The organism is Bacteroides fragilis (genome assembly GCF_019583405.1).
In the GTDB taxonomy this organism is placed as follows: Bacteria; Bacteroidota; Bacteroidia; order Bacteroidales; family Bacteroidaceae; genus Bacteroides; species Bacteroides fragilis_B.
Map to the genome: position 1 here is coordinate 115343 of NZ_SZUU01000005.1, position 57671 is coordinate 173013.

Consider the following 57671-nt stretch of genomic DNA (forward strand, 5'->3'; position numbering starts at 1 on the left):
TAACTCTCAGTCCACTCGTGTAGTGCTGTTGTTGGGTGAGAATCACAAGAAACTATGGCATATTGTAAAAGAAACATTGCGAAAGATTGTTCCACCGGAAGTTTTTAAAACGACTGAAGCTAAAATTGATAATTCTTTTGCCAGTGGTTATGGAACTGTTTTATTCTTTGAAGACCAGTCGGTTGTGAAGGGACTCCAGAATGCTTTCAGTAGTTATAAAGATAATTTTCCGGGGTGGTCGTTGCAAACGTCTGCGATGCATCAGTTGGCGGTTTGGACAATGTTGGAAGATGCCGGTTTCGGAGCTTCCCTGCAACATTATAATCCACTAATTGACGAAGAAGTGCGTCATACCTGGCACCTACCGGAAGAGTGGCACTTGATTGCCGAAATGCCGTTTGGACTTCCTGTGCAAGGACCGGGTGATAAGGATTTTAAAGATCTGGATTCCAGAGTGAAGGTCTTTAAATAAGGTATATTCATTTAATCGGAAGGATTAATATCGTTTTATTTTTGGTAAGAACTTACTGAGTAGCGTTACATGGCTTTGTCTGCAATGTGTTATGATTAAGTTTGTTATGAAGAAGATCAGTGTCCTTATCCCGGCCCGGGTAGCTGTGCCCATGGGCCCGCATACCCGGGCTCATGGGCACAGGTATGTGGGCTCATGGGCCTGCGCACCCGGGCTGGGATAAAGAAAGAAGCATAAACAGAAAAGGTATTAAGGAAAATAAAATGGTATAATAGGCAAATATAGATAAGGAACTAATGGTATGCTATTGGGAATCAGTGGTGTATTCCGAGTTTTACCTAAAAAAAGAGGGTGGAAGATGGAAGATAGAGGTGGAAGATAAATGCCTTGAAAATGCGATCTTCCACCTCTTTAATTTATTGATAATCATCTGCTAATGTTCCGAAAGGTGGAAGATGGAAGATCGAAATGCATTTCTTGTATGAGGGGTACGTATAGGATTGTCTTTATTTTCATGCTTGCATGCGCAAAGTTACCATCCGGGTTATTGGTTGTTCTATTAATAAATATCTATCTTTGCACCAAAATGCCGTTTGCTTATGATTCGTATATTTCTGACCGGCTATATGGGGGCCGGGAAAACTACGTTAGGAAAAGCTCTCGCACGAGAACTACATGTCCCATTTATCGATCTGGACTGGTATATTGAAGAACGTTTTCACAAGGCGGTCGGAGAATTATTTACCGAGCGGGGAGAGCCCGGCTTTAGGGAACTTGAAAAGAGCATGTTACATGAGGTCGGTGAATTTGAAGATGTGGTAATCTCTACAGGGGGAGGAGCACCTTGCTTTTTCGACAACATGGAGTATATGAACCGGGTTGGTACTACTGTTTTTCTGGATGTAGACCCCAAAGTGCTGTTTCGCCGGTTACGGGTTGCCAAGCAGCAGCGCCCCATACTGCAAGGAAAGGAAGATGACGAACTGTTTGATTTTATAATACAGGCGCTTGAAAAACGTTCACCTTTTTATCGTCAGGCTAAATATATTTTCTGTGCTGACGAATTGGAGGATCGTAAGCAGATTGAAACTTCCGTGCAACAATTGCGCAAACTTCTGGATTTGCACATAGTAAGCTAAACTCTAAGAAAACTTATTTTCTGATTCGGCAATCATTCTTTTTCTTCTCTATTTTTTGTTCAGTCGACCAATATTACTATCTTGCAGTCGCTGTGAGGTTTTGTGCCTTCCGGTATCTTACAACCCAAATAAAACGATCAGACAATTATGGAAACTTTAAAAGAGAAATTCGAAGCCTTATCCCGTCAAGTCCGGGCATCCGGGAAACCTGCCGCCGCATGGTTCCCTCAGTTTACACCTGCTACATTGCTGAATGCCGAAAACTGGTGGGAAGCACTTGCTGTATGTGAGTACGCATTGGATACACAGGAAGATGAAACGCTTACAGCTGACTTTTTTGAGCTGATATTCAGTGCATACGATTGTAATGTAGAGGTGGATCTTAATGAAGAAGAGTATGCTTATTGGTGGGAGAAGGTGATAAGTATATGCGATCGTGTAGCTGTATTTAACGGTGCCGGTTGGTCGCAGAAAGGTGCGCAATATTCAGAAGCCCGTTATGGGACACGTGATCTCAGTCTCTTATTTCCTTATTATGAGAAGGCGGCAGCTATGGGAAGTCCGGAAGCTGAGGCAACCGTTGCCTATTGGCGTTATATGGGCTTCTATTGTGAACAGGATAAAGCGGAAGGAGAGCGCCGCTTTGAGGCTCTGTCTTCACCCGAGGCTGTGTTATGGGGAAAATACTACCGGGCCTATGCCGAACAACACACCGGTAGTAAAGAGAAAGCTTTGCTTATGCGGAAAGAACTGCTTGGTGAACTCCCTGAAGGACACCGTCTGCGTGCTCATGTTTATGCCGCTATGGGCGATGCACTGGACGTAGAAGAAGGAAATGTGGCCGAAGAGGCAGCATGCTATGAGAAGTCTCTTGAACTTGTTCCTAATTTATATTCACTCAAGAATCTGGCCACGCTCTATTTCCGTTATCCGGAACTTGGTAAAAAGAAAGAGCTGGCGTTTGAGTTATGGGAGAAAGCCTGGCATGCCGGTGTATGGTCTGCAGCCAATTTCCTGGGGTATAATTATCAGGAAGAAGAGTGGCTTGACATGCCTAAAGCCATTGAATGGTTGGAGAAGGGAATGCTTTACTGCGAATCGTATTGCGCCTATGAATTAGCTCTGATTTACCTTTATAATGATGAGTATAAAAATGTAGAACGTGGTTTAATGTGCCTGCAGCGTTGCATTGACGATAATTATGTAGAGGCTTTTGAGACTCTTGCTAATATTTACTTTAACGGTGAATTGGTGGAAGAAGATATCCAACGTGCACGGCAGTTGCTGGAGAAAGCTATTGAATTGGGGTCCGGTAATGCGGCCTACCGTATCGGTTGGATGTATGAACGTGGATTACTTTCCGAAGATCCGGATTACCTGAAAGCTATGGAGTATTATGAGAAGGCGGCATCTATGAATAATGCTGACGGATACTCCCGGGCGGCTCTTTATCTGGCTAATGGATACGCCGGTGTTACGGATGCTGAGAAGTCAAAAGCCTATTATGAAAAGGCTGCCGGGTTAGGTTCATGCTTTGCATTGGTAGAGTTAGGATTCTTATATGAAAATGGAGATGTGGTAGAACAGAATTATGGGAAAGCTTTCGAATTGTTTCAGAAAGCCGCTGAGGAGGAGTACCCTTATGCGATGTATCGTGTAGGTCTTTATTTGGACAGAGGAATCATTGGTGAACCACAACCCGTAGAGGCATTCGCTTGGTATGAAAAGGCGGCTGGAAGGGGAGACGGAGATGCAATCTTTGCTCTCGGACGTTGCTATAAGAATGGGATTGGTACGGAAGAGAATCCGGATAAGGCTCTGGAATGGTTTGCTAAAGGGGCGGATAACAACGAACCGCGTTGCCTTACAGAGTTAGGGCTGGCTTATGAATATGGTAGTGGGGTAGAAGAGAACCCGCATCAGGCAGTTGAATATATGTCCAAAGCGGCCGAACAAGATTATGGCTACGCTCAGTTTAAGATGGGAGATTACTATTTCTTTGGTTATGGCGCTTGTCCAGAAGATAATAAACAGGCTGTGGAGTGGTATGAGAAGGCGGTCGCCAATGATATTCCCTTAGCTATGCTGCGCATGGGTGAGTATTATCTCTATGACTATGACAAACTGAATGAATCGGAGAAGGCTTTCAACTACTTTAAAAAAGCTGCTGAGGCAGAATGTTATAACGAAGGGCTGGGAATCTGCTACGAGATGGGAATCGGGGTGGAGGACAATGAAACCGAGGCGTTTAAATATTACACGTTAGCTGCGGACAGTGGAAATGTCATGAGTATGTACCGCACCGGATTGTGTTATTACAATGGAGTCGGTGTAAAACAGAATTATGCAGAAGCCTACCGTTGGTTTAATGATGCTGCCGGAAATGAGAATGTGGCTTCTTGCTATTATTTAGGCAAAATGCTGATGTACGGTGAAGGTTGTGTGCCCGATGCGGAAACCGGTATTCAATGGCTGATGAAGGCTGCGGAGCATAACAGTGATAAAGCACAGTTCGAATTGGGTAATGCTTATCTGATGGGAAACGGAGTAGAGGAAAATGATGAGATTGCCATGGAGTGGTTTGAGAAGGCTGCTGAGAATGGAAATGAGAAAGCCTTGAAGATTACAGGAAGAAGACAACGCTAAAGTAAAATGGAAAAAGAAGGTAATAATCTGTTTCAGGTCAATCTAAAGGGGATGATTGCCCTGTTATCAGAACATATTTATAGTAACCCGAATACTTTTGTCAGAGAATTGTTGCAGAATTGTGTAGATGCTATTACCGCACTTCATAATATCGACGAAAGTTATGCCGGGCGTATTGATGTTTTTCTGAAAGAGGACGGTTCGGTGGTCTTTCAGGACAATGGGATCGGCTTGAAAGAAGAGGAAGTCCATCGTTTCCTTACGGTTATTGGTGAAAGCTCGAAGAGAGATACCCCCGATGCAGACGATTTTATCGGTCGGTTCGGCATTGGCTTGCTGTCTTGTTTCGTGGTGACCAATGAAATTAGGGTAGAGAGCCGGTCGGCAATGGGAGGAAGCCCCGTCTGCTGGTGTGGAAAGGTGGATGGCACTTATCAGACCACTTTTCCCGAAGAAGAGTGGGCGATAGGTTCAAGGGTCGTGTTGCGCCCCAAAAGTGAGTGGGCTCATTTGTTTGAGTATGAAGTGTTCAAGAAAATACTGATCAGTTATGGAGAGGTGTTGCCTTACCCGATTTATCTGCATCGTGGAGAGGAAGAAGAACTGGTTAATACCCCGTCACCGGTCTGGCTGAATCCGAAAGCTACCCGAAAAGAGTTATTGGACTATGGGACGAAGGTTTTTCAGTCGTCTGCTCTTGATGTCTTTCGTATCCGTACAGAGAGTGGGCGGGTAGAAGGCGTACTCTACGTATTGCCCTATCGTACACAATTTTCTGTACGTAACTCACATAAGGTGTATTTGAAGCGGATGTTGTTGAGTGAAGATGATTGTAACCTTTTGCCCTCATGGGCATTCTTCATTCGATGTCTGGTAAATGCCGACGGGCTTCTTTCTACTGCGTCGCGCGAGTCGTTTGTCAGCAATGATTTATTGAAAGATGCCCGCAAAGAGATCGGGGTTACTATTAAGGAGTATCTTCGAGGATTGGTGCAGAACAATCGATCGGTGTTTGACAAAATACTGGATGTCCATCATTTCCATATTAAAGCCATAGCTTCGGAAGATAATGAACTGCTACGTTTGTTTATGGATTACTTGCCCTTTGAAACGAACAGGGGAATACGAAGTTTCGGGAGCATCCGTTCGGCGGGGAATACCATTGGCTATACACGTAATCTGGAAGACTTCAGGCAAGTACGGAGAATAGCCGGTGCACAAGGCCGGTTGGTGATCAATGCTGCCTATACATTTGATGAAACGCTGTTAAAGAAGTATGCCCGTCTTAATCAGGAACTGACTTTGGAGGAGATCTCACCCGCTCGTCTGTTGGAGCAGTTTGCTGAAGTGGAAGGTAACAAAGAACACCGGGCCTTTGAGGCAAAAGCCAGTGAGCTGTTGAAACGTTTTGGCTGTATCTGCCGCTTGAAACATTTTACACCGGTGGATACTCCGGTTATATTTGTGGCCGAAGAGAAAGAAGAGAACAGCAAAGTCGCCAATAATCCGTTGGCAGCAGTACTGGGTTCGGTAAATGCTAAAAAACGCTTACCGCCTACATTGACTTTCAATGCCGATAACGAGATGGTACAGACATTACTGCAAATTCAAGGAGACAATAAACTGTTTCAGCATGTAGTGTGCATTCTTTATGTACAATCGCTGTTACAAGGCAAATATCCTGTAAACAGTGAGGAAATGGAACTTTTCAATCACTCTCTTTCTGAACTGATGACTACTAAAATGAATGATTTTATAAACTTCCTCAATTAAACAAAAGTATGAAATACACACTTGAGATACAAAAGCTACTGTTGCAGGCACAAAATGATAACCTGCATCCCCGTGAGAAAGCCAATCTACTGAAAGAGGCTGTTCGCATTGCAGATGAGAATGAAGATATACAATGGGCTGTAGAGATGAGGCTGGACCTTATCTATGAATTGAATCTCCTCTCGGCAGATGCTGAAGAGATCGCGGTGTTCTCTAAAATCCTGGACAACTATGAAAACCATAAGGATTTGATTAATGAGGATGATATCTTATGGAAATACAAATGGATATGGTCTTGTACCTTTGATCTTCCCAGTATACCGATGGAGCAGGTGGAAGCGGTAGGTGAAGATTATAAAACCCGTATTTTGCGCAACGGTTATTCATTGCGTACATATTATCACCGGTTGTCTGTGGAATACACTAAAATGAGGGAATATACGAAAGCCAAAGATTACATAGATAAGATGCTGGCGGAAAAGATGGATGACCTGACTTGTGAAGCTTGTGAGCTGAACTTCATGTTGGATTATTATCTTGAAACTGGACAGTTTGAAGAGGCCTATAATCGTGCGCAACCTTTAATTTCCAAGCAAATTTCTTGTTACGAAGCCAATCTGAGAGCTTATCTGAAATTGGCATATTATGCTTATAAAGCCGGGAAGCCGGAGATAGCGGCGGATATGCGTGCACGGGCCGAAGAAGCTTTGGCGGGAAGAGAAAAAGATGAATATCTGCTTCTTTATCTTGGGCTATTCATTGCCTATTATTTTATGACTGATCCGGACAGAGGCTGGGAGTATGCAGAGCGTTGTATTCCCTGGAGCCTGAATACTAATATGCAGAAAAAATATCGTTTTTCATGTGATATGGTAGAGGCTTTGAGTTATGAATCCCGTGAAGAAGTCAGCTTGTCTCTGCCGGAAGAGTTTCCGCTTTACCGGGCAGACGGGATATGCTCAGTAGCTGCATTGCATGATTATTTTTATAAACAAGCTACCCAATTGGCAAGCCTGTATGACACACGTAACGGAAATAACGGATATCAGGAACGATTATTTAATGTCAATTTAATTGGCAACCTGTAGATTAATACGTATTTTTGCCGTCCAATTATTTATTAAAAACAACTGAATAACAGAAAAATGAGAAAGTGGCGTATTGAAGATTCTGAAGAACTTTACAACATCACAGGTTGGGGGACTTCATACTTTGGTATTAATGACAAAGGTCATGTTGTTGTTACACCGCGAAAAGATGGCGTAGCCGTCGATTTGAAAGAATTGGTCGACGAGTTGCAGTTGCGTGATGTGGCGGCTCCGATGCTCCTACGTTTTCCGGATATTTTGGACAACCGTATTGAAAAGACTGCCTATTGTTTTAAACAGGCATCCGAAGAGTATGGATACAAAGCCCAGAATTTTATCATCTATCCGATTAAAGTGAATCAGATGCGCCCGGTTGTTGAAGAAATTATCAGCCATGGCAAGAAATTTAATTTGGGTCTTGAAGCCGGTTCCAAGCCCGAACTGCATGCAGTGATTGCTGTCAATACGGATTCTGACTCTCTTATTATCTGCAACGGCTATAAAGACGAAAGCTATATTGAGCTTGCTTTGCTGGCACAGAAGATGGGTAAACGTATCTTTCTGGTAGTTGAAAAGATGAATGAGTTGAAACTGATTGCCCGCATGGCAAAGCAGCTGAATGTACAGCCTAATATTGGTATCCGTATCAAATTGGCTTCTTCGGGAAGTGGAAAGTGGGAAGAGTCAGGAGGGGATGCCAGCAAGTTTGGACTGACTTCCAGTGAGTTGCTTGAGGCACTTGATTTTCTGGAAAGCAAAGGCATGAAGGATTGTCTGAAACTGATACACTTCCATATCGGAAGTCAGGTGACAAAGATACGCCGTATCAAGACAGCATTGCGTGAAGCTTCTCAGTTCTATGTGCAGCTCCATGCGATGGGGTTCAAAGTGGAATTTGTTGATATTGGCGGTGGTCTTGGAGTTGATTATGACGGCACTCGTTCATCAAGTAGTGAGAGTAGTGTCAATTACTCTATTCAGGAGTATGTCAACGACTCTATTTCCACGTTAGTGGATGCCAGTGACAAAAACGGTATTCCCCATCCCAATATTATCACTGAGAGTGGCCGGGCTTTGACAGCACATCATTCTGTGTTGATTTTCGAAGTGCTCGAAACGGCTACTTTACCTCAATGGGATGATGAAGAGGAGATTGCTCCGGATGCGCATGAACTGGTACAGGAGCTTTATGGCATTTGGGATACATTGAATCAGAACAAGATGCTTGAAGCATGGCACGATGCCCAGCAGATACGTGAAGAGGCACTCGATCTGTTCAGCCATGGTATCGTAGACCTGAAGACACGTGCTCAAATAGAACGTCTTTACTGGTCTATTACTCGTGAAATCAATCAAATTGCTGGTGGACTGAAACATGCTCCCGATGAATTCCGCGGATTGTCTAAATTGTTGGCTGATAAATATTTCTGTAATTTCTCACTTTTTCAGTCGCTTCCGGATTCTTGGGCGATCGACCAGATATTTCCGATTATGCCCATCCAGCGTTTGGATGAAAAACCGGACCGCTCGGCTACCTTGCAGGACATCACCTGTGATTCCGATGGAAAGATAGCCAATTTTATCTCTACCCGGAATGTAGCACATTATATGCCGGTACATAGCCTGAAGCAGAAAGAGCCTTACTATGTAGCGGTCTTTTTGGTAGGGGCTTATCAGGAAATCCTGGGAGACATGCATAATCTGTTTGGAGATACGAATGCGGTGCACGTTTCCGTCAATGAGAAGGGCTATAATATCGAACAGATTATTGACGGGGAGACGGTTGCCGAAGTACTTGACTATGTACAATACAACCCGAAGAAACTGGTTCGTACCCTTGAAACATGGGTGACAAAATCTGTAAAAGAAGGGAAGATTTCTGTAGAAGAAGGAAAAGAGTTCCTTTCCAATTATCGTTCGGGCTTGTACGGATACACATACCTTGAATAAATAAAAAGAACTATCATTTTATAAACGACGAGCTACAAGTTACGAATACTGCACATGATATCAGTCTCGTTTCTTGTAGCTCGTGGCTTGTAACCTGATGGAGTATAAATCGTAATTTGTAAATAGAAAGAATATGAAGGAAAAACTGACAGTCATTAAAGTTGGTGGCAAAATCGTAGAAGAAGAAGCTACGCTGAAGCAGTTACTGGATGATTTTGCTGCCATTGAAGGGCATAAGGTACTTGTTCATGGAGGGGGACGTTCGGCTACAAAGATAGCTGCCTTACTGGGGATTGACAGTAAAATGGTCAATGGACGCCGTATAACCGATGCGGAGACACTGAAGGTTGTGACAATGGTCTATGGTGGGTTGGTAAACAAGAATATTGTAGCCGGATTGCAAGCCCGTGGGGTCAATGCCCTGGGGCTGACCGGAGCGGATATGAATGTAATCCGTTCGATGAAGCGCCCCGTAAAAGAGGTCGATTATGGATTTGTCGGAGATGTAGAGAAGGTAGATGCCACATTGCTTTCTGATTTGATTCATAAAGGAGTGGTTCCGGTGATGGCACCGTTGACACATGACGGGCAAGGGAATATGTTGAATACGAATGCAGATACCATTGCCGGAGAGACAGCTAAAGCTCTTTCTGCCATTTTCGATGTGACCTTGGTTTACTGCTTTGAGAAGAAGGGGGTTCTTCGTGATGAAAACGATGATGAGAGTGTCATTTCTCAGATCAATCGTGCCGAGTTTGAACGATATATTGCCGAAGGCGTTATTCAGGGAGGCATGATACCGAAACTTGAGAATTCTTTTGAAGCAATAAATGCAGGTGTGTCTGAGGTGATAATAACCTTAGCGTCAGCCATTCACAAAGGTGGAGGAACCCGGATAAAAAAATAATTCAAAAAAAAGAGGAATACATCTGTAACTTTTCACCCACTCACCCGTCAACTTAATAGAGATGCAAGAAATCAGCTTCCGAGACGACATATTGCCATTGAAAGATAAACTCTTTCGTTTGGCACTCCGAATCACCTTCGACAGGGCCGAAGCAGAGGATGTTGTTCAGGATACGATGATTAGAGTGTGGAATAAACGTGAAGAGTGGACACAGTTCGGATCTATTGAGGCTTACTGCCTGACTGTGGCGAAGAATCTGGCCATAGACCGAAGCCAAAAGAAAGAAGCTCAAAATGTGGAACTCACACCGGAAATGGAGGAAGAATCCGAGGCATCCGGTCCTTATGATCAGTTGATTAATAATGAACGAATGTCAATCATCCATCGTCTGATTAACGAACTTCCTGAGAAGCAACGGCTTATTATGCAGTTGAGGGATATAGAAGGGGAAAGCTATAAAGAAATAGCGAAAATCTTGAATCTGACAGAGGAACAGGTAAAAGTGAATCTTTTCAGAGCAAGACAAAAGGTAAAACAAAGGTATTTAGAGATTGATGAATATGGATTATAAGTATATAGAACAGCTTTTAGAGCGATACTGGCAATGTGAGACTTCTTTGGAAGAGGAATCGGAATTGCGGTCTTTCTTTTCGGAGGAAGAGGTACCCGCTTATTTGCTCCGTTACAAGGACTTGTTTGTTTATCAGGCAGTTCAACAGGAAGCAGGGCTGGGAGAAGACTTTGATGAACGTATTCTGGCTCAGGTAGAGGCACCTGTAGTAAAAGCAAAACGTCTGACGATGATTGGAAGGTTTATGCCTTTGTTTAAGGCTGCCGCTGTGATTGCGTTAATTTTGTCATTGGGTAATGTAGTGCAACATACATTCTTTGCCGATGAGGCTTTGGATTATAATTATGATGCTTATAAGGACACGTACGATGATCCCGAAGTGGCTTACAAACAAGTTTCTTCTGCGTTGATGATGTTGTCTGAAGGTATAAATAAATCGCAGGATCAAATCGCCGGAGATAGTGTGAAGGTTGAATCGATTCGAGTGATGAAGGAATAAAATAATGAAGAGCGTTCTTTTAATGTGCTGGATGGCATTGCTGTCTGTGGCTGTTTCGGCCCAGGACTTTGCTTCACGTTTTATGGCTGAACATAAGGCGGATTCTAATCTGACTTGTGTTACAATCAGTCCGAAAATGATGGAGGAGATAATGAAGAGCGATGCTGAGAAAGATAAAGAGGTGCTGGATATGATCTCTAATCTCAAGAGTATGCAGGTGCTTACTTCCGATGTGGAAGGAAAAAAGTATTTTGATGCAGCTTTGAAGGTGGTTGAGAAGAATACCGGAAGGTTTGAATCGTTTCTTTCTTTTAAGGATAAATCTGAGAATTGTCAGATTATGGTTCGTAAAAAGAAGGATACAATTGTTGAATTGGTGATGCTGATGCACGAAAAGAATCATTTTGCTGTAATAAACTTTACCGGAAATATGAGTCCGGAGTTTATTGCACAGATAAAGAGACATTTTCATTTGCTTTAAACATATAATATAGTTAGTGTGCTTAATTAAAACAACTTTTTGATTTGAGGCTGTGAAGTTTCAATTCTCTCAATTTCAATAAAAAACTAACTAAATAAATGGGCTACCGCGTGATGCAGTAGCCCTTTTATGTTTATATTACGTCGTCTTCATAGAGCGAAGTTAAACTAAGAGAGAGTTTCTATATTTAAAGTTTTCGTAATCCTCTTTTTGAAAAGTTTATTTGCGGATTACCTTTGTATGCCACACTTCCACTTCCACTGACACCTCCCGTCAGGTTTTCAGTAGCATGACATTTTATGCTACCCGAACCACTGATATGTGCATTGACATCTTCTGTCTTTAAATCTATGGCATTAATATCTCCCGAACCTGCAATACGATACTCGGCTTTGCCCGATTTGCCGTTCAGCAACACATTTCCCGAGCCTGAAATATTTGCTTCTGTGCATGATACATCAATTCTTTTCAAGTTGATGTTTCCTGAACCGTAAATATGTGTTGACAGTCTTGTACAAGAGAAATTGCTTCCATTGATGTTCCCCGATCCGTAAATGCATATTTCCAAATCGTCGTTGCTCTCCATTCCATTTGTAAAGGTTGTATTTCCTGAACCATATATGGATAAATGGTTTAATGATGGAGAAGATACTCTGATTTCCAGTTTCCCACTATTGCGGATGGAGGTATTCTTTTTAAATTTAACCACCAGTGTTTTTCCTTCAACAGTGGTTTCCAATAACTGGACGATGTTGTCGGGACCATAAATCTGTACAGTGGGAGTTCCTTGCTTTTGTGTATAAACAATATCCGAACTACTCATTGATTTAATTTTGCTGAAAGAACCGACTCTTATGTCTTTAGTGATATAGTTTGAACTTCCACTTACGTGCTTTGTCTGTGAACAGGCCCCAATGATTAATAACAGCATGGAAATTGTAAGGCATGACAATAATTGTTTTTTCATGGTCTTGTGATTATTGTATTAGATATTCTTAATAGTTCCCACTCCTTTTTTATTGAGTGATTTTATGGTAGGATTACCTTTATACTTAATGCTTCCCACTCCCCGTACAGCTGCATTGATGGATTCCACTGCGTTGCAGGTAATATCTCCTACACCCTGTGAACTGGCTTCTACTATATTGGCCTGCAGGTTTCCGGCTTCTATATTGCCTACCCCTTTAGAGTGAAGAGTAGCTGCCTGAACTGTTCCTTCAAGTTTTACATTTCCTACACCCATTGATTGCACATTTAAACTACTGCAGGTCAGTGATTTAATTTTTACATCACCTACTCCTTTGCTTTCCACATAGAGGTTGTCGGTAGTCAAACCGTTATCAATATGTACATCACCTACTCCTTTGAAGGAAATACTGTTTAAAGTTGGAGATGTAATTGTTATCTTCATCTTTTTGAAGTTGCGTACCTTTTTCGATTTATCGATGCTTAACAATAAGGTACTATCTTTTACAGCCACCTGTATTAACGCCACAATGTTATCCGGCCCATAGATTTGTACGTCTGTTTTTTCATCTGCGGATTGTGTGTAATAGATGTCACCTACGGTCCCCGCGTCAATTTTGTTGAACTCCTTCACTTTATAATCTCTCGTGATAAGTTTCTTACTGGGTTGAATACCTTCACCCATATATACGCAACTGCCCAATAACCCTGCTGTTAACAGTAATGCCGACAACATTTTAAAGATTGTTTTCATTTTATTTCGTTTTTAGAGGTTTCTATCAGTTTAGACGTAGGTTGAGTAGGAAAAGTTGCATCTATCTTTCTTTTTTCTGCAAAATAATCCGTTTATTTGTATTTATAATTAAGAACAACATTGGATAAGATTATTGAAGATAAGGAGTTAGGACGTCTGATCGTACGCGATAATGTGCGTGCCAAGAGACTCGTTTTTCGTACGAAAGTTGATGCGATCTATGTTAGTATACCTCCGGGAGTTACGATGAAGGAGGTAAAGGAGGCGATAGAAAAATTACGTTCCAGATTGTTGGATTCCAGGCAGAAGTTGATACGTCCTCTGATTGACCTGAACTATCGGATCGATACAGAATACTTCAAGTTATCATTGGTCAGTGGTAAGAGGGAGAAATTCTTGGCTCATTCCGAATTGGGAGAAATGCGGATTATCTGTCCTCCAACAGCTGATTTTACAGACTCGAATTTGCAGGATTGGCTTCGAAAAGTGATTGAAGAAGCTTTGCGACGGAATGCAAAGATTATCTTGCCTCCTCGGTTGTATATGCTTTCAGAGAAGCACCGTTTACCCTACGAGAGCGTGCAGATAAATTCGAGCCGTGGGCGATGGGGAAGCTGTTCCTCTCGTAAACAGATAAATCTCTCTTATTTCCTTGTATTGTTGCCAAAACATCTGATAGATTACGTCCTTTTGCATGAACTTTGCCATACTTGCGAGATGAATCATGGAGATCGCTTTTGGGACTTGCTAAATGGGCTTACCGATGGGAAAGCATTGGAACTACGCGAAGAGTTGAAGAGGTACAAGACTGAGATCTGACATGGCAGTTACAAAACAAATGTCGTAAAGTTCTTCCCACCACAGATTTTGCCGATTATTACAGATTGATTGTCTGCACGGATAATCGGCTTTTAGTTTTTCATGAGTGTGAATCGAATCTTTTATATTCTATGGTTTAAACTGGAAAAGCTCTTGCCTTCTCATTTTTGTGGCAGCTGTTTGATACCGTCAATATCCTTTTCAAAACGATAAGTGCCTCCTTTCTCACTTAGGTCAAATGCGGCTACTGTTTCAGTTTGATTGTTTACAATCATCAGTGCACTTTGCTCTGCGAAGCGTCCGACTTCAATGGCAGTAGGCTCTTCTTTGATCTGTTTATTCATGATCAAGCTGTCATTGACAAACAGTGAGATCGAGTCACCCACGAAGCCTTTTGTCAGCTGAATGGAGTATGTTTCACTAAAGTGACGGACGGCTTCTTTTTCTCGTTGTAATCTTAAACTCATATATACAAAGATGACCACGACAAATATGACGGCAAATGCTAAAATGCCGTTTCCTACCATAAATTGCTTGTTAGTGTTAAGACGATGTGCCATAATACTATATTCTTTAATATTCGGGGTAAAGATAGCAAATCTTTTTGTATCTCATTTGTTTTTGTGTAAGTATAAAAGTTACAAAAAAATAACGAGATCTCTGAATTCTAATCCTTTTGTGTTATATAACATATCAGTTTACATTGTTCGTGCAGAATAAATTATCTTTCTTTGCATCGTGATAGTTCAGCATAGCTATCTGCAATTAAAAACCTTTATTGATGTATGAAAATAACTTTTGGACAACAAACGACCAAAGTAAAGCAATTGGCCGACAAGATTAGCTTTGATATCTCGATGGGAGTATATAAATCGGGAGATTCACTGCCTTCGATCAATCAACTTAGCCATGCATATGAGGTATCCCGAGATACTGTATTTAAAGCTTTTCTTGATTTAAAAGAGAGAGGAATTATCGATTCTACTCCCGGGAAAGGGTATTATGTGGTTGGAAGATTGAAAAATGTACTTCTTTTGCTTGATGAATATTCACCTTTTAAATATGCGCTTTATAATAGTTTTGTAAAGCGTTTGTCTATCCGTTATAAAGTCGACTTGTTGTTTCATCAGTACAATGAACGTTTGTTCAATACCATCATCCGTGAATCGTTGGGGCGGTACAATAAATATATTGTGATGAACTTCGATAACGAAAAACTGTCTCCTAATCTTTATAAGATAAATCCATCTAAACTTCTTCTTCTTGATTTCGGTAAATTTGAGAAAGAGGAGTTCTCTTATGTTTGTCAGGACTTTGATCAAGGATTCTATAATGCGCTACTTCAACTGGCAGATCGATTGAAGAAATATCAAAAACTCGTTTTTGTGTTAGTGAATGATAGCATGCATCCCCGGAGTAGCCGTGACTTTTTTGAGAAATTCTGTGCCGATCAACATCTGGGTTGTGAGGTAGTGAGTGATATTGAAGGACTTCAGGTTCGCAAAGGAGAAGTATATATAGCGATTCGTCAAATAGACGTGGTGAGTATTATTAAGAAAAGTCGTATTGAGGGCTTACAATGTGGGGTTGATTTTGGCTTAATAGGGTATAATGACACACCAGCTTATGAAGTGATAGATCAGGGAATAACTGCATTAAGTGTAGATTGGGAGAAAATGGGTGATAAGGCTGCCGAATTTGTTCTGCAGGGAAAAGCCATACAAGATTACCTGCCTACGGAAGTCAGGCTGAGAGCTTCTTTATAAAAGAGTTCTTCAGAATTGTGTGTCAGCACAGGTCAGCATGGAAAAATTGTCTAATGAATTTAATAATATAGTATGAAAAAGTATCCGAAAATCGGGATTCGTCCCACCATCGATGGACGCCAGGGCGGTGTTCGCGAAAGCCTTGAAGAAAAAACAATGAATCTGGCAAAAGCTGTTGCCGAGTTGATTACTTCTAATCTCAAAAATGGCGATGGAACTCCTGTGGAGTGTGTGATTGCAGATGGAACTATCGGACGTGTTGCCGAAAGTGCTGCTTGTGCAGAAAAGTTTGAACGTGAGGGGGTAGGGGCTACTATTACTGTCACCTCATGCTGGTGTTATGGGGCCGAGACAATGGATATGAATCCATATTATCCGAAAGCTGTTTGGGGATTCAATGGGACGGAGCGTCCGGGAGCGGTGTATCTGGCTGCTGTGCTGGCAGGACATGCACAGAAGGGGTTGCCTGCATTTGGTATTTACGGTCGCGATGTACAAGACTTGAATGATAACTCTATTCCTACGGATGTGGCAGAAAAAATTCTGCGTTTTGCCCGTGCTGCCCAGGCTGTAGCTACGATGCGTGGGAAGTCTTATCTTTCTATGGGTAGTGTTTCTATGGGTATTGCCGGTTCTATTGTAAATCCGGACTTCTTCCAGGAATATTTGGGTATGCGTAATGAATCGGTCGATTTGACAGAGATAATCCGCCGCATGGCCGAAGGCATTTATGATAAGGAAGAATATGCCAAAGCGATGGCCTGGACTGAGAAATATTGCAAAAAGAATGAAGGGCATGATTTCAATGTACCTGAAAAAACAAAGACACGTGCACAGAAAGATGAAGACTGGGAGTTCATTGTCAAGATGACTATCATCATGCGCGATTTGATGCAGGGTAATCCGAAGCTAAAAGAACTTGGATTTAAGGAAGAGGCTTTAGGACACAATGCCATTGCAGCGGGTTTCCAGGGACAGCGTCAATGGACGGATTTCTATCCGAATGGTGATTTCTCGGAAGCATTGCTCAATACTTCATTCGACTGGAATGGTATTCGTGAAGCATATGTAGTGGCCACTGAGAATGATGCTTGTAATGGTGTAGCTATGCTGTTCGGTCATCTGTTGACGAATCGTGCACAGATTTTCTCGGATGTACGTACTTATTGGAGTCCGGAGGCTGTGAAACGTGTTACAGGTAAGGAACTGACAGGTATGGCTGCTAATGGTATTATTCATTTGATTAATTCGGGAGCAACTACTCTCGACGGAACAGGGCAGCAAACGGATGCCAATGGAGAACCTACCATGAAACCTTGTTGGGAGGTTACAGAAGGAGAAGTTGAGAAATGTCTGGAAGCTACTACTTGGTATCCGGCCAATCGTGATTATTTCCGTGGAGGAGGTTTTTCTTCTAATTTCCTTTCGAAAGGAGGTATGCCCGTAACTATGATGCGACTGAACCTGATTAAAGGTCTTGGACCGGTGCTGCAGATAGCCGAAGGCTGGACAGTAGAGATTGATCCGGAAATTCATAAATTACTTGATGAACGTACGGACCGTACATGGCCTACTACTTGGTTTGTTCCTCGTTTATGTGATAAACCTGCCTTTAAAGATGTATACTCCGTGATGAATAACTGGGGAGCTAACCATGGTGCAATCAGTTACGGGCATATTGGTCAGGATGTGATTACACTGGCTTCAATGCTTCGTATTCCGGTTTGTATGCACAATGTGGAAGATGATCAGATTTTCCGTCCGGCAGCCTGGAATGCCTTCGGTATGGATAAAGAAGGAGCTGACTACAGGGCTTGTAGCACTTATGGCCCTATTTATAAGTAATTTTTAGAAGAACACAACATGATCAATCGATTCATATTAAACGAAGTTTCTTACTTCGGTCCGGGAGCACGTGAAGTGCTCCCTAAGGAAATCTCACGTTTGGGACTGCACAAAGCATTTGTAGCAACCGATAAAGATTTGATAAAGTTCGGTGTGGCCGACAAAGTGCTTAAAGTGCTGGATGCTGCTAAGATTCCTTATGTGATATTCAGTGAAATTAAGCCGAATCCTACAGTATCGAATGTAAAAGCCGGTGTCGAAGCATTTGCGGCATCCGGTGCGGACTTTATCCTGGCGATTGGCGGTGGCTCTTCTATGGATACGGCAAAGGCAATTGGGATTATTACTAATAATCCGGAATTCAGTGATGTCGTTTCATTAGAAGGTGTGGCTGATACCAAGAAGAAATCCGTACCTATCATCGCCTTGCCTACTACTGCCGGAACAGCAGCAGAAGTAACTATCAACTACGTGATTACGGACGAACAGAACCAAAAGAAAATGGTTTGTGTGGATCCGAATGATATTCCGGCTATAGCGATAGTAGATGCCGAGCTGATGTATACACTTCCTAAAAGCTTGACTGCGGCTACGGGACTTGATGCACTGACACACGCTATTGAAGGGTTGATAACCAAAGGTGCATGGGAGATGAGCGATATGTTCGAAATTAAAGCTATTGAAATGATCAACCGTTATCTGGTGACTGCCGTTGAAGAACCGTCAAATGCGGAGGCACGTAACGGTATGGCAGTAGCCCAGTACATTGCCGGTATGGCTTTTTCGAATGTAGGCTTAGGGGTCGTTCATGGTATGGCACATCCGTTGGGAGCTATATTCGATATTCCTCATGGCGTAGCCAATGCGTTGTTATTACCTATTGTTATGGAGTTTAATGCTCCGGCTGCTCTTGACAAATATGTAGAGATAGCTAAGGCTATGAACGTGTATTCTGCAGGTATGGCTAAAGAAGAGGCAGCTAAAGCAGCCGTAGATGCTGTAAAAGCACTATCTTTGAGGGTCAATATTCCACAGCACTTGTCCGATTTGGGCATTCAGGAAAGAGACCTTGACCGCCTTGCTACAGCTGCGTTTGCTGATGTCTGTACGCCGGGTAACCCACGGGAAGTAACAAAAGAAATTATTCTTGATTTATATAAGAAAGCATTATGATAACTAATGAACATATCGAGCAGTATCTTGCTCAGGCACATCGCTATGGCGATGCTAAATTAATGTTGTGCAGCAGCGGTAACCTTTCATGGAGAATCGGTGAAGAAGCACTTGTTTCCGGAACGGGTTCTTGGGTACCGAACCTGCAGAAAGAAAAAGTATCTGTTTGCAATATTGCTACGGGTATACCCCAGAATGGAGTAAAACCTTCTATGGAAAGTACTTTTCATTTGGGAATCCTTCGTGAACGTCCGGATGTAAATGTAGTTCTGCATTTTCAATCGGAATATGCTACAGCTGTTTCCTGTATGAAAAACAAACCATCAAATTTCAATGTAACTGCTGAGATACCTTGTCATGTCGGTAAAGAGATTCCTGTCATTCCTTACTATCGTCCGGGTTCGCCTGAACTGGCTAAGGCTGTTGTGGAAGCGATGAAAGAACATAACTCTGTGTTGCTGACCAATCATGGACAGGTGGTATGTGGCAAAGATTTTGATCAGGTGTATGAACGGGCAACTTTCTTTGAGATGGCTTGCCGGATTATTGTTCAATCCGGAGGAGACTATTCGGTTCTGACACCGGAAGAGATTGATGATCTGGAAATATATGTGTTAGGAAAGAAAACAAAATAGAAAATAATGACGACCAGCTTATGAGTACATACTTAGCAGCTGACTTTGGTGGGGGTAGTGGCCGTATTATGGCCGGTACTCTCACTGAAGGTAAGCTAATACTGGAAGAGGTGTATCGTTTTGGTAATCGGCAAATTAGACTCGGAAACCATGTCTATTGGGATTTTCTCTCTCTCTTCGAAGAAATGAAAAACGGACTTCGTGTCGCTGCCCGAAAAGGTTATCTGGTGAGAAGTATCGCTATAGATACCTGGGGAGTTGATTTTGGACTGATTGACAAAGATGGTAATCTGTTGGGTAATCCGGTCTGTTACCGAGATTCTCGTACTAATGGTATGCCTGAGCGGGTGTTTAAGCAGATTGATCAAGCTGCCCATTATGCAGAAACAGGCATCCAAGTGATGCCTATCAATACTCTGTTTCAACTATATAGTATGAAGCAGAACAATGATGTACAACTCCGGGTAGCTGATAAACTATTATTTATGCCTGATTTGTTCAGCTATTTCCTTACAGGAACAGCGAATAATGAATATTGTATTGCTTCTACTTCTGAGTTACTTGATGCTTGTCGGCGCAACTGGTCGGATAACTTGATTAGTGAATTAGGATTACCCCGACATCTTTTTGGTGACATTGTGCTTCCCGGGACTATTCGCGGTAAATTGAAACAAGAAATTGCGGATGAAATCGGTCTAAGCTGTATTGATGTCGTTGCCGTCGGTTCACATGACACAGCCAGTGCCGTATTTGCCGTTCCTTCCAATGAGCCGGATCGGGCTTATCTTAGTTCGGGAACCTGGTCCTTGCTCGGAACAGAGATTGACCAACCGATTTTGACGGAGGAAGCACGTTTGGGAGGATTCACGAATGAGGGTGGCATACAAGGCAAGATACGCTTTCTGCAGAATATAACCGGACTTTGGATTTTACAACGTCTGATGGCTGAGTGGAAGGAGCGGGGTGAAGAAACCAGTTATGATCGTGTGATAGCCGAAGCAACGCTATCAGATATCCGTTCGGTAATTGATGTAGATGATTCTTCTTTTTGTAATCCCGACTGTATGGAAGAGTCGATCGTTATGTATTGTCATAAGCATCATTTGAGAGTGCCGGTTTCTCAGGGAGAGTTTGTTCGTTGTGTCATTGAATCATTGGCACACCGTTATAAATTAGGAGTCGAACAGATGAATCGCTGTCTGCCGGTGCCGGTTAAACAACTTCATATTATCGGAGGAGGCTGCCAGAATCGTTTGCTAAACCAACTTACTGCAAATGCTTTAGGCATTCCGGTATATGCAGGTCCGGTAGAAGCGACTGCTATCGGCAATATCTTAGTGCAAGCGAAAGCTCAAGGTGAAATAGATACTTGGGAAGAGCTAAAAGAAATTATCATAAACAGTGTAAAACCTCAGGTATATTATCCTGAATAACCCGACAACCCATGAAAAACACCAATCGTTCCATTCTTCATAAAGATGGAGTTAGTTACATCCTGCCATTTATTTTAGTGACTTCTTGTTTTGCCTTATGGGGGTTCGCTAATGATATTACCAATCCAATGGTAAAGGCCTTTTCGAAAATATTTCGTATGAGTGTCACCGACGGGGCATTGGTGCAGGTCGCTTTTTACGGAGGTTACTTTGCGATGGCCTTTCCTGCTGCAATGTTTATTCGTAAATACTCTTATAAAGCCGGTATCCTGCTGGGACTGGGGCTATATGCTTTGGGTGCCTTGCTGTTTTTCCCTGCAAAGATGACAGGTGACTATTACCCTTTCCTGCTCGCTTATTTTATTTTGACGTGTGGACTCTCGTTTCTGGAAACAAGTGCTAACCCGTATATATTATCGATGGGTACGGAGGAGACGGCGACCCGACGATTGAATCTGGCGCAGTCGTTTAATCCAATGGGATCATTATTGGGTATGTATGTAGCCATGAACTTCATTCAGGCGCGCCTGAATCCGATGGATACGGTAGAACGCAGCCAATTGTCTCCCTCTGAGTTTGAGGTATTGAAAGAATCGGATTTGTCCGTGCTGATTGCCCCTTACCTGATTATAGGATTAGTGATTCTTGCCATGCTTTTTCTGATACGTGCCGTTAAAATGCCTAAGAATGGTGATAAGAATCATAATATTGATTTTATACCAACGCTAAAGCGTATTTTTAGAGTTCATCATTATAGAGAAGGAGTCATAGCGCAATTCTTTTATGTGGGTGCACAGATTATGTGCTGGACTTTTGTTATCCAATATGGAACACGCCTGTTTATGTCGCAGGGAATGGAAGAGAAAGCTGCTGAAGTGCTTTCCCAGGAATATAATATAATTGCTATGATTATTTTCTGCATAAGCCGTTTTGTGTGTACATTTATTCTTCGCTACTTGAATCCGGGCATGCTTCTCAAGATTCTTGCGATTGCGGGTGGCGCTTTTACGTTAGGTGTGATTTTTTTGCAAAATATATGGGGATTGTACTGCCTGGTAGCTGTTTCGGCTTGTATGTCACTAATGTTTCCCACGATTTATGGCATTGCTCTTTGTGGTTTGGGTGATGATGCCAAGTTTGGGGCTGCCGGTTTAATTATGGCAATTCTGGGAGGTTCTATCTTACCACCGCTACAGGCTTGTATTATTGACCAACATACATTGTTGGGTATGCCTGCTGTAAACTTGTCTTTTATACTTCCTTTTATCTGTTTCGTAGTGATTATCATTTATGGGCATCGTACGTGTGCACGTGTAAGAAAGATAAAAGCAACACAAAAGTAATGTTGAGAATCGGATGCGGTGTTTGACGATTCTTCTGAGCAACTGTTTCCTTCTGCTTGTGTCATTCGTTTCTTGTGGGAAAGTGTCATTAGCGGAAGAAGCAGTGTTTACTATACCGGTGGATACGGCGTTCATGAAGCTTCGTCAATGGGAATGGCATTGCCAGAAACGGGCTGACAGTTGCCTGGCAGAGAATAATTATCAGGAAGCTTTATCTTGGCTGGATTCTGCTCGTAGCCAAGTGGAACATTACGGACGTCCTTATTATATGCTGGCACGTGGGAATGTATATTATTCTATCCATCAATATGATTCCGCCCGTCGTTATTTTAGTATGGCAGCCCATTCCATTCATCCGCATATTGCTATCGAAGCTTGGAGGAAACTTGCAGAACTGGAACTTATGGAAGGAAATGAGAAGCAAGTGTTCTACTCTACGCAGAAGGCAGATGCGCTTTTCCGGGTGGAGATAGGCCATGTGCAGAGTGATAACAGTGAAGCTCTATATCAGGAAGAGAGGTTGAAAAACGAGTTAAACCAATTGAAGATTGCCAAACAGAATCGGGAAATTGCCATGTTAACTTTGAGCCTTTGTCTGCTTGTACTGGTTGCTTTGTTTGTTTTCTACCGGCAAAATAAGATAAAGTGTGAAAAAGAGCGTCTGCTTCTTGAAGAGAAAGCCAAGTTGGAGCAAGAGAACCAAATACTGAAACAAACTGAAGAGTTAAGTGCTTTGAGAGAGAAAGAGGCGGTTTTGCGCGAGTCTTTGTTCCGTAAGGTCGATGTTTTGCGTAAAATACCCTCCCTCAATGAAGAAGAGCAGGAGAGTGGTGAACATCGCATAGCTTTGTCGGAAAGAGAGTGGGAGGAAATTCGTCAGACGGTGGATAATGCTTATGATGGGTTTTCACAACGGTTGCTTGCACGCTTTCCTTTGTTGACTTTAAAAGATATTTATTTCTGCTGCTTGGTGAAGATCAATGTCAGTATAAAGGACCTTTCCGATATTTATTGTATTAGTCGTACCTCGGTTAGTAAAAAGAAATTTCGCATCAAGCGAGAGAAGCTTGGAGCAGAGGATTCGGACTCTTTAGATGACTTTTTGCGTGGTTTTTAGTTCTCGGAAACTTGTTTGTCCATGCTATTTTAAGAGGTGGTTTATGTAATGTCTTGATATGTAGTATGATAGCATATCCATTTTTGAAGTGCTTTGTCTATATCCCTTTTTGTTTTTCCTGTGCCCGATGGTTAATTTTGCAATATCAAAACTTTAAAAATGTACATGATATGTTGAATCGACTGAACTATTTCATTATGTCGGCAGGGCTACTTGTTTTAGTAGCATGTTCGTCTAATTCCGGAAAACAGGTAGAGGTGGCAAATACTCCTTTTGTTTACGATGGATTAAAAGAGTATCCGGTAAAAGAGTTGAAACTGTCCGATCTGGCAGTTAGGGATTATGTGGCATTAAAAGACAATGAAAATTCATTGTTGGGTAGGTTACCGACAAATCCTTGTATACAGGTCACTGAAGACCGGATTTATATTCAGGATGAAGAGCAGCAGGCTATATTTATTTTTGACCGTCAGGGAAATCCATTATTGCAAATGCGTCATAAAGGAGGCGGCCCTCAGGAATGGGCATCTCTGAACTCTTTCTATGTGGACAGTCCTAACAAAGAAATTATAGTGTTGGACCGCGCTAAAAAGTTTATAGTTTATGATTTGAATGGGAAATTTAAACGAAGCTTCCCGACACCCGGTTGCTCTTGGAAGTTTGCTAACTTGAATGATAAGGCTGTATTGGTATATTGTCCTTTTACAAAGCGTAATAACGGAGAGGCAGTTTGCATCCTTTCTAAAAAAGATGGCAAAAAGTTGCATGTGTGTCCTATTACGATAGATAATTTTGTGTGGGATAGCGAGGGGCGTATTGGCTATGAACCATTGAAGCCTGCTTATGGTGGGATTTTATTTTCAGATTTATCATTGAAAGGCGTGTATTTTATTGATGCTGAAACATATGAAGTAAAACAGGTTATTGATGAAGTGACAGAATATAAATTTGAAAATGCAGAGTTTGTTAAGCTACATCCGGCGATCGATGCTAAAGACTATACTTTGTATACTACGCTCGGTACGAAATGGTTGACTCCGGATATGCCAATGAACTATTATTATTTCGATAAGAAGGAGCAGAAAATGTATACTTTGAAAAATGAAACCGGATGGGCTGTTTTAAAAGATGTCTGCAATGTACAGAGAACCCGTACAACAAATACTCCAGGTATCGGCATTGGTTATTATTGGCCTTCTACTATGAAAGGAGAGTCGATGCAAGCTGAAAAAGAGCAGTTTGACCCTCGTTTCCGGGCAATAATGGACTCTATACCTGAAGAAGGTAACCCTGTATTACAAATTATGAACTTCAATAAATGATGAAGCTGTTCCGCAAGATATTGATTATTTGTCTTCTTGGGAAGTTAATGGCTTGTTCGCCATTAGCTTCCGGGGAGATAAATGATGTTTGGGGGCATAAGCAAGTGGCTACGGTTGAAATGGCAGGTTCTGATAGCGTTTGGGTCTGCCACTTGTCTATGTTGAAGGATACGGTTACTGTACCTCTTAGTCATTTTGTCGAGGAACTGGAAATGGTCATACTTGATAATCGGGATGCTGCATTGGTCTCTCCTTCCAAAACAATTATTGGCAAACAGTATATTTTAGTATATAAAATGGGGCATGTCCCTTTCAAACTTTTTACTAAAAGCGGGACCTATTTGAGGGATATCGGTTCCTTTGGTCAAGGTGCGGGTGAATATGGCTTAGTTTACGATGCACAGATGGATGAGGAGAATAACCGGCTTTATGTGTTATGTTGGCAGGCCGACCATATCTTGGTATTCGATTTACAGGGAGATATACTTCAACCGATTCGATTGGCGCATTGGTCACCTAAAGGGATATTTCATGTAGAAACGGAACGAGGACGAGTGCATGTTTGTGCTCTTTCTTTTAATCGTGACTTTGTAGGTGATAGGCATTCGCCTATGATTTGGACGCAAAGTTTGGATGGCAAGATTATAAAAGAACTTCCGGCAGGGTATTTGGCCGTGAATGATTATGGAAATGAAATCAAATCTCTGAATAATGGGACGGTGATGGACATCGGTTTCTGGTTTGGAGGGCAATATCGTAACGATTCATTATATCACTATAATAACCACGAGTTTAGGCTCGTTCCACGTTTTACGCTTGATTATGGAGGACATGAGTTGACCCCACACAGCTTCGGAGAGTTGCCGAATCACTTCTGGGGAGAAATATCATATCCTGTAAGGCTAAGTCCACATTCGTCAACTACCACTCCTCCGGAATATTATATGGTTGATAAACATACTTTACGAGGCGCTTTTGTTGAAATATACAATGATTTCTTAGGTGGCATTCCTGCTGACTGGTTCTTTTCATCTCATGACGGATATTATGTTTGGAATGTTGAACCTGCACGATTGAAGCAAATGGTTGAGGATCGTTTGTCTTCAGGTGAGATTATCTCGGATTCGGATCGAAGAAAGCTGACCGAACTGCTTGGGAATATTAAAGAAAACGATAACAATTATATTTTCTATGGTCGATTGAAATGTAGATAGTTCCTGTTTTTTTCTTATCATTTCTTTTTTTTCTCTAATATTTTGTAGTCGAACAGATTATTTATATCTTTGCACCCGAAACGGATGAAAGGTGGAGGGGCGATTAAGCTCCTTTTTTTGTTCTTAATAGTTAATCAATGATAGAAAAAAGAACTGTTTGTCAGATTGTTGAAGAGTGGCTGGAGGGAAAAGACTATTTTCTGGTAGAAGTGACCGTCAGCCCTGATGACAAAATTGTGGTCGAAATTGACCATGCAGAAGGGGTTTGGATTGAAGACTGTGTGGAGCTGAGTCGCTTCATTGAGTCGAAACTGAACCGTGAAGAGGAAGATTATGAGCTGGAAGTAGGTTCTGCCGGAATCGGACAGCCATTTAAAGTATTGCAACAGTACTATAACCACATCGGCCTGGAGGTGGAAGTACTGACTAAAGGCGGACGCAAACTGAGCGGGGTCTTGAAAGATGCCGATGAAGAAAAGTTTGTTGTGACCGTACAAAAGAAAGTAAAACCCGAAGGAGCCAAACGTCCTCAGTTGGTAGAAGAGGATGAAACCTTCACCTATGATGATATAAAATATACTAAATACTTAATTAGTTTTAAATAATTATGGCCAAGAAAGAAGAAACAATCAGCTTGATTGATACATTTTCGGAATTTAAGGAACTGAAGAATATCGATAGAACCACGATGGTAAGCGTGCTTGAAGAGTCGTTCCGTAGTGTGATCGCGAAAATGTTTGGCACTGATGAAAATTACGACGTAATTGTGAACCCGGATAAGGGTGACTTTGAAATATGGCGTAACCGTGAGGTAGTGGCAGACGAGGATTTGACTAACCCGAATATGCAAATTTCGTTGACTGAAGCACAAAAAATCGATGCTTCTTACGAAGTGGGTGAAGAAGTAACCGATGAAGTGATTTTCGCTAAGTTCGGTCGCCGTGCTATTTTGAATCTTCGTCAGACACTGGCTTCTAAAATTCTTGAGCTTGAAAAGGACAGTATTTATAATAAATACATTGACAAAGTAGGTACTATCATCAACGCAGAAGTATATCAGATCTGGAAAAAAGAGATGTTGCTGCTTGACGATGAAGGAAACGAGTTATTGTTGCCGAAAACAGAGCAGATACCAAGCGATTTTTATCGTAAAGGAGAAACTGCCCGTGCAGTGGTGGCACGCGTGGACAACAAAAACAACAATCCGAAGATCATCCTCTCGCGTACTTCTCCGGTTTTCCTGCAGCGCTTGTTCGAGATGGAAGTACCTGAAATAAACGATGGCTTGATTACCATCAAAAAGATTGCCCGTATTCCCGGTGAACGTGCTAAGATTGCGGTAGAATCTTATGATGACAGAATTGATCCCGTAGGAGCCTGTGTAGGTGTAAAGGGAAGTCGTATTCATGGCATCGTACGTGAACTTCGCAATGAAAACATTGATGTGATTAATTATACATCAAATATTTCATTGTTTATCCAGCGTGCTTTAAGCCCGGCCAAAATCTCTTCTATTCGGTTGAATGAAGAAGAACGTAAAGCTGAGGTATTCCTGAAACCGGAAGAGGTATCGTTGGCTATTGGTAAAGGCGGTTTGAATATCAAACTGGCCAGTATGTTGACCGAGTACACCATCGACGTGTTCCGTGAGTTGGATGAAAACGCGCAGGATGAAGACATTTATCTGGATGAATTCAGAGATGAAATCGACGGATGGGTGATTGATGCTATTAAAGCAATTGGCATTGATACGGCTAAGTCCGTATTGACTGCACCTCGCGAAATGCTGATTGAAAAAACGGATCTGGAAGAAGAGACGGTGGACGAGGTATTACGCATTTTGAAATCGGAGTTTGAAGATAATGAATAATAGATCAATGCGATGATGTGCCGATATGCCAATAAACAGAAAGGGCGTATAGGAATTGGCACATTGGCATATTGAACGATTATCAAATTATTCTTTCTCCATTATTCTTTAAATTAAAGTATGACGATAAGGTTAAACAAAGTTACAAGAGATTTAAATGTAGGAATCGCGACGGTAGTTGAGTTCTTGCAAAAGAAGGGGTATACCGTTGAGGCAAACCCGAATACGAAAATTACCGAGGAGCAGTATGCAATGCTCGTGAAAGAGTTCAGCACAGATAAGAACCTTAGACTTGAATCGGAACGTTTCATTCAGGAACGTCAAAACAAAGATCGCAATAAGGCATCTGTTTCTATTGATGGTTATAATAAGAAAGAACCGGAGAAGGCCGTTGCTGACGATGTGATTAAGACGGTCATTCCGGAAGATGTACGTCCGAAGTTTAAACCTGTCGGAAAAATAGATTTAGATAAACTGAACCGGAGAACTGAAAAAGAGCCGGTGAAAGAAGAACCGAAACCACAACCTGTAGTAGCTACTGAAGAAAAGAAGGTAGCGGAAGAGGTTAAGCCTGTTGTCAACGAAGTGAAAAAAGAAGAAGTCGCTACGGCTCCTGTTGCTTCGGAATCGAAATCGGTGAAAGAAGAACCGAAACCGGTGGTGGTTGAAAAGCCTGCAGAAACAGAGAAGAAAGTGGTTGAGGAAGTCAAGAAAGAAGAACCCAAAGTCGTGGTATCTCCAGAAAAAACAGAGAAGAAAGAAGAGAAACCGGTAGCAGAAGCACCGGCTACTCCAGTAGAGAAGGAAGAGGAGGGCGTATTTAAGATTCGTCCGACTGAGTTTGTATCTAAGATTAATGTTATCGGACAGATTGACCTGGCTGCATTGAATCAGTCGACCCGTCCGAAGAAAAAATCGAAAGAAGAAAAACGGAAAGAGCGTGAAGAAAAGGAAAAACTTCGTCAGGATCAGAAGAAACAGATGAAGGAAGCCATCATCAAGGAAATCCGTAAAGAAGATAATAAACAAGCTAAAGTAGCCGGTAAAGAAAATCTTGATCCCAACGGTAAGAAGAAACGTAACCGCATCAACAACAATAAAGAAAAAGTAGATGTGAACAACGTTGCTTCTAACTTTGCGCATCCCACTCCAAACAGTGAGCGTACCAATAATAACCGTGGAGGAAATCAGCAAGGTGGCGGCGGACAAAACAGAAACCGTAACAACAATAATAAAGATCGCTTTAAGAAGCCTGTAGTGAAGCAGGAAGTGAGCGAAGAAGATGTAGCAAAGCAGGTAAAAGAAACTTTGGCTCGTCTGACAAGTAAAGGTAAGAACAAAGGAGCCAAATATCGCAAGGAGAAACGTGATTTGGTATCGAACCGTATGCAGGAACTGGAAGATCAGGAGATGGCAGAAAGCAAGGTACTGAAATTGACAGAATTCGTGACTGCCAATGAATTGGCCAGTATGATGAATGTATCTGTTAATCAGGTTATCGGAACTTGTATGAGTATAGGTATGATGGTTTCTATCAACCAGCGTCTGGATGCGGAAACAATCAACCTTGTTGCTGAAGAATTCGGATTTAAGACCGAATATGTCAGTGCGGAGGTAGCTCAGGCCATTGTTGAAGAGGAAGATGCTCCGGAAGATCTGGAACACCGTGCTCCGATTGTTACAGTCATGGGTCACGTAGACCACGGTAAAACTTCATTGCTTGACTATATCCGTAAGGCAAATGTAATTGCGGGTGAAGCCGGAGGTATCACACAGCATATCGGTGCATATCACGTTACATTGGAGGACGGACGTAAGATTACATTCCTTGATACTCCGGGTCACGAAGCGTTTACAGCAATGCGTGCCCGTGGTGCGAAGGTAACGGACATTGCGATTATTATTGTAGCTGCCGATGATGATGTAATGCCTCAAACTAAAGAAGCTATCAATCATGCTGCGGCTGCGGGTGTTCCTATTGTATTTGCTATTAATAAGATTGATAAACCCCATGCTAATCCGGAGAAAATTAAAGAGACACTGGCTCAGATGAATTATCTCGTAGAAGAGTGGGGGGGTAAATACCAGTCGCAGGATATTTCGGCCAAGAAAGGTCTCGGAGTACCCGAACTGATGGAGAAAGTCCTTTTGGAGGCAGAAATGCTCGATTTGAAGGCAAATCCGAACCGCAATGCTACGGGTTCAATTATTGAATCAACTCTGGACAAGGGACGTGGATATGTTGCTACTGTATTGGTTTCCAATGGTACGCTGAAGGTAGGTGATATTGTGCTTGCCGGAACAAGTTACGGCCGTGTAAAGGCTATGTTCAATGAACGTAATCAACGCGTAACACAAGCTGGACCTTCGGAACCGGTATTGATTCTCGGTTTAAATGGGGCTCCTGCCGCAGGTGACACATTCCATGTGATTGAGACTGATCAAGAGGCCCGTGAAATTGCCAATAAGCGTGAACAATTGCAGCGTGAACAGGGATTGCGTACTCAGAAGCTGTTGACTCTCGATGAAGTGGGGCGTCGTATTGCTTTGGGTAACTTCCAGGAACTGAACGTAATTGTGAAAGGTGATGTGGACGGCTCTATCGAAGCATTGAGTGATTCGTTGATCAAGTTGTCTACCGAACAGATTCAGGTTAATGTGATCCACAAGGCTGTAGGTCAGATTTCAGAATCAGATGTGACATTGGCAGCTGCTTCAGATGCTATTATCATTGGATTCCAGGTGCGTCCGTCAGCTTCAGCGCGCAAGTTTGCCGAGCAGGAAGGAGTAGATATACGTTTGTATTCTGTAATTTACGCTGCTATCGAAGAGGTGAAGGCTGCTATGGAAGGTATGCTTGCTCCGGAAGTGAAAGAGGTGGTGACTGCTACTATCGAAGTGCGTGAGGTATTCCACATTACTAAGGTGGGTACTGTGGCCGGTGCCGTTGTGAAAGAAGGCAAGGTGAAACGTTCGGATAAGGCTCGTCTGATCCGTGATGGTATCGTAATCTTCTCAGGTTCTATTAATGCCTTGAAGCGCTTTAAAGATGATGTGAAGGAAGTAGGTACAAACTTTGAATGTGGTATCAGCCTTGTCAACTACAACGATTTGAAGGTAGGGGATATGATTGAAACTTACGAAGAAGTAGAAGTGAAGCAAACTTTATAATTCTCACGAAACTGAAAATATACGGAGGCACAGAGTGATTACAACTCCGTGTCTCCGTTTTCGTTTTACATAGAATGACTACCATAGATATTATCATACTGATTGCCCTTGGAGCCGGTGTTATTATCGGATTTATGAAAGGCTTTATTCGGCAGCTTGCCTCCATACTTGGATTGATTGTGGGGTTGCTGGCGGCAAAAGCTTTGTATACTTCACTGGCTGTAAAGTTATGTCCTACAGTGACAGATTCCATGACTGTGGCACAGATATTGGCATTTGTCATTATTTGGATAGCTGTACCATTAATCTTTACGTTAGTGGCTTCAGTGTTGACAAAGGCGATGGAGGCAGTTTCGCTTGGCTGGCTGAATCGTTTGCTTGGAGCCGGACTTGGAGCCTTGAAATATCTTTTACTGGTGAGTCTGGTTGTCTGTGTCATTCAATTCATAGATACAGATAGCCAGTTGATTAGTCAAACAAAGAAGGAGGAATCCTTGTTATATTATCCTATGGAAAGGTTTGCGGGAATGTTCTTTCCCGCAGCAAAAGAGGTTACACAACAATATATACTCAAATAAAAATGATGCAACAAGAAGAACCCAATAAATATGTAAAAGAACTCACGCAGGAGAAGTACAAATATGGCTTCACTACGGAGGTACATACAGATATCATAGAGAAGGGACTCAATGAAGACGTAGTGCGGCTTATCTCGTCTAAAAAGAACGAGCCGGACTGGTTGTTGGAATTCCGTCTGAAAGCCTATCGTCATTGGCTGACACTGGAGATGCCTACCTGGGCACACTTGCGTATACCTGAGATTGACTATCAGGCCATTTCGTATTATGCCGACCCTACAAAGAAGAAAGAAGGTCCGAAGAGTATGGATGAAGTTGATCCGGAACTAATAAAGACATTCAATAAACTGGGTATTCCTTTGGAAGAGCAAATGGCACTGAGCGGTATGGCTGTGGATGCAGTGATGGATTCAGTATCTGTGAAAACGACCTTTAAGGAAACACTGATGGAGAAAGGTATTATCTTTTGTTCGTTCAGTGAAGCAGTGCGTGAACATCCCGACCTGGTGAAGAAGTATCTTGGATCTGTAGTAGGTTATCGGGATAACTTTTTTGCAGCATTAAATTCTGCGGTATTTTCAGACGGTTCTTTCGTTTATATACCCAAAGGGGTACGTTGTCCGATGGAGCTTTCCACATACTTCCGTATCAACGCAGCCAATACCGGGCAGTTCGAACGTACATTAATCGTAGCAGATGACGATAGCTATGTTTCCTATCTGGAAGGTTGCACCGCCCCAATGCGGGACGAGAATCAATTACATGCCGCTATTGTCGAGATTGTGGTACACGATCGTGCAGAAGTAAAATACAGTACCGTTCAGAATTGGTATCCGGGTGATGCCGAAGGTAAAGGTGGAGTATACAATTTTGTGACGAAACGTGGTAATTGTAAAGGAGTAGATAGCAAACTCTCGTGGACTCAGGTTGAGACGGGATCAGCCATTACCTGGAAATACCCTTCTTGCATTCTCTCCGGTGATAATTCTACCGCTGAATTTTATTCGGTAGCAGTGACAAACAATTACCAACAGGCAGATACAGGAACTAAAATGATTCATTTAGGTAAGAATACCCGTAGTACGATTGTCAGTAAAGGTATATCTGCCGGAAAAAGTGAGAACTCTTACCGTGGGCTGGTTCGTGTAGCCGAAAAGGCGGATAATGCCCGTAATTATAGCCAGTGTGATTCATTGTTGCTGGGTGATAAGTGTGGTGCACATACTTTCCCCTACATGGATATTCATAACGAAACAGCAGTTGTTGAACATGAAGCAACTACCAGTAAGATTAGTGAGGATCAGATATTCTATTGTAATCAGCGTGGCATTTCCACTGAAGATGCCATTGGGCTGATTGTAAACGGCTATGCAAAGGAGGTACTTAATAAACTTCCGATGGAATTTGCTGTAGAAGCTCAGAAGTTGCTTACGATCTCTCTTGAAGGTAGTGTAGGATAATGGGGTGCAAACGAATTGGTTGGTTATTGATATTCCTGCTTTATGTAGGTATAGCGTTTGCACAGGATCTGGATGATCAGGAAAGAAGATGGGCAATCAGTGGCTCTTGGGGAGGAGACTGGCCGATAGTAACAAAGAACACACTTTCGGGAAAAGCTGTTTCTACAGGCCATATACATACTTTATTGCTGGAGTATTATATTCCTTATACCCGTTTCTCTTTGAAGGGCGGCTATACAGGTGAAGAGATAAAACTGAATCCCGGTATTTCTGCCTCACTGAGCAATCTGGAAGTGGGAGGGCGATACTATTTCCTGCCACAACGTTTTGTGATTCAGCCTTACGGGGGACTCTCCACAGCATGGAATCTGTCTCCACGTCGACAATACGGTATAACCAGTGGCAGTTACTACGACCCTTCAAGGCAGGAATTTCGTAAAGACTACGATTGCCGATATCAAGTAAAAGAACCGCTATTCACTCTCTCTCCGGTGATAGGGGCCGATATATATTTTCTTTCATGTCTTGCTTTCACTCTGGAGTATAATTTCCGGATGGGCATTGCCGGAAGAATGAATGGAGAAGTAGAGAAGACTAATTCCCGGGGGACCGGGATAGTGCGTAGTAGCGGGATGCGGCAGACATTAAGCGTAGGAGTGAAAGTGAATTTTCCTTTTACTATTACGCAGACAGACGGCAATTCCATACTGCAATTGTTGGACGAAGTTATTTTTGGAGAAGAATAGATAATGAAATAATTGATAAGATCATGTTAGAGATAAAAGACCTGCATGCCAGCATTAACGGCAAAGAGATATTGAAAGGCATTAACTTGACGGTGAATCCGGGCGAAGTACATGCCATTATGGGACCCAATGGTTCAGGTAAGAGTACGCTTTCTTCTGTTCTGGTAGGTAATCCTGCTTTTGAAGTGACGAAAGGGAGTATTACATTCTACGGTAAGAATCTTTTGGAATTAAGTCCTGAAGACCGTAGCCACGAAGGTATCTTCCTTAGTTTTCAGTATCCGGTAGAGATTCCGGGTGTGAGCATGGTTAACTTTATGCGTGCTGCTGTCAATGAACAGCGTAAATACAAAGGTTTGCCTGCTCTGACAGCCAGTGAGTTCCTGAAGCTGATGCGTGAAAAGCGTGCAGTAGTTGAGTTGGATAACAAATTGGCAAACCGTTCGGTAAATGAAGGCTTCTCGGGTGGAGAGAAAAAACGTAACGAGATTTTCCAGATGGCTATGCTCGAACCCCGTCTTAGCATTCTGGACGAGACGGACTCCGGACTCGATATCGATGCGCTTCGTATTGTAGCCGAAGGAGTAAACAAATTGAAGACACCCGATACCAGTTGTATTGTCATCACTCACTACCAGCGTTTGTTGGATTACATAAAGCCGGATATCGTACATGTGCTCTATAAGGGACGTATTGTGAAGACAGCGGGTCCGGAACTCGCTCTTGAGCTGGAAGAAAAAGGATACGATTGGATTAAGAAGGAATTAGGAGAATGAGTGTGATTATGAATGTAGAACAGCAATACATAGATCTTTTTGCTCAGTGTGAAGCGATGATCTGTCGTCATAGTGCCGAGCCCATGAATGCTCCCCGGGCGGCAGCTTTTGCTGATTTCGAGCGTCAGGGATTTCCTACACGGAAGCAGGAAAAGTACAAATACACGGATGTCAGTAAATTCTTCGAGCCGGATTACGGCTTGAATCTGAATCGTCTACCCATTCCGGTGAATCCTTATGAGGTGTTTAAATGCGATGTTCCGAATATGAGTACCTCATTGTTTTTTGTGGTGAACGATGCATTCTACAATCAGGCACTTCCTAAGTCCGGATTACCTGAGGGAGTTATTTTCGGCGGTCTGAGAGAAATGGCTGAGCAACATCCGGAACTTGTAAAAAAGTATTACGGTAAGTTGGCAGATACTTCGAAGGATGCAGTAACGGCCTTTAATACAGCTTTTACTCAAGACGGAGTACTGATGTATGTCCCGAAGAATGTGGTTGTTGATAAACCCATCCAGTTGGTTAATATACTTCGTGCAGATGTCAATTTCATGGTAAACCGACGTGTGCTGATTATCCTTGAAGAGGGAGCTCAGGCCCGTTTGCTGGTTTGTGATCATGCCATGGATAATGTAAACTTTCTGGCAACGCAAGTCATTGAAGTGTTTGCGGAAGAAAACTCTGTTTTCGATCTTTACGAACTGGAAGAGACCCATACCAGCACAGTGCGTTTCAGCAATCTGTATGTGAAGCAGGGAGCGAATAGCAATGTACTGCTCAATGGGATGACACTTCACAACGGGACAACCCGTAATACGACAGAGGTTACCCTTGCCGGTGAAGGTGCCGAGATTAATCTTTGTGGCATGGCCATTGCCGATAAGAACCAGCATGTGGACAATAATACTTCGATAGATCATGCTGTGCCGAATTGTACCAGTAATGAGTTATTCAAGTATGTACTTGATGATCAGTCAGTGGGTGCTTTTGCCGGATTGGTACTTGTACGTCCGGATGCACAACATACCAGTTCTCAGCAGACAAACCGTAACCTCTGTGCCACTCGTGATGCCCGTATGTATACTCAGCCACAATTGGAGATATATGCCGATGATGTAAAATGCTCCCATGGAGCTACAGTAGGTCAATTGGACGAAAATGCTCTCTTCTACATGCGTGCTCGTGGTATTGCAGAGAAGGAAGCCCGTTTGCTGTTGATGTTTGCTTTTGTCAACGAGGTGATTGATACCATTCGTTTGGAGGCATTGAAAGATCGCCTGCATTTGTTGGTTGAAAAACGTTTCCGTGGTGAACTGAATAAGTGCCAGGGATGTTCTATTTGCAAATAATCAGTGATAAAATGAATATTCAGAAGATACGTGAAGACTTTCCCATACTCGGTCGTACGGTATATGGCAAGCCTTTGGTTTATTTAGATAACGGAGCGACTACTCAGAAGCCGCGCTTGGTGATTGACTCGATTGTAGATGAATATTACTCGGTCAATGCGAATGTACACCGTGGGGTTCATTTCCTGTCTCAACAGGCAACAGAACTGCATGAGGCCTCACGTGAAACTGTGCGTCAGTTCGTTAATGCACGTAGTACTCGTGAAGTCATTTTCACTCGCGGCACTACAGAGAGCATTAATTTAATTGTTTCCAGTTTTGGTGAAGAGTTCATGCAAGAGGGGGATGAAGTGATTATTTCAGTGATGGAACACCACAGTAATATCGTACCTTGGCAGTTGCTGGCAGCCCGTAAAGGGATTGCGATTAAAGTCATTCCGATGAATGATAAAGGTGAGCTGTTACTTGATGAGTACGAAAAGCTTTTTTCTGAGCGTACTAAGATCGTCAGCGTAACCCAAGTGTCCAATGTACTGGGAACAATCAATCCGGTGAAAGAGATGATTGCCACGGCGCATGCTCATGGAGTACCTGTTATGATTGACGGTGCTCAATCCATTCCTCACATGAAGGTGGATGTACAGGATTTGGATGCTGACTTCTTTGTTTTCTCTGGTCATAAAATATACGGGCCTACCGGGATAGGCGTCTTATATGGAAAGGAAGATTGGCTTGAGCGTCTTCCGCCTTATCAGGGTGGAGGAGAGATGATCCAGTCCGTCTCATTTGAAAAGACTGTCTTCGGTGAATTACCATTTAAATTCGAGGCTGGAACCCCAGACTATATTGCTACTACCGGGCTTGCCAAAGCGCTGGATTATGTCACAGGTATTGGCTTAGACTCAATAGCATTACATGAACATGAGCTTACAGCCTATGCTATGCAACGGCTGAAAGAAATTCCGAATATGCGTATTTTTGGTGAGGCTGAGCATAAAAGTAGTGTAATTTCATTTTTGGTAGGCGATATACATCATTTGGATCTGGGTACCTTGCTTGATCGATTGGGCATTGCTGTCCGTACGGGACATCATTGTGCAGAACCGTTAATGCGTCGTTTAGGGATTGAAGGTACGGTTCGCGCCTCATTTGCCATGTATAATACAAAAGAGGAAGTTGATGCTCTTATAGCAGGTATCGAACGGGTCAGTAAGATGTTCTGAAGAAATGTATGAATCTTTATAGATATTAAAGTGTCGTGAAGGCTGTTGCTTTTACGACACTTTTTATATTTGATAAGTGATTTCCGGGATGTGTTGAATGACTTTAGGATTATGTTTTTAATTCCTCTTTCTTAGGTATAATTTACCTCTATAAATCAAAGAGGAGTGAAGCGAGTATCGTGTACATTTACTTTCGAATGCCGATCTGTTTAAATAATAAATAGACGATTCCTGCAACCTTTTTCTTTCTTTATCGTCTAATAGTAATATAACCTTTAAATAACACAAGAATTATGTTATTAGCAACCACTCCAATTATCGAAGGAAAACGAATAACCACTTATTACGGCATTGTGTCTGGAGAAACAATTATAGGTGCCAATGTCTTTCGTGACTTTTTTGCCAGTATTCGTGATATAGTAGGCGGACGTTCCGGTTCATACGAAGAAGTGCTTCGTCAGGCAAAGGACACTGCTCTGAAAGAAATGTCTGAACAAGCTCGCCAAATGGGCGCTAATGCTGTGATCGGAGTTGATTTGGATTACGAAACAGTTGGGGGAAGTGGTAGTATGTTGATGGTAACTGCCAGCGGGACAGCTGTATTTTTGGAATAACAAAGTAACTATAAAGACCATACGGGTGTTACGGAAGTCTGTAACACTCGTATGGATTATATGTTTACCTATTGTTAACGACCTTTGATGATTTCCATCTTATCAATATCGGGTGCCCACCCGTACGAATTATGTAGACGTATTGTGTTATAGCCTTTGCGAAGTTTAACCTTGATAGTTGTTGTAGCTGCTTTATCCCATGTACCGGAATAAAGGTTAGACCGTTTATATTCTGTTCCGTTTACAGCTATTTGGATATCGCGTTTATCACCTGAATAATAAGTTAACTTAAGTTGATAATCTCCTCCTTTGCTAATATACACGTTTCTGAATTCTGCCCAATTGGAAGGTGAGTTTCCAAGATTTTTCATAATGTATTCTCCTGAGGCTCCTGATTTTGGTATAAAATGAGCTGTCTGCTTGTTGTCTGGCAGAAACTCTTTCATGAAAGCATATTCAGCTTCATAACATGTTCGGTCGTGACGTTTGCTACCTTCAAGTCTTATTAAAGCTGTTCCGTGTGCAGGAACTAACGTTTCATAGTAGCCGTTGAATGTTCCCATTTCTTGATGGTTCCATAGATCTCTCACTCGTACATCCCCTGATAAATAGAGCTTATCGAAATCGACTCTGATCTGCTGATCTGTATTGCTCCTGTTATATAGTGCCACTGCACGTAGTTTGCCTTCACGTTTCTGAATGGCTTTTGATAAAATCAGATAGTCCTTTCCCCGTTCAATGGCTTCAGCCTGCAGACCTAATGAATCCTGATTTAATGCGATCACTTCCTTATTGGTAATAATTGATAAAGTCTTTTCAGGAATTGTACGAAGATCGCATCCGATCATTAGGGGAGAAGACATGATAGACCATATTCCAAAATGAGTCTTTTCCTCGTCTTCCGTGAGCCCTCTTCCCACTTCAAGCATATCCATGTCATTATAGTGCCCCGGGCTTGCGTAGGGTGCTAAGTAGAGATTTTTTTCAATGATTCGGTCGATTGTAGTGAATCGTGGATTGATGTCTGTATGGATTCGCCAGGAACCTGCCAACTGGGTAGCCCAAGTGCCCGGAAACTGCCATCGGCATATATTATATCGAACATCTGTCCGTCCTGTCCGGCAGATCGCTTTGTAGATATCCGTATAACGTTGCTGCTCACTTTGTCCGGTCGCTTCACCGCCACACCAGTCTATTTTAATGAAATCGTATCCCCAGTCTTTAAAGAAGGTCCGGCTGTCTATATCATCGTGCTTCCAGAATCCGACACCGATACCGAGTGTATCCGCATCATAGATGGATCCACAAGTGTTACTACCTGCATCAGAATATATGCCTGCTTTCAGTCCCTTTGAATGAATATAGTCGGACAGAACCCTCATCCCATTCGGAAATTTTTCTTTGTTGGCAAAAAGATGCCCTTCCGAATTTCGTCCTCCAAAGTATCCATCGTCTATATTCACATATCCATAGCCTACATCCTTCAGACCCCGGTTGACCATGGCATCAGCTGTTTCTTTTATTAGTTCTTCATTAATATGTACTCGGAATGTATTCCATGAACTCCACCCCATTATGGGAGTATTTGTGTTTTGTGCCATGACAGTTGTGAAAAAGCTTGCCAATAACAGAAGGCAGCAATAAGTAGTAACTTTTTTCTTTTTCATAAGGTGTTGTTTTTGTAAGGTAAAATAGCCTGTATATCCCTGTCCGGTGGTAGGTATATACAGGCTAATTTATATTATTCGGAAAGATGAATTACCAACCCGGATTCTGAACCAGGTTTGAGTTTACATTCAAGTAATCCTGTTTAATCGGACTCAGATACTGTTCACTCCTGAAGATGAATGGCTGAGCATCCAAACGTGCATTTTTATAATACTCTTCGTTGGTTGTACCGTAAGAGTTCAATCCGGTCATACCATTTTCCATACCGCTCCATTCTTTCAGGGCAATCAGCCAACGGCGATAGTCGTATGACATATGTCCTTCGAACATCAGCTCTACAGTTCTTTCACGATGAATTACCTTGCGAAGTTTATCCCCCGATGGAAGTCCTTTGTAGGAAACTTCTACATTAGGAATACCGGCTCTCTGGCGAATCAGGTTAAAGTAGGTCAGTGCATCTCCTTCCAATGTGCCGTTGTATTCAAAGTAGGCCTCTGCATAGTCCAGATACAATTCTCCTAAGCGGATGATAGGGAAAGGGAAAGCTACCAGAGAGTTGCTGGTACCACTAACAAAAGTTTCTGGATGAGCCAGTTTGGCGATAGCGTATGATCCATATAACTGGTCACTTCCCGCATCACGTGTTCCATTCTGTTCCTTGAAGCGCATTTTGAGGTTAATGGTGTCTCCGTTGATCAGGTAGTCTCCGCGGTTGAAGCCAATAGAACCATAGAAACGTGGTTCGCGGTTGCGATGAAGCACTGCTACCGAATCCCCTTCGGCTACTGTGAAACGATGTGTATAGTCAAACTCCGGGTCTTCGTCTATCGGAAGTCCGTTCTTGGTCAGATACATGTCCGCACTGAAAGCCGTTGCACCTAAAGCTCCGTAAGGTGCTCCCGAAGAAGTACTGATACCTTTGGGAATTACGTGTGTCTGAATGGAGTTTCCGTCGGCCCATGTTTCTTTCCAGCCACTATATCCCCAGATCAGTTCTTTATTCCACGCATCCACAATCAGGTTACGTGTATTGGCGATGGCTTGATTAAATTCCGGCAGATTGCCTTTCTTTGTATACTTATAAAGCTCTGCTCCGGCTTGATGTGCCATGTCGATCGCCTTTTTACATTCATCCATGGCAGTTTTCCATTTATTCTTGTCATAAGTCAGGTTCATAAGCAACTGTCCGTCCTTGTTCTTGAAATCTTTATACATATCGGCATTTCCATTGAACTGTGGGCTGGCCGCATACAAGTACATTCTTGCTTTCAGTGCTTGTGCAATAACTTTTGTTGCACGACCGTAGTTGGAAGCTTTTACTGACATAGGCAGGTCTGCAGAAGCGTTGTCGAACATTTTGGCAATCCGTTCTACGCATTCATCATAGGGTACACGTGGCTTGAAGAGTTCTTCTTTCGATGCATTAAGAGGAATTGCTTCGTCAAGTATGACGATAGGACCATAGTTCTGCAACAGCAGGTAGTGGTAGTAGGCAATCAGAAATTTTACTTCACCTTTCCAAAGTACTTTCTTGGCTGCGAGGTCTGCCTCCGAGATTTGTGATGGCTTTACATCATCAATATTATCTAGGAACGTATAACATTGGCGGATACCGTTATATGAACTCTGCCACACATCAATGATCGGATCAGCAGAATTATACAATCCTTGCTGCATTTTCATGAAGGTGAACCAGGTGGTAGTCCAGTGTGCCGATCCGACAGTTTCCGGAGTTGTGCACCAACTGAAGTTTTGGCGGAAGTTCAGATAATTGGGAATGAAAGAATAGCAAGCGAAGACAAAATTCTCGGCTGTCTGTTCGTTTTTGAACGCATCGGCTAGAATAGGGGTGTCGTCGGGAACAATGTCCAGATAGTCACAAGAGTGTAAGCTAGTTCCTATTAGTAAAGCTACAATTATATTTCTTAGTTTCATAATTATTCAGATTTTTAAAAAGTGAACTGTAAACCGATGGAACCCATAATTTGTGTCGGATATTTTAATCCGTTTGAAGTATAGAGTTCCGGATCCCATAATTTAAATTTAGAGAATGTCAGCAGGTTTTGTCCGCTGATATAAGCACGTAAGAACTTATAGGAGTATCCTAATTCCACATTTTTAAGTCGGATATAAGAACCGTCCCTTAGCCAGTAAGTAGAGTTGGGGTTATTATTGTTGTTCTTTCCGTTTGTCAGTCTCGGATACATTGCTTCGGGGTTCGGGTTTGCTTCTGTCCAATGATTATCGGCAACAAACTGCATGACGCCATACGATTCTCCGCCGAAAGGGTGGATGTCACTCAACATGATGCTTCTTTTACCTACTCCTTGAAAGAAGATAGAAGCATCCCATTTTTTGTACTGGATGCTGACTCCCAGACCGTAGCTGATTTGGGGTAATTCCGGATTACCAATATAAGTCTGGTCGTTTCCATCAATCTTTCCGTCCTTATTGAGGTCTGCATATTTAATATCGCCCGGTTGTACTACTCCGGTTAATATCTGCTTAGGGCTGTTGTCAATTTCTTCCTGATCTTTGAAGAGTCCTAATGCAATATAGCCCTTATACTGATTCAAAGGACATCCTACTTGTGACATGTATGCGTATTCGTAGTCAGGTTCGTCTATTTCGATATACTGGTTCTTTGCGTATGTGAAGGTACCTTTGGCAGAAATCATGAAATCTTTGCTGACAGCGTGATTATAGTCTAACGACATGTCAACACCTTGGTTGCGTACCTTACCCAAGTTACCATATGGCCGGAGATCTCCGGTAATACCGCTTTCTGCAGGAATCGTGTTACGTCTGAGGAAGATGTCTTTACGGTCTTCTCTAAAGAAATCTACGTTGAGGCTTAATTTATTGAATAATCCCAGATCGAAACCTACATTATACTTTTTACCGATCTCCCATGTCACCTTTTCAGCTCCATAAGTAGTAATGGTAGCTCCGTTAGATGAGGTTTGCCACTGGTCACCGAATACAAATCCGGCTCCACCCAAATTTACTTTCGTGAGATAGGGGAAACGGTTAGAACCGATATCCGCATTACCTACCAATCCGTACGAAGCACGTATTTTTAAGTTGGAGATGACCTTTGTCAATGGTTCGAAGAATTGTTCGTTGGAAATAAGATATCCGACAGCCAGTGAAGGGAAGAATCCATAGCGGCTCCCTTTTTCAAAATTTTCGCTACCATTGTAGCCGAAATTGAATTCAGCCAAATAGCGTCCGTCATAAGCATAGGTAACACGTCCGGCTAACCCTTGGTTGCGTTCCGGCAGTGTATTGTAATAATTGTTGTCCGGGTTGTTCAGATTGTATTCGCGCTGAAGATATACTAACATTGCTCCGACATCATGTTTGTCGCCGAACATGCGCTGATAGTTCAATGTAGCTTGCAGGTTCATCAGGCGATCTCCCGTAGTGGAAGTTGATGTCTCGAGAGCAGTACGTCCCTTACTAATGGAGTTATAATCATAAATATAGCTTCCGTCTTCTTGCTCCTGGGGGTTCTGTAGTTCATAGAAATAAGGTGAAAAGGAGCGGTTTACAGTAGTCTTCGACCAGTTTTTAAAAGAAACCAGTGCTTTAAAATTTAATCCTTTGGTCAGGAAATCAAGTTTTTGTTCCAGTTCGAAAGCTGTATTAATGGTGTATGCGCTTTGCTTAGAACTACCTTGTACCATGCTTGCATAGGGGTTGCGATAAATACTGAATCCTCCGGAACCGATAGGCCCCCCCGATTTATTTCCGAATATAGTGTGATCTTCACGGTTGATATTCGGATATACAGGTGCGAAATACATTGATGGAGCTTCCATTACGTATTTATACAAATCGTCCATGCTGGTTGACGGGCCATTGTAATTGACTATTTGCGAGTTGATTCTCACATTTACTTTGGTGCTTGAGGTCAACCATGCTCCTACATTGCTTTGGAACGAGTAACGAAGATTCTGTATGTTGTTGTCGAATGTGTTATTCGGGTCTTTTTTCAGCATACCATTATCGTTGTTGATGGAGGCGCTGATGAAATAGTCTACTTTCTTTGTACCGCCCATTACATTCAGGTTGGCCGATTGGTTCATGGAGTAATCTTTAAACATATAGTCGAACCAGTCAACGTTGGGATATACATACTGGTTTCTACCCTCAAGCGTTCCCTGAATTTTGTCATTTGAGAAAGCTGGTGTGCCATCGGGATTACGGGTCAGGATGGCTTCATTTCGTAGTTTCATGGCTGTTACCGCATCGGCCAGTTTGAGTGTGCGTGTCGGTGCGGTAAATGTATTATCGATGCGTACGTTGATGCGTGCTTTTTCAAGATCTTTACCAGTCCGGGTAGTGATCAGGATAACACCATTGGCACCACGGGCCCCGTAAAGAGCTGTAGCCGAAGCATCTTTCAATATTGAAAAGTTCTCGATAGCTTCCGAGGGAATAGCATTCATGTCTCCTGCTGAAACTTCGACACCATCAATAAAGATCAGCGGGTCCGTTGTTCCGCTGAAGGTCGCGGCACCACGTATCCAGAAGTTTGCTCCGTCGGCACCCGGCTCACCGGTACGTTGCATAGAAATCACACCTGCTATACGTCCGGCAAATGATGTGCTCAGGTTACTGGAAGGTACCCGGAGTTCAGCCGGTTTGATAGATTGTACGGCACCTACAACGCTGGCCTTTTTCTGCGTACCGAATCCCACTACCACTACTTCTTCCAGACTTTGGGCATCCGGCACCAGTTTGAAAACAACTATTTTTTTCCCTTTTAACGGAATTTCAACCGGGGTATATCCGATAAAGGAGGCTACTAATGTACTGTTTTCCGGAGCCATTAATGTAAAGTTTCCTTCTACATTAGTGACTGTTCCCAATGCACTATTACCCTTTATTATGATATTTGCTCCCGGAATCCCTTCTCCATTTTCGTCAAGAACTTGACCGGTGATTTTGATTTTTTTTTCCTGTTGTGGTGCTTCTGTCGCAACTTTGCTAATTGTGATCTGACGGTCGTTGATGCTGTACTTCAATCCCACCTCTTTAGATAAAATATTCAGAATTGATTCTACGTTTTGTTTATCTATCGAAACAGAGACTTTTTTCTGTAGTACAGGTAAGAGATCTTTTGAGTACAAAACAACAAATTCACTGTTTTTCTCAATGTATTCCAACACTTCTTTTACAGTTTTATTACTTGCGTGAAGCGTGAAAACAGTTTGCTGGGCATAAGTCTTTGCAGCATAAATCGGAGTAGTGATACTCGGTATAAGTAAAAAAATACTAATTAATAAAAAAAAGGACGTAATCCTTCCTGCCTTATGACAAGGAATTGCTTTCTTTTTCATACATTTACATTGATTTTAGTTAATCATTAAAAGTTTGTGATTTAATAAAAAGTCATTAGAGTCGGATAATATGGGCGTATTATCCGATTTTCTTTTTTATCTACTTTCTTTTCTACATAATGGTGTGTGTTTTTAAGGTTAAACATTGGTTGCTTTAAACTTGTATTATTCTATATAGATAACATTGTTTTTCATTGTATATTCAGCAGGTAAAATAGACAGAATTGACTTCATTACCTGATTTAGATCATCATTCAAGTAGAGTTTACCAAACATTTGCTCGTCCTCTACTGCAGTGGCACATCGTATGTCTTGACCGTAATAATCTCGTAAATGTTGCAAAACTTGTTTCAGGCTTTCTCCTTGCAAAGTCCATATCCCATCAATCCAACTGATATAGTCACGGGCATTTACTTTCTCTTTTCCCGATATACCTTTCTCATTAAGTTCCACTTTCTCATTAGGCACCATTTTTATATGGTGGTTTTGCTGGTCTTTTACATTGACCGAACCATCCACCAGTACGACTGTGGCTTTTTCCTGATTTTTGTAGGCCGATATGTTGAAAGATGTACCCAAAACGCGTACTTCAAATCCGGAAGTATTCACAATAAATGGTTTCGAAGCATCATGTGTTACATTCAGATACACTTCTCCTTCCACATAAATTTCTCTATATTTCCCTTCAAATGCGCGGGGATAAATAACTTTACTCCCGGAATTGATCCATATTTTACTGTTATCGGCTAAGACAATCTGCGAGCGTTTGCCTTTCGGAACGATAATCTGGTTGTACTCCTCTTTACTATCATCTTCTGTAAGTTTATTAGAGTTGACCTGCACCTGGCCTGTTGCGGAATAGACGACCTGGGCATTGTTATCCAATTCTATCTTTTTTTGATCTGAAACGACCAGTGTTACTTCTTTGATGTCCTGTGGAATTTCTGTTTGCAGACTTTGTGCGATCTTATTTAAGTCATGCCTTTCTTCGTCATTCAACAAAAGAAAACAGCTTATTCCTATTAAAAGGGCTACAGAAGCCGCAACTGCTGAATATCTCAGGATACTGAACAGTCGTGTCATCTTATTATTCTTTGAGCCAAGACGAACCGGGGTGTTGCCGGCATTTATCTTTTCCCGCACTTTTGTCCATATCTCCGGTTCACCCATTTCTTCGGGGAGACATCGGTTCCAGAGAAAGTCGAGCTTATCATATTCCTCCTGCTCTTCCGGAGATTCAAATGATGTCTTTTCCGGATGATCGCCATCCTTATTCAGGCGTGAGGCAAATGATTTAAACTTATTCTTTCTCATTACTTTAATAGGTTTACATAAATAAAGACGCAGTTTACCCGGGAATGTCCTATCCGGATTCCATTTTTTTTAGATTATGTTCTGATTTATTTTTTCAGACCACTCGAGATGATCTCTAATGATTTGGCAACGTGTACATTAATGGTCTTTACTGAGATGTTCAACATTTCGGCTATTTCTTTATAGGGTAGGCGTTCTATCTTGGCAAGAACGAAGACTACCTTGCATTTGGGAGGAAGTGTTTGAATGAGGCTATTGATTTGGGCTATCTCTTCTTTACTGATCATCTGTTCGTCGGGAGTTTGCAGATTTCCGATTATCTGGAAGCTGTCTATTTCTTCCCAGGAGGTTATTCCATTTGAATTTTCCGCTTTTCGCAGATAAGAGATGGCTTTGTTGTGAGTTAATGTAAGCAACCAGGCTTTTATATTCTTGATTTCTTCTATTTCTTCCCGGTGCCTCCATACATCCAGAAAGACATCGCTGACTACTTCTTCAGCAGTTTCTTTGGTTCGTACGAAACACTGTGCATAGTAGAACAAGTCTTTCGAGTAGCTATTCACAAAATGACGGAAAGAAGCTTCTTCTCCTTTCTTTATCTTGCTGATATATTCGATGTCGTTGTTCATATATAGAGTAATGGTTGCTATATGTGTGCTGCAAAAATATAAAATATAAACTTCTTTTCTTTATATTTATTATATTCTTTCGTTCTTTAATTTAATAATATGTGGTATTTAAAGGTTGGATTAACTTTTCCTGCTTTTATTTGCATGTTTTGTGTTAACCATAAATGAAAGGCGGGATACTGTCAAAGTGCCCCGCCTTTTGCATCTGTGTTTTGTGGGTTGATAGTAATAAGTTTATTCTGCCACCAGTTCTATTACCCGGCTATTGGTCTGTGAAGTAGTGAATGCATTCAACCCAACTTTCATAAGGTAATCACCGGAGAAAGTTTTTTCGTTACCCGGCAGATTCGATTTCCGGCCTGGCATTAGATTAATTTCTTTCACCCGGTACATTTTTCCGGCATCAAGTCCCTGGAGCTTAATCGGGAGCAGTTTCTCGCCAAAGCGGGGATGGATATCATACGCGAAGAGAACAGCTTTCGAAGCATCCGGTGTGGCATACATAATCGCCATGTGATTGCTTTCATATGGAGAGATGAGGCGGTATTGATCACCATCCAGTATGACAGGCTTCAGGCGCTTATAATTTGCCACGGCTTCTTGGCAATAAGTCAGTTCGTCCGCTTTCATATCTTTCAGGCCGATGTCGAATCCCAATTTACACATGCTGGCAACATCGGTACGGAACTTTACACTCGTCCTGCTGTTCCAACTTGTAACATGGGCACACATGGCTTTGGAAGGGAAGAATTGTGAAAAACCCCACTGGATGAACAAACGCTCTATCGGATCGGTATTGTCCGAACACCAAAACTCTGTGAAGTATTTCAGTGCTTCGTAGTCGCAACGTGCACCACCGCCGGAACATAGCATCATCGGAACATTGGGGTATTTTTCTTTGACCCGTTTCAATACATTATATATACCGCGTACATGATCGATATAGAGTTGTCCTTGTTTGTCTTTTAGATAGGGAGAATAGATATTGGTGATGGGGCTGTTGCAATCCCATTTAAAGAAGGCTACATCGGGATTCTCCGTCATAATCTTATCTACGACACCAAACACGAAGTCCTGCACTTCAGGATTGCTCAAGTCAAGTACCAACTGATTACGGAAATAATAAGTTTCCCGGTTCGGGTAATGGATAGCCCAGTCCGGATGTGTTTCGAACAGGTCGCTCTTGGGATTCACCATCTCCGGTTCAATCCAGATACCGAATTTGACACCGGCTTCTTTCGCTTTCTCTACTAATGCGGGGATTCCTCCGGGAAGTTTACTTTTCATTGCTTCCCAATCGCCCAGACCGGCATGATCGTCGTTGCGTGGATGTTTATTTCCAAACCAGCCATCGTCAAGCAGAAACATATCTACACCCAGATGTTTGGCTTCTTTCATCAATTTACCCAATAACTCTTCATCGAAAGTGAAATAAGTGTTCTCCCAATTATTGAGGAGAGTCATCCGGTCTCCCTGACCATCTTTCAGTTGGTAGTTGCGTGCCCAGTTGTGTAAATTGCGGCTGGCTTCTCCCGTACCGTTGTTACTCAGGGTAAAGATAAATTCCGGGGTAGTGAATATTTCGTTTGCTTTTAATTGATAATTCGAAGCATACGGGTTGATGGCAGGGATTACCCGCAAGTTCCCCTCGTTGTCTACCTCAAAAGTAAACTGGAAGTTGCCTGTCCAGCCAATGGTACCCAATATTACTTGTCCCTGATGTTCTTGTGCAGGCTGTTCCAGTCCGAGTTCGAAGAAAGGTTGCATGTGCATGGCTGCGCGGCTTCCTAATTTTGTATCGAGAATTTTTTTGCCCGGTTGCAGCTGTTGTGTACTCATCTGTACCTCTTTGGCCCAGTCACTGCTGAATTCAGTGAGATAATATTTTTGGTTTGCGAAATAAAGCATCGTTGAAGCATAACGCCATAGAGTGACCGGTTTCTTCTGTTGATGCGTGATCTCACTCCATGTCTTGATTACATTTTGTTTAGGATAAGATACATAGTGCAACGTCACATCTACCGGATACTGGTCGTCTTTCATCCGGATGATGGTCTCTGTCCCGCCTTCTACTGTTTTCTGTTCCGAGGACACATAACGCAGGATGGTACTGGGATTACCGTCGTTGTTTGTAATGGCTACAGCCGGTTCGAAATAGTCTTCCCCACCGGACCCCGGATATACTTCCCATCCGCGTGAGGAGCCGGAAAGATTCTTCAGGTCTTGTTCGTTCAGTAGTTTGTCACCCAGATAAGATTGGTACAGACGTCCGTTCGGAGCAACTTCCAGTATAAGGTCCGTCCGTTCTGTCGAGATGCGAATCTGCTTCGATTCTTGTGCACTTACATGGAGGCAGGCTGCAAGAACCAATAGTGTTGCAAGTAATTTTTTCATGGTATTATTATTGATGTTATAAAATATGCATTGTGCATGCAAAGTAAGATAAACTTCATTATATTCACAAATGAAACGGGAAGAATTGCAAAAGCATTTTATTCTAAATTTCCAGAAACAAAGAAGGTCGGATAAACCGACCTCCTTGATAAGATGAATAAAATTAATTTGTTGTTAATTTTTGATATATGAATTTGCCGTTTTGTTGTTTGCTTAATAATAAAGGGTAATTACTATCATAAAATTCTGGATTATAGAAGAGATCATCCATATCTATCTTTACGTTTTTCAGTTCTAGATTCTTTTTCCCAATTTCTAATCCTAACTTTTTCTTGGAATCAATTCTGGAAAAGACAAAGAGGAATTTCGGATTATCTTTATTTTCGTAAAAGAAAGTTTCAGCTGCATGAATACAAGTATGGCAGCCACGTCGGGGAATAACCACAATGAAGTCATAGGGAGCTAATTCAGCGTCTGAATAATGATTTTCTATTTGTTTATTTAAGTATTGGGTTAACGAGTCTTTCTTACTACAAGATAAGAAACAGAAAGAAAGGCAGACGATTAAAATCCATTTCATAACTTCACGGGTTTAAGAGTTAAGAATGTTAAATAGTCATCATCGTCTGATAACACATTAATGTGGAGTCCCTCGGGTGATACGAATGTATGAGTAAATAAGTTAGTACTTTCTTTTACATCATATTCACCGACCTTATTATAATGGGTATCTAAGATGACTATACTTAAATCTTTTACAGGATTCTTTTTACTATTAATGTTGTAATCGGAAGTTGGTTGAGCTACAATACGATAATACAGACTATTCCATTTGTCGTAGTAAATGCCTGTATACTGGGTCTGAGACCAATAATGCTTAGCTATTTCTCCCATTGTATTTGCTCCTGCCGGTTTACTTGTTTTAGCTGTAGAGTAACCTGCAAAATATCTTTTTGTTTGATCCGTGTCAATATTGTAAATCGAGATACTGTCATCCGCAGGGAAACTTATTACCATTTCTTGTTTATTGTTTAGACAATATGGCACGACTAGATATCCAAAGGTATGCCATGCATTGGTCTTAAGATCACCGTATACGGGAGTGTATGTATTGGCAAATTTTATTGTCTTTTTTTTAATATTGTACAATGCCGTTACAAATTCTTCAGTTGTAGTCATGCTTTCCAACCTTTTCCCACTTTCTCCTTGTAGGATAATGTTGTCTCCAACTTTGCAGATGGGAGTGCTGGTGGTAGGTAATGGATATGCTTTGACTATATTATCATCACTATTAGGTAGTAGCATTGAGGCAAGTTCATCTGTATTTACTATTTCTCCTTTATGATTGACTAGAAGTAATTTGCGTGACCAATAATCATATAAATATGTGGAATCTCTATTGATATATAAAAATCCCATAATGTTATTATTGATAGCATGAGGACCTTCTTTATGGAGCTGTATTTTGTCTATTGCTTTACCGCTCTTCACATCAAAAATACAGATGTTTTTCACCGGTTTATTATATAGTGCCAGCTTTAAACTATCATGTTCTATATATGTTTGTACATACTCTAACACTTGGGTTGTACTATCATCCAAATGAAAAGTTTTGTGGGCAAGTTCCTGCATTGTATAGAGCTTCTTTCCTATACGATTATATTTCTTAGTTTGTTGCTCACAAGCCGACATTAGAATGATTGTACAAACCCAAATAGTTGTAGCAATAAATGCTTTGCTCATAATCTTTTTAGATTAATTATTTCCAGAACATCTTACTGCGTCACTTGCTCCTTTATCTACACAAGCATCTCCTCCACTTCCTCCTGTCAATGGAAGGCAATAACCTGTGTTATTGCTAGGATTGGAGCTCGTTTCGCAACCGGCAACAGCTTCAGCGTTGTTTAAAGCTATTTCTGAAAATACCGTTTTCGGCGTGTGAGAAGTTGCTGTGTATACTCCAATAATTCCAAGTGCAAAAATAAAACTTACGAATGCAATTTTCTTCATAATGATATATTTAAAATTAATAATTTTTCAAAGGTAGATATTTTTTTTTTGTAATGTCAATGAATAAAATGTGTTTTTTGAGGCTAAATGTAAATTAGGCAATTTTTTTAAAGAGTCTAAATAGATATAGTATGATCCTTCCATATATGATATTATAAATATCCTTTGGCTATTCGCTATATGTTATTAGAGGTGGCTATTTTGTAACATTGATTGAAGGATACAAAGCATTCTTGATTATTTTTGCTTGATAAAGCAAAGGAATTTTAAGGTTCCTATAATAAATAGATAGACAGAGAATCTACCGCTAAATATGACGAAGAACCTATTACCTTACTTTTATTCCTTTAATTTATGGTTAGATTTGCTTATCTCGTTTAGATTCAATACTTTTAGGCTTTCGTTAAACCTTTAAATATTGTACGTCTATGGATAGCATCCTTTTCTGGCTTGTTCCGCTTGCCTCTGTTCTGGCTCTCTGTTTTGCGCTCTATTTTCATAAGCAAATGATGAAAGAGAGCGAAGGTACTCCGCAAATGATTAAGATTGCCGCTGCTGTACGTCGGGGCGCTATGTCTTATCTGAAGCAACAGTATAAGATTGTTGGCTGGGTCTTTCTGGGACTCGTGATTCTGTTCTCTGTAATGGCTTATGGTTTTCAGGTACAGAATGCCTGGGTACCGATAGCTTTTCTGACCGGGGGCTTTTTCTCCGGACTTTCGGGTTTTCTGGGAATGAAAACTGCCACTTATGCTTCGGCACGTACTGCTAACGCTGCGCGTACGTCACTGAATGCCGGACTTAGGATTGCCTTCCGAAGTGGGGCTGTGATGGGACTGGTGGTAGTAGGGTTGGGGTTGCTCGACATCTCTTTCTGGTATTTGTTGCTTAACTGGGCGATTCCCGCTGATGCACTGACACCTACCCATAAACTCTGTATCATTACCACTACGATGCTCACTTTCGGTATGGGTGCCAGTACACAGGCGCTCTTTGCCCGTGTAGGCGGGGGAATTTATACAAAGGCCGCTGATGTGGGAGCCGATCTTGTAGGTAAAGTTGAGGCCGGCATTCCGGAAGACGATCCGCGTAATCCTGCTACCATTGCCGATAATGTAGGTGATAATGTAGGCGATGTGGCAGGTATGGGTGCCGACTTGTATGAATCTTATTGTGGTTCTATTCTGGCAACGGCTGCTTTGGGTGCTGCCGCCTTTATTCATACGGGTGATACGGTGATGCAGTTTAAAGCTGTGATTGCCCCGATGCTGATTGCTGCTATCGGTATCATTCTTTCCATTATCGGTATTTTCTCTGTCCGCACCAAGGAGAATGCCACCATGAAGGATCTGCTTGGTTCGTTGGCTTGGGGAACAAATCTGAGCTCGGCTTTGATTGTAGTGGCTACTTTTTTCATCCTATGGCTCTTGCGACTGGACAACTGGATGTGGATTTCGTGCGCGGTAGTTGTAGGGCTGGTTGTGGGTATTGTCATCGGTCGTTCGACGGAATATTATACTTCTCAATCCTATCGTCCTACTCAGAAGTTGAGTGAAAGCGGTAAAACCGGTCCCGCCACAGTTATTATTTCAGGTATCGGGCTTGGTATGTTATCTACGGCTATTCCGGTGGTTGCGGTGGTGATCGGCATCATTGCCTCCTATTTGCTGGCTTCCGGTTTCGACTTCGACAATGTAGGAATGGGGCTTTATGGCATCGGTATCGCTGCTGTCGGTATGCTTTCTACATTGGGTATCACGCTTGCTACGGATGCTTATGGCCCGATAGCAGATAATGCCGGTGGCAATGCAGAAATGTCCGCTTTGGGTAAAGAGGTCCGTAAACGTACCGATGCGCTCGATTCGCTGGGAAATACAACGGCGGCTACCGGAAAAGGGTTTGCCATTGGTTCGGCAGCTCTGACAGGATTGGCATTGCTGGCATCTTATATCGAGGAGATCCGTATCGGACTGACCCGTTTGGGTAATCTGGAACTGACCTTCCCGAATGGAGATACCATTACTACGGCTAATGCCACATTTGTAGACTTCATGAATTACTATGAAGTAAACCTGATGAATCCGAAAGTACTTTCCGGTATGTTCCTCGGTTCGATGATGGCATTCCTGTTTTGTGGACTGACTATGAATGCAGTCGGTCGTGCGGCCGGACACATGGTAGATGAAGTACGACGTCAGTTCCGCGAGATGAAAGGTATCCTGACTGGAGAGACCGAACCGGATTACGAGCGTTGCGTCGCTATCTCTACGAAAGGGGCACAACGTGAAATGGTGGTTCCTTCTCTGATTGCCATCGTTGCGCCGATTCTTACCGGGCTGATATTTGGTGTCCCCGGTGTATTAGGCTTGCTGATTGGCGGATTGAGCAGTGGGTTTGTACTTGCCATTTTCATGGCCAATGCCGGCGGAGCATGGGATAATGCGAAGAAATATGTGGAAGAAGGGAACTTTGGCGGTAAAGGCAGCGAGGTACACAAAGCTACAGTGGTGGGTGATACTGTCGGTGATCCGTTTAAAGATACGTCCGGTCCGAGCCTGAATATCCTGATTAAACTGATGAGCATGGTTGCTATCGTCATGGCGGGATTGACTGTTGCCTGGAGCCTGTTCTGAGTTCTAAAAAAGACCGTTTTATCCTTCTCCTACAGAAAATGTGTTTCGATCTTCCATCTTCCACCTTTTAATGACCAATTGCTTATATTATTGTGTGTTAACAAGGTGGAAGATGCGTTTTTAAGGCCGTTTATCTTCCACCTCTATCTTCCATCTTCCACCCTCTTTCAGGGAGGTTGGTTTAATGTTAAATATCTGGGAGTTAGATAGATGAAACTGCTTTTCTATGGATAAATGTCAGTAATAGCATTTTGCTTTCCTTCATACCTTTAGCGATTATGGTTTGAAGTTTATCCCGGCCCTTGTACCCGGGCTGGTGAGCCCGCATACCTGTGCCCATGGGCCCGCATACCCGGGCTTATGAGCCCGGGTATGCGGGCCGGGATAAAGTTATGGTAACAGATGCTTGTTCTCTTATTCTTAATGTGTTATAGATGCTATGACGGATGCTTGCTTTCTTCTTAATCTTTTTGCAGAAAAGGTAGATACTCCTATTCCGGATAGTAAGATGAGATTCGGTTTGTTCTGTTGTTCATTTCCGTTTAATTGATTACATTTGCCATGTTAAATAAAAGAAACGATGCTCTTACCCTGGTTAAACGAAGAACTGATAGAAGCCGGTTGTGATGAAGCCGGACGTGGTTGTCTGGCGGGTGCGGTTTATGCCGCTGCTGTGATCCTGCCCAAAGATTTTGAGAACGAGTTGTTGAATGACTCCAAGCAGTTGTCCGAGAAACAACGTTATGCTTTGCGCGAAGTGATTGAACGGGAAGCCATCGCTTGGGCAGTCGGCATTGTTTCACCCGAAGAGATTGATAAGATAAACATCCTGAATGCTTCGTTTCTTGCCATGCACCGGGCAGTAGATGGGCTAAAAACCCGTCCTCAGCATCTGCTGATCGATGGAAACCGTTTCAGGAAATATCCCGATATTCCCCACACCACCGTCGTAAAGGGAGACGGCAAGTATCTTTCGATAGCTGCCGCCTCTATTCTTGCAAAAACGTATCGTGACGACTATATGAATGGGCTGCATCAGGAATTTCCATGTTACGGCTGGGACCATAACAAGGGGTATCCGACGAAAAAACACCGTGCGGCTATTGCCGAAAACGGTGTTACTCCTTATCATCGTATGACCTTCAACCTGTTAGGCGATGGACAGCTGGAGTTGTTTCCTAAATAGACAATCCTTTATCAGAACCACTTTATTTTCCTGAAGATAACAAAAGAAAGAGTCGACAGGAGTACGGATATCAGAATAATCAGCATGAAGGCATGAGGCATCTCTTCCAGGTGTATATCCACATTCATGCCATAAAAACTGGCTATTAACGTGGGGATCATCAATGTGATGGAAAGGCTTGTCATGCGTTTCATGATGGCGTTCACATTGTTTGAAATGATAGACGCAAAGGCATCCATCGTCCCTGTGAGAATATCGCTGTAAATGTTGACCGTATTGAACGCCTGCTTCAGTTCAATGATAACGTCTTCCACCAACTCTTCATCCAGAAAGTCGGTATCTTGAAAGATGGTTTTTAGTTTACCGATCATCACTTCGTTGCCGCGGATGGAGGTGTTGAAGTAGACCAGTGTCTTCTGCAACTTCATTAAGCGTAGTAAATCTTCGTTACGGATGCTGCGTTCCAATTCCTTTTCGGCAGCGGTGATGTCAATATTTATCTGTTTCAGGTACTTCAGGAACCAGACTGCCGAGGAATAAATCAGGCGGAAAATCAGATCGAGTTTGTTGCGCACTTCGATTCCTTTCCGGCGGGTATGCTCGATGAAATCCGGAATCATATCCGTCTGATGGTAACATACCGAAACAATGATTTCATTGTTGGTGATGATGCCGATGGGGACGGTGATGTAGGGGAGGCTGCTTTGAGTGTTCTGTACCGGTATGCGCAGAATGGTCAGCAGCCAGTTACCTTCGGTTTCCGTTCGCGGGCGTTCATCGGTATCGGCTATATCGTTTAAAAAAGATTCAGGGACTTTCAGCGTTTCGGTCAGAAATTTAAAATCACTGCTGTCCGGGCACACTACGTTGACCCAGCTGTTCGGAAGCCATTGTGCTTTTTCCACAAAGCCGGCTTCACAATAAAGATATGTTCTCATCTTAATTGCCTCCTTTCGTTTGTTGATGTCCGAGCAGAGGCATTACCGCAGAATGACTCTGTTCGTGTTAGTTAATACTGTTGCACGTTCGCGGGTTTGAATCGTCCATATTCTGTTTTTTATTTTTAAAGCGGCGCAAAAGTAAGGAAATCATTTCAAATCCACCGCATTTTTTCTTCCTTTTTGTCTGATAGGGAGATAGCTTAACATAGATTAAACGTGTTCGTAATTAACTTTTTTGTACCTTTGCACCCGAAAATCAGAACGACAATTAAATTTTAGAATATTATGAGTAAGAAAGCCCTTTTAATGATTCTTGATGGTTGGGGATTAGGCGACCACGGGAAAGATGACGTAATCTTCAACACTGCTACTCCGTACTGGGATTATCTGATGGAGACCTATCCTCACTCTCAGTTGCAGGCCAGCGGTGAAAACGTAGGTTTGCCCGACGGACAGATGGGTAACTCAGAAGTGGGTCACCTCAATATCGGTGCAGGACGTGTAGTTTATCAGGATTTGGTAAAGATCAATCTCTCTTGCCGTGATAACAGCATCCTGAAGAATCCGGAAATCGTTTCAGCTTTCTCTTATGCAAAAGAAAATGGAAAGAATATCCATTTCATGGGATTGACTTCAGATGGCGGTGTGCACAGTTCTCTGGATCACCTGTTCAAACTTTGTGATATTGCTAAAGAATATAATATTGAGAATACTTTCGTTCATTGCTTTATGGACGGACGTGATACAGACCCGAAAAGCGGTAAAGGCTTTATCGAACAGTTGGAAGCACACTGTGCCAAGTCTACCGGTAAAGTAGCTTCTATTATCGGACGTTACTATGCCATGGACCGTGATAAACGTTGGGAACGTGTGAAAGAGGCATATGACCTGTTGGTAAACGGTATCGGTAAGAAAGCTGCTGACATGGTGCAAGCTATGCAGGAGTCTTACGATGAAGGTGTAACGGATGAGTTCATCAAACCGATTGTGAATGCCAATGTAGACGGTACCATTAAGGAAGGCGATGTCGTTATTTTCTTCAATTACCGTAATGACCGTGCTAAGGAACTGACAGTCGTTTTGACGCAACAGGATATGCCGGAGGCGGGTATGCACACTATTCCCGGGTTGCAGTATTACTGTATGACTCCGTACGACGCTTCGTTCAAAGGTGTACACATTCTCTTCGACAAGGAAAATGTTGCTAACACACTTGGAGAATACCTGGCTGCTAAAGGAATGAAACAGCTTCACATTGCCGAAACAGAGAAATATGCTCACGTAACATTCTTCTTTAACGGCGGTCGCGAAACTCCGTACGATAACGAGGACCGTATCTTGGTTCCGTCTCCGAAAGTTGCCACTTACGACTTGAAACCGGAGATGAGTGCCTATGAAGTAAAAGATAAATTGGTGGCTGCCATCAACGAGAATAAATACGATTTTATCGTTGTGAATTATGCAAATGGTGACATGGTAGGCCATACCGGTATCTACGAAGCCATTGAGAAAGCGGTAGTTGCGGTAGATGCTTGCGTGAAAGATACCATTGAAGCTGCCAAAGCTCAGGGGTACGAGGCTATCATCATTGCTGACCACGGTAATGCTGACCACGCTCTGAATGAAGACGGTACTCCCAATACGGCTCACTCTTTGAATCCTGTACCCTGTGTATATGTGACAGAAAACAAAGATGCAAAGGTAGCAGACGGACGTTTGGCAGATGTGGCTCCTACTATCCTGAAGATTATGGGATTGGAAGCTCCTGCTGAAATGAACGGTCAAGTTTTAATTAAGTAAAAGCCTGATAAACAGATAGGAGGGCGGAGTTCTACTCCGCCTTTT

At 42.3% G+C, this 57671-nt stretch carries 46 protein-coding genes (1 of these 46 cut by a window edge); 33 read left to right on the forward strand and 13 right to left on the reverse strand.

What is annotated here, in order from left to right; all coding sequences use genetic code 11:
- The 10 genes from FDF36_RS12865 to FDF36_RS12910 all read left to right on the forward strand — a co-directional run.
- A protein-coding gene (locus tag FDF36_RS12865; protein WP_005779392.1) for a nitroreductase family protein crosses the window boundary here: on the forward strand, window positions 1–472 show its 3' portion. The gene continues 131 nt to the left of window position 1, outside the view; only the last 472 of its 603 coding nucleotides appear in the window; the start codon falls outside the window, past its left edge; its stop codon occupies window positions 470–472.
- Between the two features lie 599 nt (window positions 473–1071).
- Entirely contained in the window at window positions 1072–1611 is a 540-nt protein-coding gene (locus tag FDF36_RS12870; protein WP_220391584.1) for a shikimate kinase, read from the forward strand.
- A gap of 147 nt (window positions 1612–1758) precedes the next feature.
- Window positions 1759–4257, forward strand: a complete 2499-nt coding sequence (locus tag FDF36_RS12875; RefSeq protein ID WP_220391585.1) for a tetratricopeptide repeat protein — start codon at window positions 1759–1761, stop codon at window positions 4255–4257.
- Window positions 4258–4263: 6 nt separating this feature from the next.
- On the forward strand, window positions 4264–6030 hold the full coding sequence (locus FDF36_RS12880) for an HSP90 family protein (RefSeq protein ID WP_220391586.1): 1767 nt from the start codon (window positions 4264–4266) through the stop codon (window positions 6028–6030).
- Between the two features lie 8 nt (window positions 6031–6038).
- Window positions 6039–7118 (forward strand): tetratricopeptide repeat protein, encoded by a 1080-nt coding sequence (locus FDF36_RS12885; protein ID WP_220391587.1) that lies wholly within the window; start codon window positions 6039–6041, stop codon window positions 7116–7118.
- Between the two features lie 57 nt (window positions 7119–7175).
- Entirely contained in the window at window positions 7176–9068 is a 1893-nt protein-coding gene (gene speA, locus FDF36_RS12890; RefSeq protein ID WP_220391588.1) for a biosynthetic arginine decarboxylase, read from the forward strand.
- 133 nt (window positions 9069–9201) lie between these two features.
- Complete coding sequence (argB, locus tag FDF36_RS12895; protein ID WP_220391589.1) at window positions 9202–9975, forward strand: acetylglutamate kinase; 774 nt, start codon at window positions 9202–9204, stop codon at window positions 9973–9975.
- A gap of 61 nt (window positions 9976–10036) precedes the next feature.
- Window positions 10037–10546, forward strand: a complete 510-nt coding sequence (locus tag FDF36_RS12900; RefSeq protein WP_005822698.1) for an RNA polymerase sigma factor — start codon at window positions 10037–10039, stop codon at window positions 10544–10546.
- On the forward strand, window positions 10536–11045 hold the full coding sequence (locus tag FDF36_RS12905; protein WP_220391590.1) for a hypothetical protein: 510 nt from the start codon (window positions 10536–10538) through the stop codon (window positions 11043–11045). Before FDF36_RS12900 ends, FDF36_RS12905 begins: the two co-directional genes overlap by 11 nt.
- A gap of 4 nt (window positions 11046–11049) precedes the next feature.
- On the forward strand, window positions 11050–11526 hold the full coding sequence (locus FDF36_RS12910) for a DUF4252 domain-containing protein (protein WP_005779373.1): 477 nt from the start codon (window positions 11050–11052) through the stop codon (window positions 11524–11526).
- 187 nt (window positions 11527–11713) lie between these two features.
- Here the strand turns inward: FDF36_RS12910 and FDF36_RS12915 are convergent, their stop codons facing one another.
- Together FDF36_RS12915 and FDF36_RS12920 are read right to left on the reverse strand one after the other, a co-directional pair.
- Window positions 11714–12493 (reverse strand): head GIN domain-containing protein, encoded by a 780-nt coding sequence (locus FDF36_RS12915; RefSeq protein WP_220391591.1) that lies wholly within the window; start codon window positions 12491–12493, stop codon window positions 11714–11716.
- Window positions 12494–12511: 18 nt separating this feature from the next.
- The gene (locus FDF36_RS12920; protein WP_220391592.1) at window positions 12512–13246 is read right to left on the reverse strand and encodes a head GIN domain-containing protein; all 735 of its coding nucleotides are present in this window, start codon (window positions 13244–13246) and stop codon (window positions 12512–12514) included.
- Between the two features lie 120 nt (window positions 13247–13366).
- Between FDF36_RS12920 and FDF36_RS12925 the strand changes: the two genes are divergently transcribed.
- Entirely contained in the window at window positions 13367–14065 is a 699-nt protein-coding gene (locus FDF36_RS12925; RefSeq protein WP_220391593.1) for a YgjP family zinc-dependent metalloprotease, read from the forward strand.
- 161 nt (window positions 14066–14226) lie between these two features.
- Here the strand turns inward: FDF36_RS12925 and FDF36_RS12930 are convergent, their stop codons facing one another.
- Window positions 14227–14625 carry a hypothetical protein gene (locus FDF36_RS12930; protein WP_005779366.1) on the reverse strand — a complete coding sequence of 133 codons (399 nt, stop codon included), beginning with the start codon at window positions 14623–14625 and terminating at the stop codon, window positions 14227–14229.
- Window positions 14626–14850: 225 nt separating this feature from the next.
- Between FDF36_RS12930 and FDF36_RS12935 the strand changes: the two genes are divergently transcribed.
- From FDF36_RS12935 to FDF36_RS13025, 19 genes are all read left to right on the forward strand, one after another.
- Window positions 14851–15831 (forward strand): GntR family transcriptional regulator, encoded by a 981-nt coding sequence (locus tag FDF36_RS12935; protein ID WP_022011220.1) that lies wholly within the window; start codon window positions 14851–14853, stop codon window positions 15829–15831.
- A 72-nt stretch (window positions 15832–15903) separates the two neighbouring features.
- The gene (gene fucI, locus FDF36_RS12940) at window positions 15904–17676 is read left to right on the forward strand and encodes an L-fucose isomerase (protein ID WP_220391594.1); all 1773 of its coding nucleotides are present in this window, start codon (window positions 15904–15906) and stop codon (window positions 17674–17676) included.
- An 18-nt stretch (window positions 17677–17694) separates the two neighbouring features.
- Window positions 17695–18849, forward strand: coding sequence for a lactaldehyde reductase (fucO, locus tag FDF36_RS12945; RefSeq protein ID WP_005822720.1), 1155 nt, complete (start codon window positions 17695–17697; stop codon window positions 18847–18849).
- Window positions 18846–19484: a class II aldolase/adducin family protein gene (locus FDF36_RS12950; RefSeq protein WP_005779358.1), complete on the forward strand. Its 639-nt coding sequence runs from the start codon at window positions 18846–18848 to the stop codon at window positions 19482–19484. Before fucO ends, FDF36_RS12950 begins: the two co-directional genes overlap by 4 nt.
- A 20-nt stretch (window positions 19485–19504) precedes the next feature.
- On the forward strand, window positions 19505–20917 hold the full coding sequence (locus tag FDF36_RS12955; protein WP_220391595.1) for a rhamnulokinase: 1413 nt from the start codon (window positions 19505–19507) through the stop codon (window positions 20915–20917).
- Window positions 20918–20928: 11 nt separating this feature from the next.
- The gene (gene fucP / locus FDF36_RS12960; RefSeq protein ID WP_220391596.1) at window positions 20929–22260 is read left to right on the forward strand and encodes an L-fucose:H+ symporter permease; all 1332 of its coding nucleotides are present in this window, start codon (window positions 20929–20931) and stop codon (window positions 22258–22260) included.
- 13 nt (window positions 22261–22273) lie between these two features.
- Window positions 22274–23377 (forward strand): tetratricopeptide repeat protein, encoded by a 1104-nt coding sequence (locus FDF36_RS12965; RefSeq protein ID WP_022012907.1) that lies wholly within the window; start codon window positions 22274–22276, stop codon window positions 23375–23377.
- A gap of 170 nt (window positions 23378–23547) precedes the next feature.
- Window positions 23548–24699, forward strand: coding sequence for a 6-bladed beta-propeller (locus tag FDF36_RS12970; RefSeq protein WP_220391597.1), 1152 nt, complete (start codon window positions 23548–23550; stop codon window positions 24697–24699).
- Window positions 24699–25913, forward strand: coding sequence for a 6-bladed beta-propeller (locus FDF36_RS12975; protein ID WP_220391703.1), 1215 nt, complete (start codon window positions 24699–24701; stop codon window positions 25911–25913). Before FDF36_RS12970 ends, FDF36_RS12975 begins: the two co-directional genes overlap by 1 nt.
- Window positions 25914–26050: 137 nt before the next feature.
- Window positions 26051–26518, forward strand: a complete 468-nt coding sequence (gene rimP, locus FDF36_RS12980; RefSeq protein ID WP_005779347.1) for a ribosome assembly cofactor RimP — start codon at window positions 26051–26053, stop codon at window positions 26516–26518.
- 2 nt (window positions 26519–26520) lie between these two features.
- Window positions 26521–27783 (forward strand): transcription termination factor NusA, encoded by a 1263-nt coding sequence (gene nusA, locus FDF36_RS12985; protein ID WP_005812181.1) that lies wholly within the window; start codon window positions 26521–26523, stop codon window positions 27781–27783.
- A 120-nt stretch (window positions 27784–27903) separates the two neighbouring features.
- Complete coding sequence (gene infB, locus FDF36_RS12990) at window positions 27904–30954, forward strand: translation initiation factor IF-2 (protein WP_220391598.1); 3051 nt, start codon at window positions 27904–27906, stop codon at window positions 30952–30954.
- A gap of 74 nt (window positions 30955–31028) precedes the next feature.
- Entirely contained in the window at window positions 31029–31532 is a 504-nt protein-coding gene (locus FDF36_RS12995) for a CvpA family protein (RefSeq protein ID WP_005812179.1), read from the forward strand.
- A gap of 5 nt (window positions 31533–31537) precedes the next feature.
- On the forward strand, window positions 31538–32992 hold the full coding sequence (sufB, locus tag FDF36_RS13000; protein WP_005779339.1) for a Fe-S cluster assembly protein SufB: 1455 nt from the start codon (window positions 31538–31540) through the stop codon (window positions 32990–32992).
- The gene (locus tag FDF36_RS13005; RefSeq protein ID WP_220391599.1) at window positions 32992–33738 is read left to right on the forward strand and encodes a hypothetical protein; all 747 of its coding nucleotides are present in this window, start codon (window positions 32992–32994) and stop codon (window positions 33736–33738) included. The genes sufB and FDF36_RS13005 overlap by 1 nt, the downstream gene beginning before the upstream one ends.
- Before the next feature lie 23 nt (window positions 33739–33761).
- Window positions 33762–34514 carry a Fe-S cluster assembly ATPase SufC gene (gene sufC, locus FDF36_RS13010; protein WP_005779335.1) on the forward strand — a complete coding sequence of 251 codons (753 nt, stop codon included), beginning with the start codon at window positions 33762–33764 and terminating at the stop codon, window positions 34512–34514.
- Window positions 34515–34522: 8 nt separating this feature from the next.
- The gene (gene sufD, locus FDF36_RS13015; protein ID WP_005779333.1) at window positions 34523–35866 is read left to right on the forward strand and encodes a Fe-S cluster assembly protein SufD; all 1344 of its coding nucleotides are present in this window, start codon (window positions 34523–34525) and stop codon (window positions 35864–35866) included.
- Window positions 35867–35877: 11 nt separating this feature from the next.
- Window positions 35878–37089 (forward strand): cysteine desulfurase, encoded by a 1212-nt coding sequence (locus FDF36_RS13020; protein WP_220391704.1) that lies wholly within the window; start codon window positions 35878–35880, stop codon window positions 37087–37089.
- 293 nt (window positions 37090–37382) lie between these two features.
- Window positions 37383–37703 carry a heavy metal-binding domain-containing protein gene (locus FDF36_RS13025; RefSeq protein WP_005822750.1) on the forward strand — a complete coding sequence of 107 codons (321 nt, stop codon included), beginning with the start codon at window positions 37383–37385 and terminating at the stop codon, window positions 37701–37703.
- Between the two features lie 74 nt (window positions 37704–37777).
- On the opposite strand, the gene FDF36_RS13030 is transcribed toward FDF36_RS13025, so the two are convergent.
- The 9 genes from FDF36_RS13030 to FDF36_RS13070 all read right to left on the reverse strand — a co-directional run bounded on the left by FDF36_RS13030 (window position 37778) and on the right by FDF36_RS13070 (window position 51066).
- A complete protein-coding gene (locus tag FDF36_RS13030) occupies window positions 37778–39370 on the reverse strand; it encodes an alpha-galactosidase D (protein ID WP_220391600.1) in 1593 nt (530 codons plus the stop codon).
- A gap of 91 nt (window positions 39371–39461) precedes the next feature.
- Window positions 39462–41306 carry a RagB/SusD family nutrient uptake outer membrane protein gene (locus tag FDF36_RS13035; protein ID WP_220391601.1) on the reverse strand — a complete coding sequence of 615 codons (1845 nt, stop codon included), beginning with the start codon at window positions 41304–41306 and terminating at the stop codon, window positions 39462–39464.
- Between the two features lie 14 nt (window positions 41307–41320).
- Window positions 41321–44719, reverse strand: a complete 3399-nt coding sequence (locus FDF36_RS13040) for a SusC/RagA family TonB-linked outer membrane protein (protein ID WP_220391602.1) — start codon at window positions 44717–44719, stop codon at window positions 41321–41323.
- Window positions 44720–44884: 165 nt separating this feature from the next.
- Window positions 44885–46033: a FecR family protein gene (locus tag FDF36_RS13045; RefSeq protein WP_220391603.1), complete on the reverse strand. Its 1149-nt coding sequence runs from the start codon at window positions 46031–46033 to the stop codon at window positions 44885–44887.
- Between the two features lie 86 nt (window positions 46034–46119).
- Complete coding sequence (locus FDF36_RS13050; protein WP_220391604.1) at window positions 46120–46662, reverse strand: RNA polymerase sigma-70 factor; 543 nt, start codon at window positions 46660–46662, stop codon at window positions 46120–46122.
- Between the two features lie 234 nt (window positions 46663–46896).
- Window positions 46897–49056, reverse strand: a complete 2160-nt coding sequence (locus tag FDF36_RS13055; RefSeq protein WP_220391605.1) for an alpha-galactosidase — start codon at window positions 49054–49056, stop codon at window positions 46897–46899.
- A 163-nt stretch (window positions 49057–49219) separates the two neighbouring features.
- Window positions 49220–49636: a hypothetical protein gene (locus tag FDF36_RS13060; protein WP_220391606.1), complete on the reverse strand. Its 417-nt coding sequence runs from the start codon at window positions 49634–49636 to the stop codon at window positions 49220–49222.
- Entirely contained in the window at window positions 49633–50799 is a 1167-nt protein-coding gene (locus FDF36_RS13065) for a DUF4221 domain-containing protein (RefSeq protein WP_259281441.1), read from the reverse strand. Before FDF36_RS13065 ends, FDF36_RS13060 begins: the two co-directional genes overlap by 4 nt.
- A gap of 12 nt (window positions 50800–50811) precedes the next feature.
- A complete protein-coding gene (locus FDF36_RS13070) occupies window positions 50812–51066 on the reverse strand; it encodes a hypothetical protein (RefSeq protein WP_220391607.1) in 255 nt (84 codons plus the stop codon).
- 428 nt (window positions 51067–51494) lie between these two features.
- On the opposite strand from FDF36_RS13070, the gene FDF36_RS13075 reads away from it, so the two are divergent.
- Together FDF36_RS13075 and FDF36_RS13080 are read left to right on the forward strand one after the other, a co-directional pair.
- Complete coding sequence (locus FDF36_RS13075; RefSeq protein WP_005779303.1) at window positions 51495–53699, forward strand: sodium-translocating pyrophosphatase; 2205 nt, start codon at window positions 51495–51497, stop codon at window positions 53697–53699.
- A gap of 580 nt (window positions 53700–54279) precedes the next feature.
- Window positions 54280–54885 (forward strand): ribonuclease HII, encoded by a 606-nt coding sequence (locus FDF36_RS13080; RefSeq protein WP_005779299.1) that lies wholly within the window; start codon window positions 54280–54282, stop codon window positions 54883–54885.
- A gap of 11 nt (window positions 54886–54896) precedes the next feature.
- On the opposite strand, the gene FDF36_RS13085 is transcribed toward FDF36_RS13080, so the two are convergent.
- The gene (locus tag FDF36_RS13085) at window positions 54897–55823 is read right to left on the reverse strand and encodes a magnesium transporter CorA family protein (RefSeq protein WP_032542926.1); all 927 of its coding nucleotides are present in this window, start codon (window positions 55821–55823) and stop codon (window positions 54897–54899) included.
- A gap of 288 nt (window positions 55824–56111) precedes the next feature.
- On the opposite strand from FDF36_RS13085, the gene gpmI reads away from it, so the two are divergent.
- Window positions 56112–57626 carry a 2,3-bisphosphoglycerate-independent phosphoglycerate mutase gene (gpmI, locus tag FDF36_RS13090; RefSeq protein WP_005779296.1) on the forward strand — a complete coding sequence of 505 codons (1515 nt, stop codon included), beginning with the start codon at window positions 56112–56114 and terminating at the stop codon, window positions 57624–57626.
- Window positions 57627–57671: the final 45 nt, after the last annotated feature.

Bases quoted from the DNA above. Each gene is read 5' to 3' on its own strand.
- FDF36_RS12870 (WP_220391584.1), top strand. From the start codon at position 1,072: ATGATTCGTATATTTCTGACCGGCTATATGGGGGCCGGGAAAACTACG.
- FDF36_RS12875 (WP_220391585.1), top strand. From the start codon at position 1,759: ATGGAAACTTTAAAAGAGAAATTCGAAGCCTTATCCCGTCAAGTCCGG.
- FDF36_RS12880 (WP_220391586.1), top strand. From the start codon at position 4,264: ATGGAAAAAGAAGGTAATAATCTGTTTCAGGTCAATCTAAAGGGGATG.
- FDF36_RS12885 (WP_220391587.1), top strand. From the start codon at position 6,039: ATGAAATACACACTTGAGATACAAAAGCTACTGTTGCAGGCACAAAAT.
- speA (WP_220391588.1), top strand. From the start codon at position 7,176: ATGAGAAAGTGGCGTATTGAAGATTCTGAAGAACTTTACAACATCACA.
- argB (WP_220391589.1), top strand. From the start codon at position 9,202: ATGAAGGAAAAACTGACAGTCATTAAAGTTGGTGGCAAAATCGTAGAA.
- FDF36_RS12900 (WP_005822698.1), top strand. From the start codon at position 10,037: ATGCAAGAAATCAGCTTCCGAGACGACATATTGCCATTGAAAGATAAA.
- FDF36_RS12905 (WP_220391590.1), top strand. From the start codon at position 10,536: ATGGATTATAAGTATATAGAACAGCTTTTAGAGCGATACTGGCAATGT.
- FDF36_RS12910 (WP_005779373.1), top strand. From the start codon at position 11,050: ATGAAGAGCGTTCTTTTAATGTGCTGGATGGCATTGCTGTCTGTGGCT.
- FDF36_RS12915 (WP_220391591.1), bottom strand. From the start codon at position 12,493: ATGAAAAAACAATTATTGTCATGCCTTACAATTTCCATGCTGTTATTA.
- FDF36_RS12920 (WP_220391592.1), bottom strand. From the start codon at position 13,246: ATGAAAACAATCTTTAAAATGTTGTCGGCATTACTGTTAACAGCAGGG.
- FDF36_RS12930 (WP_005779366.1), bottom strand. From the start codon at position 14,625: ATGGCACATCGTCTTAACACTAACAAGCAATTTATGGTAGGAAACGGC.
- FDF36_RS12935 (WP_022011220.1), top strand. From the start codon at position 14,851: ATGAAAATAACTTTTGGACAACAAACGACCAAAGTAAAGCAATTGGCC.
- fucI (WP_220391594.1), top strand. From the start codon at position 15,904: ATGAAAAAGTATCCGAAAATCGGGATTCGTCCCACCATCGATGGACGC.
- fucO (WP_005822720.1), top strand. From the start codon at position 17,695: ATGATCAATCGATTCATATTAAACGAAGTTTCTTACTTCGGTCCGGGA.
- FDF36_RS12950 (WP_005779358.1), top strand. From the start codon at position 18,846: ATGATAACTAATGAACATATCGAGCAGTATCTTGCTCAGGCACATCGC.
- FDF36_RS12955 (WP_220391595.1), top strand. From the start codon at position 19,505: ATGAGTACATACTTAGCAGCTGACTTTGGTGGGGGTAGTGGCCGTATT.
- fucP (WP_220391596.1), top strand. From the start codon at position 20,929: ATGAAAAACACCAATCGTTCCATTCTTCATAAAGATGGAGTTAGTTAC.
- FDF36_RS12965 (WP_022012907.1), top strand. From the start codon at position 22,274: ATGCGGTGTTTGACGATTCTTCTGAGCAACTGTTTCCTTCTGCTTGTG.
- FDF36_RS12970 (WP_220391597.1), top strand. From the start codon at position 23,548: ATGTTGAATCGACTGAACTATTTCATTATGTCGGCAGGGCTACTTGTT.
- FDF36_RS12975 (WP_220391703.1), top strand. From the start codon at position 24,699: ATGAAGCTGTTCCGCAAGATATTGATTATTTGTCTTCTTGGGAAGTTA.
- rimP (WP_005779347.1), top strand. From the start codon at position 26,051: ATGATAGAAAAAAGAACTGTTTGTCAGATTGTTGAAGAGTGGCTGGAG.
- nusA (WP_005812181.1), top strand. From the start codon at position 26,521: ATGGCCAAGAAAGAAGAAACAATCAGCTTGATTGATACATTTTCGGAA.
- infB (WP_220391598.1), top strand. From the start codon at position 27,904: ATGACGATAAGGTTAAACAAAGTTACAAGAGATTTAAATGTAGGAATC.
- FDF36_RS12995 (WP_005812179.1), top strand. From the start codon at position 31,029: ATGACTACCATAGATATTATCATACTGATTGCCCTTGGAGCCGGTGTT.
- sufB (WP_005779339.1), top strand. From the start codon at position 31,538: ATGCAACAAGAAGAACCCAATAAATATGTAAAAGAACTCACGCAGGAG.
- FDF36_RS13005 (WP_220391599.1), top strand. From the start codon at position 32,992: ATGGGGTGCAAACGAATTGGTTGGTTATTGATATTCCTGCTTTATGTA.
- sufC (WP_005779335.1), top strand. From the start codon at position 33,762: ATGTTAGAGATAAAAGACCTGCATGCCAGCATTAACGGCAAAGAGATA.
- sufD (WP_005779333.1), top strand. From the start codon at position 34,523: ATGAATGTAGAACAGCAATACATAGATCTTTTTGCTCAGTGTGAAGCG.
- FDF36_RS13020 (WP_220391704.1), top strand. From the start codon at position 35,878: ATGAATATTCAGAAGATACGTGAAGACTTTCCCATACTCGGTCGTACG.
- FDF36_RS13025 (WP_005822750.1), top strand. From the start codon at position 37,383: ATGTTATTAGCAACCACTCCAATTATCGAAGGAAAACGAATAACCACT.
- FDF36_RS13030 (WP_220391600.1), bottom strand. From the start codon at position 39,370: ATGAAAAAGAAAAAAGTTACTACTTATTGCTGCCTTCTGTTATTGGCA.
- FDF36_RS13035 (WP_220391601.1), bottom strand. From the start codon at position 41,306: ATGAAACTAAGAAATATAATTGTAGCTTTACTAATAGGAACTAGCTTA.
- FDF36_RS13040 (WP_220391602.1), bottom strand. From the start codon at position 44,719: ATGAAAAAGAAAGCAATTCCTTGTCATAAGGCAGGAAGGATTACGTCC.
- FDF36_RS13045 (WP_220391603.1), bottom strand. From the start codon at position 46,033: ATGAGAAAGAATAAGTTTAAATCATTTGCCTCACGCCTGAATAAGGAT.
- FDF36_RS13050 (WP_220391604.1), bottom strand. From the start codon at position 46,662: ATGAACAACGACATCGAATATATCAGCAAGATAAAGAAAGGAGAAGAA.
- FDF36_RS13055 (WP_220391605.1), bottom strand. From the start codon at position 49,056: ATGAAAAAATTACTTGCAACACTATTGGTTCTTGCAGCCTGCCTCCAT.
- FDF36_RS13060 (WP_220391606.1), bottom strand. From the start codon at position 49,636: ATGAAATGGATTTTAATCGTCTGCCTTTCTTTCTGTTTCTTATCTTGT.
- FDF36_RS13065 (WP_259281441.1), bottom strand. From the start codon at position 50,799: ATGAGCAAAGCATTTATTGCTACAACTATTTGGGTTTGTACAATCATT.
- FDF36_RS13070 (WP_220391607.1), bottom strand. From the start codon at position 51,066: ATGAAGAAAATTGCATTCGTAAGTTTTATTTTTGCACTTGGAATTATT.
- FDF36_RS13075 (WP_005779303.1), top strand. From the start codon at position 51,495: ATGGATAGCATCCTTTTCTGGCTTGTTCCGCTTGCCTCTGTTCTGGCT.
- FDF36_RS13080 (WP_005779299.1), top strand. From the start codon at position 54,280: ATGCTCTTACCCTGGTTAAACGAAGAACTGATAGAAGCCGGTTGTGAT.
- FDF36_RS13085 (WP_032542926.1), bottom strand. From the start codon at position 55,823: ATGAGAACATATCTTTATTGTGAAGCCGGCTTTGTGGAAAAAGCACAA.
- gpmI (WP_005779296.1), top strand. From the start codon at position 56,112: ATGAGTAAGAAAGCCCTTTTAATGATTCTTGATGGTTGGGGATTAGGC.